This window comes from Streptomyces callyspongiae (genome assembly GCF_047200695.1).
Lineage (GTDB): Bacteria > Actinomycetota > Actinomycetes > Streptomycetales > Streptomycetaceae > Streptomyces.
Window position 1 is genome coordinate 1 of record NZ_JBJZOM010000023.1, and the last position, 56,839, is coordinate 56,839.

46 protein-coding genes and 1 pseudogene (1 of these 47 cut by a window edge) are annotated in these 56,839 nt (G+C 73.1%); 31 read left to right on the plus strand and 16 right to left on the minus strand.

The window, feature by feature from the left end:
* Nucleotides 1-126: 126 nt before the first annotated feature.
* Nucleotides 127-993: a MurR/RpiR family transcriptional regulator gene (locus ACL06G_RS19510; protein ID WP_412785472.1), complete on the plus strand. Its 867-nt coding sequence runs from the start codon at nt 127-129 to the stop codon at nt 991-993.
* A 32-nt stretch (nt 994-1,025) separates the two neighbouring features.
* On the opposite strand, the gene ACL06G_RS19515 is transcribed toward ACL06G_RS19510, so the two are convergent.
* Nucleotides 1,026-2,387 (minus strand): type III PLP-dependent enzyme domain-containing protein, encoded by a 1,362-nt coding sequence (locus ACL06G_RS19515; protein ID WP_412836420.1) that lies wholly within the window; start codon nt 2,385-2,387, stop codon nt 1,026-1,028.
* A gap of 130 nt (nt 2,388-2,517) precedes the next feature.
* Here ACL06G_RS19515 and hutU point away from each other — a divergent pair, with 130 nt between their 5' ends.
* The 4 genes from hutU to hutI are packed head-to-tail and all read left to right on the plus strand — an operon-like array spanning nt 2,518 to nt 7,986.
* Nucleotides 2,518-4,182: a urocanate hydratase gene (gene hutU / locus ACL06G_RS19520; protein ID WP_412836421.1), complete on the plus strand. Its 1,665-nt coding sequence runs from the start codon at nt 2,518-2,520 to the stop codon at nt 4,180-4,182.
* A 38-nt stretch (nt 4,183-4,220) separates the two neighbouring features.
* Complete coding sequence (locus tag ACL06G_RS19525) at nt 4,221-5,420, plus strand: allantoate amidohydrolase (RefSeq protein WP_412785471.1); 1,200 nt, start codon at nt 4,221-4,223, stop codon at nt 5,418-5,420.
* Complete coding sequence (locus tag ACL06G_RS19530; protein ID WP_412836422.1) at nt 5,399-6,754, plus strand: formimidoylglutamate deiminase; 1,356 nt, start codon at nt 5,399-5,401, stop codon at nt 6,752-6,754. The genes ACL06G_RS19525 and ACL06G_RS19530 overlap by 22 nt, the downstream gene beginning before the upstream one ends.
* 59 nt (nt 6,755-6,813) lie before the next feature.
* Nucleotides 6,814-7,986 (plus strand): imidazolonepropionase, encoded by a 1,173-nt coding sequence (hutI, locus tag ACL06G_RS19535; protein ID WP_412836423.1) that lies wholly within the window; start codon nt 6,814-6,816, stop codon nt 7,984-7,986.
* Between the two features lie 79 nt (nt 7,987-8,065).
* On the opposite strand, the gene ACL06G_RS19540 is transcribed toward hutI, so the two are convergent.
* Complete coding sequence (locus tag ACL06G_RS19540; RefSeq protein ID WP_412785327.1) at nt 8,066-9,019, minus strand: RNA polymerase sigma factor SigF; 954 nt, start codon at nt 9,017-9,019, stop codon at nt 8,066-8,068.
* A 262-nt stretch (nt 9,020-9,281) separates the two neighbouring features.
* On the opposite strand from ACL06G_RS19540, the gene ACL06G_RS19545 reads away from it, so the two are divergent.
* Nucleotides 9,282-9,662 (plus strand): STAS domain-containing protein, encoded by a 381-nt coding sequence (locus tag ACL06G_RS19545; RefSeq protein WP_412785326.1) that lies wholly within the window; start codon nt 9,282-9,284, stop codon nt 9,660-9,662.
* 169 nt (nt 9,663-9,831) lie between these two features.
* Nucleotides 9,832-10,338 (plus strand): ATP-binding protein, encoded by a 507-nt coding sequence (locus ACL06G_RS19550; RefSeq protein ID WP_412785325.1) that lies wholly within the window; start codon nt 9,832-9,834, stop codon nt 10,336-10,338.
* A gap of 170 nt (nt 10,339-10,508) precedes the next feature.
* Here the strand turns inward: ACL06G_RS19550 and ACL06G_RS19555 are convergent, their stop codons facing one another.
* Nucleotides 10,509-12,005 (minus strand): peptide MFS transporter, encoded by a 1,497-nt coding sequence (locus ACL06G_RS19555; RefSeq protein WP_412785324.1) that lies wholly within the window; start codon nt 12,003-12,005, stop codon nt 10,509-10,511.
* Between the two features lie 390 nt (nt 12,006-12,395).
* Between ACL06G_RS19555 and ACL06G_RS19560 the strand changes: the two genes are divergently transcribed.
* On the plus strand, nt 12,396-13,076 hold the full coding sequence (locus tag ACL06G_RS19560) for a response regulator transcription factor (RefSeq protein ID WP_412785323.1): 681 nt from the start codon (nt 12,396-12,398) through the stop codon (nt 13,074-13,076).
* Nucleotides 13,077-13,089: 13 nt separating this feature from the next.
* Nucleotides 13,090-14,352 carry a sensor histidine kinase gene (locus ACL06G_RS19565; protein ID WP_412836424.1) on the plus strand — a complete coding sequence of 421 codons (1,263 nt, stop codon included), beginning with the start codon at nt 13,090-13,092 and terminating at the stop codon, nt 14,350-14,352.
* A 138-nt stretch (nt 14,353-14,490) separates the two neighbouring features.
* Here the strand turns inward: ACL06G_RS19565 and ACL06G_RS19570 are convergent.
* Nucleotides 14,491-14,853: pseudogene (locus ACL06G_RS19570) on the minus strand (GtrA family protein); the annotation flags it as partial.
* A 159-nt stretch (nt 14,854-15,012) separates the two neighbouring features.
* Here ACL06G_RS19570 and ACL06G_RS19575 point away from each other — a divergent pair.
* From ACL06G_RS19575 to ACL06G_RS19585, 3 genes are read left to right on the plus strand one after another with little or no spacing between them, the layout of a single operon-like run.
* Nucleotides 15,013-16,152 carry a 5-(carboxyamino)imidazole ribonucleotide synthase gene (locus ACL06G_RS19575; RefSeq protein ID WP_412785321.1) on the plus strand — a complete coding sequence of 380 codons (1,140 nt, stop codon included), beginning with the start codon at nt 15,013-15,015 and terminating at the stop codon, nt 16,150-16,152.
* Nucleotides 16,149-16,718, plus strand: coding sequence for a 5-(carboxyamino)imidazole ribonucleotide mutase (gene purE, locus ACL06G_RS19580; RefSeq protein ID WP_412785320.1), 570 nt, complete (start codon nt 16,149-16,151; stop codon nt 16,716-16,718). Before ACL06G_RS19575 ends, purE begins: the two co-directional genes overlap by 4 nt.
* Complete coding sequence (locus ACL06G_RS19585; protein ID WP_412785319.1) at nt 16,715-17,911, plus strand: dipeptidase; 1,197 nt, start codon at nt 16,715-16,717, stop codon at nt 17,909-17,911. Before purE ends, ACL06G_RS19585 begins: the two co-directional genes overlap by 4 nt.
* Nucleotides 17,912-17,973: 62 nt before the next feature.
* Here ACL06G_RS19585 and ACL06G_RS19590 read toward each other — a convergent pair whose 3' ends face one another.
* Nucleotides 17,974-18,447: an anthrone oxygenase family protein gene (locus ACL06G_RS19590; protein ID WP_412785470.1), complete on the minus strand. Its 474-nt coding sequence runs from the start codon at nt 18,445-18,447 to the stop codon at nt 17,974-17,976.
* Between the two features lie 213 nt (nt 18,448-18,660).
* Complete coding sequence (locus tag ACL06G_RS19595; RefSeq protein ID WP_412836425.1) at nt 18,661-19,836, minus strand: acyl-CoA dehydrogenase family protein; 1,176 nt, start codon at nt 19,834-19,836, stop codon at nt 18,661-18,663.
* A gap of 148 nt (nt 19,837-19,984) precedes the next feature.
* Between ACL06G_RS19595 and ACL06G_RS19600 the strand changes: the two genes are divergently transcribed.
* Nucleotides 19,985-21,340: a UDP-glucose dehydrogenase family protein gene (locus ACL06G_RS19600; RefSeq protein ID WP_412836426.1), complete on the plus strand. Its 1,356-nt coding sequence runs from the start codon at nt 19,985-19,987 to the stop codon at nt 21,338-21,340.
* Nucleotides 21,341-21,382: 42 nt separating this feature from the next.
* Here the strand turns inward: ACL06G_RS19600 and ACL06G_RS19605 are convergent, their stop codons facing one another.
* Complete coding sequence (locus ACL06G_RS19605; protein WP_412785315.1) at nt 21,383-21,949, minus strand: CGNR zinc finger domain-containing protein; 567 nt, start codon at nt 21,947-21,949, stop codon at nt 21,383-21,385.
* A gap of 91 nt (nt 21,950-22,040) precedes the next feature.
* Here ACL06G_RS19605 and ACL06G_RS19610 point away from each other — a divergent pair, with 91 nt between their 5' ends.
* The gene (locus tag ACL06G_RS19610; protein WP_412785314.1) at nt 22,041-22,409 is read left to right on the plus strand and encodes a VOC family protein; all 369 of its coding nucleotides are present in this window, start codon (nt 22,041-22,043) and stop codon (nt 22,407-22,409) included.
* 108 nt (nt 22,410-22,517) lie between these two features.
* On the opposite strand, the gene ACL06G_RS19615 is transcribed toward ACL06G_RS19610, so the two are convergent.
* A complete protein-coding gene (locus tag ACL06G_RS19615) occupies nt 22,518-23,789 on the minus strand; it encodes an LCP family protein (protein WP_412785313.1) in 1,272 nt (423 codons plus the stop codon).
* 129 nt (nt 23,790-23,918) lie between these two features.
* Between ACL06G_RS19615 and ACL06G_RS19620 the strand changes: the two genes are divergently transcribed.
* A complete protein-coding gene (locus ACL06G_RS19620) occupies nt 23,919-24,470 on the plus strand; it encodes an acyl-CoA thioesterase (protein ID WP_412785312.1) in 552 nt (183 codons plus the stop codon).
* Nucleotides 24,471-24,571: 101 nt separating this feature from the next.
* Here the strand turns inward: ACL06G_RS19620 and ACL06G_RS19625 are convergent, their stop codons facing one another.
* Nucleotides 24,572-25,567: a mechanosensitive ion channel family protein gene (locus ACL06G_RS19625; protein ID WP_412785311.1), complete on the minus strand. Its 996-nt coding sequence runs from the start codon at nt 25,565-25,567 to the stop codon at nt 24,572-24,574.
* Nucleotides 25,568-25,800: 233 nt separating this feature from the next.
* Between ACL06G_RS19625 and ACL06G_RS19630 the strand changes: the two genes are divergently transcribed.
* Complete coding sequence (locus ACL06G_RS19630; RefSeq protein WP_412836427.1) at nt 25,801-28,467, plus strand: SCO7613 C-terminal domain-containing membrane protein; 2,667 nt, start codon at nt 25,801-25,803, stop codon at nt 28,465-28,467.
* A gap of 164 nt (nt 28,468-28,631) precedes the next feature.
* Nucleotides 28,632-28,916, plus strand: a complete 285-nt coding sequence (locus tag ACL06G_RS19635; protein WP_412785309.1) for an Rv0250c family protein — start codon at nt 28,632-28,634, stop codon at nt 28,914-28,916.
* Between the two features lie 25 nt (nt 28,917-28,941).
* On the opposite strand, the gene ACL06G_RS19640 is transcribed toward ACL06G_RS19635, so the two are convergent.
* On the minus strand, nt 28,942-30,441 hold the full coding sequence (locus ACL06G_RS19640; protein ID WP_412785308.1) for an LCP family protein: 1,500 nt from the start codon (nt 30,439-30,441) through the stop codon (nt 28,942-28,944).
* A gap of 173 nt (nt 30,442-30,614) precedes the next feature.
* Between ACL06G_RS19640 and ACL06G_RS19645 the strand changes: the two genes are divergently transcribed.
* Entirely contained in the window at nt 30,615-31,637 is a 1,023-nt protein-coding gene (locus ACL06G_RS19645; protein WP_412785307.1) for a glycosyltransferase family 2 protein, read from the plus strand.
* Nucleotides 31,638-31,685: 48 nt separating this feature from the next.
* On the opposite strand, the gene ACL06G_RS19650 is transcribed toward ACL06G_RS19645, so the two are convergent.
* The 3 genes from ACL06G_RS19650 to ACL06G_RS19660 form a co-directional block, all read right to left on the minus strand.
* Nucleotides 31,686-33,425, minus strand: a complete 1,740-nt coding sequence (locus tag ACL06G_RS19650) for an LCP family protein (protein WP_412785306.1) — start codon at nt 33,423-33,425, stop codon at nt 31,686-31,688.
* Between the two features lie 64 nt (nt 33,426-33,489).
* A complete protein-coding gene (locus ACL06G_RS19655; protein ID WP_412785305.1) occupies nt 33,490-35,250 on the minus strand; it encodes an LCP family protein in 1,761 nt (586 codons plus the stop codon).
* A gap of 512 nt (nt 35,251-35,762) precedes the next feature.
* A complete protein-coding gene (locus ACL06G_RS19660; protein ID WP_412836428.1) occupies nt 35,763-36,518 on the minus strand; it encodes a TIGR03089 family protein in 756 nt (251 codons plus the stop codon).
* A gap of 128 nt (nt 36,519-36,646) precedes the next feature.
* On the opposite strand from ACL06G_RS19660, the gene ACL06G_RS19665 reads away from it, so the two are divergent.
* The 3 genes from ACL06G_RS19665 (at nt 36,647) to ACL06G_RS19675 (ending at nt 40,394) form a co-directional block, all read left to right on the plus strand.
* Nucleotides 36,647-38,056 carry a peptidoglycan recognition protein family protein gene (locus ACL06G_RS19665; protein WP_412785303.1) on the plus strand — a complete coding sequence of 470 codons (1,410 nt, stop codon included), beginning with the start codon at nt 36,647-36,649 and terminating at the stop codon, nt 38,054-38,056.
* Between the two features lie 237 nt (nt 38,057-38,293).
* Nucleotides 38,294-39,376, plus strand: a complete 1,083-nt coding sequence (manB, locus tag ACL06G_RS19670; RefSeq protein WP_412785302.1) for a mannose-1-phosphate guanylyltransferase — start codon at nt 38,294-38,296, stop codon at nt 39,374-39,376.
* Between the two features lie 13 nt (nt 39,377-39,389).
* Entirely contained in the window at nt 39,390-40,394 is a 1,005-nt protein-coding gene (locus tag ACL06G_RS19675; protein ID WP_412785301.1) for a DNA-3-methyladenine glycosylase family protein, read from the plus strand.
* Between the two features lie 25 nt (nt 40,395-40,419).
* Here ACL06G_RS19675 and ACL06G_RS19680 read toward each other — a convergent pair whose 3' ends face one another.
* Both ACL06G_RS19680 and cofD read right to left on the minus strand, forming a co-directional pair.
* On the minus strand, nt 40,420-41,754 hold the full coding sequence (locus ACL06G_RS19680; protein WP_412785300.1) for a coenzyme F420-0:L-glutamate ligase: 1,335 nt from the start codon (nt 41,752-41,754) through the stop codon (nt 40,420-40,422).
* A complete protein-coding gene (cofD, locus tag ACL06G_RS19685) occupies nt 41,751-42,710 on the minus strand; it encodes a 2-phospho-L-lactate transferase (protein ID WP_412785299.1) in 960 nt (319 codons plus the stop codon). Before cofD ends, ACL06G_RS19680 begins: the two co-directional genes overlap by 4 nt.
* A gap of 555 nt (nt 42,711-43,265) precedes the next feature.
* Between cofD and ACL06G_RS19690 the strand changes: the two genes are divergently transcribed.
* The 3 genes from ACL06G_RS19690 to ACL06G_RS19700 all read left to right on the plus strand — a co-directional run bounded on the left by ACL06G_RS19690 (nt 43,266) and on the right by ACL06G_RS19700 (nt 48,878).
* On the plus strand, nt 43,266-43,529 hold the full coding sequence (locus tag ACL06G_RS19690; RefSeq protein WP_412785298.1) for a WhiB family transcriptional regulator: 264 nt from the start codon (nt 43,266-43,268) through the stop codon (nt 43,527-43,529).
* A gap of 145 nt (nt 43,530-43,674) precedes the next feature.
* On the plus strand, nt 43,675-47,370 hold the full coding sequence (locus ACL06G_RS19695; RefSeq protein ID WP_412836429.1) for a glycosyltransferase family 2 protein: 3,696 nt from the start codon (nt 43,675-43,677) through the stop codon (nt 47,368-47,370).
* The gene (locus tag ACL06G_RS19700; protein ID WP_412785296.1) at nt 47,367-48,878 is read left to right on the plus strand and encodes a DUF5719 family protein; all 1,512 of its coding nucleotides are present in this window, start codon (nt 47,367-47,369) and stop codon (nt 48,876-48,878) included. The genes ACL06G_RS19695 and ACL06G_RS19700 overlap by 4 nt, the downstream gene beginning before the upstream one ends.
* A gap of 91 nt (nt 48,879-48,969) precedes the next feature.
* Here the strand turns inward: ACL06G_RS19700 and ACL06G_RS19705 are convergent, their stop codons facing one another.
* A complete protein-coding gene (locus ACL06G_RS19705) occupies nt 48,970-49,410 on the minus strand; it encodes a metallopeptidase family protein (RefSeq protein WP_412785295.1) in 441 nt (146 codons plus the stop codon).
* Nucleotides 49,411-49,649: 239 nt separating this feature from the next.
* On the opposite strand from ACL06G_RS19705, the gene ACL06G_RS19710 reads away from it, so the two are divergent.
* From ACL06G_RS19710 to ahcY, 7 genes are all read left to right on the plus strand, one after another.
* Nucleotides 49,650-50,147, plus strand: a complete 498-nt coding sequence (locus ACL06G_RS19710; protein ID WP_412785294.1) for a DUF3499 domain-containing protein — start codon at nt 49,650-49,652, stop codon at nt 50,145-50,147.
* A gap of 66 nt (nt 50,148-50,213) precedes the next feature.
* Entirely contained in the window at nt 50,214-51,572 is a 1,359-nt protein-coding gene (locus tag ACL06G_RS19715; RefSeq protein WP_412785293.1) for a phosphomannomutase/phosphoglucomutase, read from the plus strand.
* A gap of 144 nt (nt 51,573-51,716) precedes the next feature.
* The gene (locus ACL06G_RS19720) at nt 51,717-51,917 is read left to right on the plus strand and encodes a Trm112 family protein (RefSeq protein WP_412785292.1); all 201 of its coding nucleotides are present in this window, start codon (nt 51,717-51,719) and stop codon (nt 51,915-51,917) included.
* A 50-nt stretch (nt 51,918-51,967) separates the two neighbouring features.
* Nucleotides 51,968-53,101: an SIS domain-containing protein gene (locus ACL06G_RS19725; protein ID WP_412836430.1), complete on the plus strand. Its 1,134-nt coding sequence runs from the start codon at nt 51,968-51,970 to the stop codon at nt 53,099-53,101.
* Nucleotides 53,102-53,181: 80 nt separating this feature from the next.
* Nucleotides 53,182-54,390, plus strand: a complete 1,209-nt coding sequence (gene manA, locus ACL06G_RS19730; protein WP_412836431.1) for a mannose-6-phosphate isomerase, class I — start codon at nt 53,182-53,184, stop codon at nt 54,388-54,390.
* 41 nt (nt 54,391-54,431) lie between these two features.
* The gene (locus ACL06G_RS19735; protein WP_412785289.1) at nt 54,432-55,418 is read left to right on the plus strand and encodes a cation diffusion facilitator family transporter; all 987 of its coding nucleotides are present in this window, start codon (nt 54,432-54,434) and stop codon (nt 55,416-55,418) included.
* A 313-nt stretch (nt 55,419-55,731) separates the two neighbouring features.
* A protein-coding gene (gene ahcY / locus ACL06G_RS19740) for an adenosylhomocysteinase (protein WP_412785288.1) crosses the window boundary here: on the plus strand, nt 55,732-56,839 show its 5' portion. Its footprint extends 356 nt past the window's final position; only the first 1,108 of its 1,464 coding nucleotides appear in the window; it begins with the start codon at nt 55,732-55,734; the stop codon falls past the right edge of the window.

Below are 56,839 nucleotides of genomic sequence, written 5' to 3' on the forward strand. Positions count from 1 at the left end.
GCCCCGCCCCCCGCCGCTCCGCCGGCCGGCCCGCCGAGGGCGGGCCGGCCGGCGGTCGCGGTTCGGGCGACGCCCCGCCCGTCGCGCTTGCCCGCTCTGCATAGGCTCATGCAGAGTCGCTGAGTGATGAATGGAGACCAGGGGGCGCCACGGCGCGGCAGTCCGAGCGCCCGACTGCAGCAGCTCTTCGAGGGGAGGCGGCTGACGCCCACCCAGCGGCGCATCGCGCACTGCATGGTGCGCCGGGCCGCGGACGCCCCGTTCCTGTCGAGCGTCGAACTGGCGGAGCTCGCCGGAGTCAGCCAGCCCTCCGTCACCCGGTTCGCCGTGGCTCTCGGATTCGACGGCTACCCGGCGCTGCGCCGCCACCTGCGTGACATCCCGGCCGCCGCGGAGGCGGAAGGAGAGCCGTCGCCGCCGCCGAACGCCTACCAGCAGGCCGTCGAGGCCGAGATCGACAACCTGCGCCGGCTCGTTGCCCTGCTGGCCGACCCCGCGCCCGTGGAGCAGGCGGGGCGGCTGCTGGCCGCCTCCCGCACCCTGCCGGTGCTCGGGCTGCGGGCCGCCTCGGCGCAGGCGCGCGGCTTCGCGTACTTCGCGGCCAAGGTCCACCCGGACGTGCGGCTGCTGGACGAGAGCGGATCGATGCTCGCCGACCGCATCGACGCCGCGGTGCGGGCCGGTGCGGACGTCCTGCTCTGCTTCGCGCTGCCCCGCTACCCGCGGGAACTCTCCGAGGCGCTGGAGCAGGCGCGGGAAGCCGGGCTCCGGATCGTCACCGTGGCCGACAGCGCGTTCGCGCCGGTCGCCGATCCGCGGGACCTGCTGCTGCCCGCCGCGGTCGGGACCGGCCTGGCGTTCGACACCGCGTGCGCGCCGATGCTGCTGGGCCGCGTGCTGCTGGAAGCGATGTGCGACGGGCTGCCCGACGCCCAGGCCCGGCTGGAGGAGTTCGACGCCCGCGCCGCGGCCCGCCGGCTCTTCGTCGAGTGACGGCCCGGCGGGGCGGCGTGCCGACGGGGCGCCTACTGCGTCAGCGCGTCGCGGTGGGGTCCGCCGGACTCCGCCACCAGGTCGGCCTGCGTCTGGGGCGCACGGACGGTCATGAACCGCACCGGGGCGTCGCCGGCCGACGCGTCGTAGCCGTGGACGCCCGGGCGGGGCAGTGAGTTGTAGCCGAACGGCGTGGAGAAGTAGTAGGCGCCGGTGTCGAGCAGCGCGGCGTGGTCGCCCGCGGCCATCAGGGGCACGGCTCGCTCGCGCGCGACCAGGTCGCCCGCGAAGCAGCACGGCCCCGCGACGTCCTGGGCGACGGCCGGGCCGTCCTTGGGGAGGCCCTTGGCGTCGTACGCGGCCACCCGGAGCGGCCACGCGTCCGGGGCGAACACCGTGCGGACGGCGACCTGGGCGCCCGCGTGCGTCACCGCGATGGGCCGGCCGCCCGACGACTTGGCGTACTCGACGCGGGCCACGATCGTTCCGGCCTTGGCGAGCAGCGACCGTCCGAATTCGGTGACGAGTCCGTACCGGCCGTCGAAGAGCCCGGGAACCCGGGAGGCGAGCAGGCGCGCGTAGTCCGCGAAGGCCGGAGCGGTCTCGTCGGAGTCGAAGTTGACCGGGAGGCCGCCTCCGATGTCGAGCACGGTGACCTGCCGGCACCCGACCGCGGTGTTGATCTCCTCCGCCAGCTCCCAGGTCGCGCGGACACCCTCCGCCATGACGGACAGCGCCATGCCCTGCGAACCGACGTGGCAGTGCAGCCGGGTCAGCCAGGGCCGGGCCCGGTAGGCCTCGACCACCCACCGCCGCGCGCCCTCGTCCCGCAGGGCGACGCCGAACTTGGAGGTGGCCGTCGCGGTGCTCATGGCGTCGATGTCGCCGCCGCCGATCTGCGGATTGACGCGCAGCCCCACCGGCGCGGACGACGTGCCGCCCGCGGCGTGGACCAGGGCGTCCAGCCGCTCCAGCTCCTGCGGGTTGTCGACGTTGAGGGCGATGCCCAGCCCGAGCGCCTCGCGCAGTTCGGCCGTCGTCTTGGCCGGGCTGTCCAGCACGGTGCGCGCCGCGGGCACGCCCGCGGCGCGGGCCAGCGCCAGCTCCCCGGGACTGGCCACCTCCGCGCCGACCCCGCAGTCGTCCAGCAGCCGCAGCACCGGGACCAGCGAGCCCGCCTTGACCGCGAAGGCGTGCAGCACTTCCTGTCCGGGGGCGGTCACCTCCGCGAACGCGGCGTGCAGCGACGCCGCGGCTTCACGCACGGCGGTGACGTCGAGCAGTGCGGCGACCGGATGGTGCTCCTCGTCCACCAGCCCGTGCTCGACGGCGGCTCGTACGGCCCGGTCGCGGCGGCCGGCGAGACGGGCGGCTGCGGGGTCTGCGTGGTTCATGCCGTCCAGCGTGTCACCCGGCAGGTGAGGAATCCGACGGTGGTTGTTGACTGAAACTATTCAGTACGTAGGCTGTATGAATAGATGGATGCTCGGCCGTTCGGCAGATCCACACCAGGGAGGCAGCGCCATGGCAGGACCGCGACCCGTGCGGGCACCCCGCGGAACCACACCCACCGCGCGGGGGTGGCCCCAGGAGGCCGCCCTGCGGATGCTCCAGAACAACCTCGACCCCGAGGTCGCCGAACACCCCGACAAACTCGTCGTCTACGGCGGCACCGGCAAGGCCGCGCGCGACTGGCGCTCCTTCGACGCCATGGTCCGCACCCTGGAGACGCTGCGCGACGACGAGACGATGCTGGTGCAGTCCGGCCGCCCCGTCGGCGTCATGCAGACCCACGAATGGGCGCCGCGCGTGCTCCTCGCCAATTCCAACCTGGTCGGCGACTGGGCCCACTGGGAGGAGTTCCGCCGCCTGGAGGCGCTCGGCCTCACCATGTACGGCCAGATGACCGCCGGCTCCTGGATCTACATCGGCACCCAGGGCATCCTCCAGGGCACCTACGAGACCTTCGCCGCCGTCGCCCGCAAACGCTTCGACGGCACCCTCGCCGGCACGATCACCCTCACCGCCGGGCTCGGCGGGATGGGCGGCGCCCAGCCGCTCGCCGTCACCATGAACGGCGGCGTGGCGATCTGCGTCGAGTGCGACCCGTCCCGCATCGAGCGGCGCATCGAACACGGCTACCTGGACGTGCGCGCCGACTCCGTGGACCACGCCCTCCGCCTCGCCACGGAGGCGCGGGACGCCCGCCGCCCGCTCTCCGTCGGACTGCTCGGCAACGCCGCGGAAATCCTTCCCCGGCTGCTGGCGATGAGCGCGCCCGTCGACATCGTCACCGACCAGACCTCCGCCCACGACCCGCTCTCCTACCTCCCCGCCGGCATCCCGTTCGAGGAGATGGCCGCCCACGCCGCGGAGAAGCCCGCCGACTTCACCCGCCGCGCACAGGAGTCCATGGCCCGCCACGTCGAGGCCATGGTCGGCTTCCAGGACGCCGGGGCCGAGGTCTTCGACTACGGCAACTCCCTCCGCGGCGAGGCCCGGACGGCCGGGTACGCGCGGGCCTTCGACTACCCCGGCTTCGTGCCCGCCTACATCCGGCCGCTGTTCTGCGAGGGGAAGGGCCCCTTCCGCTGGGCGGCGCTCTCCGGCGACCCCAAGGACATCGCCGCGACCGACCGGGCCCTCCTCGACCTCTTCCCCGAGAACGAGTCCCTCGCGCGCTGGATCCGGCTCGCGGGCGAACGCGTGCGCTTCCAGGGCCTGCCGGCGCGGATCTGCTGGCTCGGCCTGGGCGAGCGCGACAAGGCCGGCGAACGCTTCAACGACATGGTCGCGAGCGGCGAGATCTCGGCTCCGCTCGCACTCGGACGCGACCACCTCGACTGCGGCTCCGTCGCCTCGCCGTACCGCGAGACCGAGTCCATGCTCGACGGCTCCGACGCGATCGCCGACTGGCCGCTCCTCAACGCCATGGTCAACATCTCCTCCGGCGCCTCGTGGGTCTCCCTCCACCACGGTGGCGGCGTGGGCATGGGCCGCTCGATCCACGCCGGCCAGGTGACCGTCGCCGACGGCACGCCGCTCGCGGGGCAGAAGCTGCACCGGGTGCTCACCAACGACCCCGCCATGGGTGTCGTCCGCCACGTCGACGCCGGATACGACCGGGCCGACGCGATCGCGGCCGAGCGCGACGTGCGCATCCCCATGCGCGAGGGGGAGGACGCGTGACCGGCGGCGCGGTGGCGGACCCGCCGTCCTTCCACGAGATGTGGCGCGACCTCGCGCCGGTCGGGCGGGACGGCGGCAGCGGCGGCTACCGCCGCTACGCCTGGACCGGCGCCGACACCGACTGCCGCGCCTGGTTCCACGACCAGGCGCGCGCACGGGGGCTCACGTACGAGCTGGACCGCAACGGCAACCAGTGGGCCTGGCTGGGCGACCCGCAGGAGGGCGACGCCGTCGTCACCGGCTCCCACCTCGACTCCGTCCCCGACGGCGGAGCCTTCGACGGCCCGCTCGGCGTCGTGTCCTCCTTCGCCGCCCTCGACACCCTGCGCGCCCGCGGCGCCGCCCTCGGACGCCCGCTCGGCATCGTCAACTTCGCCGACGAGGAGGGCGCCCGCTTCGGACTGGCCTGCGTCGGCTCCCGCCTCACCGCCGGGCAGCTCACCGTGGAGAAGGCCCGCGCACTGCGCGACGCCGACGGCGTGTCCCTCCCGCAGGCCATGGAGCGGGCCGGACACGACCCCGAGACCCTCGGTGCCGACCCGGAGCGCCTCTCCCGCATCGGTGCGTTCGTCGAACTCCACGTCGAGCAGGGCCGGGCCCTCGCGGACACTCCGCACCCGGTGGGCGTGGCGTCCGCGATCTGGCCGCACGGGCGCTGGCGCTTCGACTTCACCGGCGAGGCCAACCACGCGGGCACCACCCGCCTGGAGGACCGCCGCGACCCGATGCTCACCTACGCCACCACCGTGCTGGCCGCCCGCAAGAAGGCGCGGCTCGCCGGAGCACTCGCCACCTTCGGCAAGGTCGCCGTCGAACCGAACGGCGTCAACGCCGTCCCCTCCCTGGTGCGCGGCTGGCTCGACTCGCGGGCCGCCGACGAGGAGACCCTGGAGGCGGTCGTCACGGCGATCGAACAGGCGGCGACCGAGCGCGGCACCCGCGACGGCGTCGGCGTGTCGGTCGTCCGCGAGTCGTTCACGCCGGTCGTGGAGTTCGCCGACGCCCTCCGCGACAGGATCGGTGCCCGCCTCGGCGGGGTACCCGTCCTGCCGACCGGTGCCGGACACGACGCGGGAATCCTCTCCGCGCACGTCCCCACCGCCATGCTGTACGTGCGGAACCCCACCGGCGTCTCGCACTCGCCGGCCGAGTTCGCCGAGGAGGACGACTGCGTGGCAGGGGTGTCCGCACTCGCCGACGTACTGGAGGACCTCGCATGCCGGCCGACCACGCCGTGACGACCTACTGGGCCGAGTACGCCTGGCTCAACGGCACCGTCGAACCCGCCGTCGCCCTCGACGTCGCCGACGGCCGCATCACGGCCGTCGGCACCGGCGTCGCCGCCCCGCCGCCCGGCGCGGAACCGCTGCGGGGCCTCACGATCCCGGGCCTCGCGAACACGCACAGCCACGCCTTCCACCGGGCCCTGCGCAGCACCGTGCAGGTCGGCTCCGGCACGTTCTGGACGTGGCGCGACACGATGTACCAGATCGCCTCGCGCCTCACCCCCGACACGTACTTCGCCCTCGCCCGCGCCGTGTACGCGGAGATGGCGCTCGCCGGCATCACGTGCGTGGGGGAGTTCCACTACCTGCACCACGACCGCGACGGGCGCCGGTACGACGACCTCAACGCGATGGGCGGCGCGCTCATCGCCGCCGCAGCCGAAGCCGGGATCAGGCTCACCCTCCTGGACGCCTGCTACCTGTCCTCCGGCTTCGGCCGGGAGCCCACCCCCGCCCAGCGCCGCTTCTCCGACGGCACCGCCGAAGCCTGGGCGGAGCGTGCCGGGCGGCTTCGCGCCGACATCGACGGCACCGTCCGGATCGGCGCCGCCGTGCACTCGGTCCGGGCGGTCCCGGCGCAGGAGCTGGGCACCGTCGCCGCCTGGGCCGAGGAGCGCGACGCCCCGCTGCACGTCCACCTCTCGGAGCAGCCCGCAGAGAACGAGGCCTGCCGCGAGGCGCACGGCTGCACCCCGACCGAACTGCTCGCCGACCACGGCGTCACCGGCCCGCGCACCACCGCCGTCCACGCCACGCACCTGACCGACAGCGACATCGCGCTGCTCGGCGGCTCCGCGACCGGGGTGTGCATGTGCCCCACGACGGAACGCGACCTGGCCGACGGTGTCGGTCCGGCGGCCGCGCTGCAGCGCGCGGGGAGCACGCTGTCGCTCGGCAGCGACAGCCACGCCGTGATCGACCTGCTGGAGGAGGCCCGGGCCATGGAGCTCGACGAGCGCCTCCGCACCCGCGCCCGCGGGCACTGGACGGCGGCGCAGCTGCTGCGCGCCGCCACCGAGGACGGGCACGCCGCGCTGGGCTGGCCGGCCGCGGGCCGGCTGGAGACCGGGATGCTGGCCGACTTCACCACGATCGCCCTGGACAGTGTGCGCACGGTCGGTCCGGCGTCCCGCATGGCGACGGAGGCGGTGGTCTTCGCCGGGACGGCCGCGGACGTGCGGCACACCGTCGTCGGCGGCCGGCACGTCGTCCGGGACGGCGTGCACACCACCGTGCCCGACGTACCCGGGGTCCTCGCCGAGGCCGTCGCCGCGGTCACCCCCTGAGCACCGGGCCGCCGACCCGGCCCCGCACGCGCCCACACCGCCACCAGGAGAGCCACCCCATGAGCGACACGACCCTCATCCACGACATCGGCACCCTCGTCACCAACGACCCCGCCCTGGGAGAGGGGCCGCTCGGCGTGATCGAGAACGCCGCGCTCGTGACGGAGGGCGCCCGCGTGGCCTGGGCCGGCCCGTCGGCCGCCGCTCCCGCGGCCGACCACGCCCACGACGCGGCGGGCCGCGCCGTCCTCCCCGGGTTCGTGGACTCCCACTCCCACCTGGTGTTCGCCGGCGACCGCACCCGGGAGTTCGCCGCCCGCATGTCCGGAAAGCCCTACACGGCCGGGGGCATCCGCAGCACGGTGGCGGCGACCCGCGCCGCCACCGACGCCGAACTGGCCGCCAACCTCGCGCGCTACCTGCGCGAGGCGCTGCGCCAGGGCACCACCACGCAGGAGACCAAGTCCGGCTACGGCCTCACCCCCGGCCAGGAGGCACGGGCGCTGCGGATCGCCGCCGAGCAGACCGAGGAGGTGACCTACCTCGGCGCCCACATCGTCGCTCCGGAATTCACCGACGATCCGAACGGCTACGTCGAGCAGGTCACGGGAGAGATGCTCGACGCCTGCGCGCCGCACGCCCGCTGGGTGGACGCGTTCTGCGAGAAGGGCGCCTTCGACGGGGACCAGGCCCGCGCCATCCTCACCGCCGGGAAGGAACGCGGGCTCGTGCCGCGCATCCACGCCAACCAGCTCTCGCACGGCCCCGGCGTGCAGCTCGGCGTCGAACTCGGCGCCGCCTCCGCCGACCACTGCACACACCTCACGGACGCCGACGTGGACGCCCTCGCCCAGGGCTCCACCGTCGCCACGCTGCTGCCCGGCTGCGAGTTCTCCACCCGCGCCGTCTACCCGGACGCGCGGCGCCTGCTGGACGCGGGCGTCACAGTGGCGCTGTCCACGGACTGCAACCCGGGCTCGTCCTTCACCTCGTCCATGCCGTTCTGCCTCGCCATCGCGGTGCGCGAGATGGGCATGACGCCGGACGAGGCGGTGTGGTCGGCGACGGCCGGAGGGGCCCGCGCGCTGCTGCGCGACGACGTCGGGCGGCTGTCACCCGGCGCGTACGCCGACCTGACCCTGCTGGACGCCCCGTCGCACGTGCACCTCGTCTACCGGCCGGGCGTCCCGCTCGTCGACGCCGTGTGGCGGCGCGGCGTCCGCGAGGTCTGAGCACCCCGCACGGACGGCTGGAGGTCCCCGCACCCGGTGCGGGGACCTCCAGCCGTCCGTGGGGGCGGGTGGTGCCGCCTCACTCCTCGATCATCAGGCCCTTGCGGAGCCTGCCCAGGGTGCGCGCGAGCAGCCGGGAGACGTGCATCTGCGAGATGCCCAGCTCCTCGCCGATCTCCGACTGGGTCATGTTGGCCACGAACCGCAGCGAGAGGATCCGGCGGTCCCGCGGCGGCAGCTCGGCGATGAGCGGCTTGAGCGACTCGACGTACTCGATGCCCTCGAGGCCGTGGTCCTCGTAGCCGATGCGGTCGGCCAGCGCGCCCTCGGAATCGTCCTCCTCGGGCTGCGCGTCCAGCGAACTGGCCGTGTACGCGTTGGAGGCCGCCATGCCCTCGACGACCTCGTCGCGGGAGAGGCCGAGGCGCTCCGCCAGCTCGTCGACGGTGGGTGCGCGGTCCAGGCGCTGGGCGAGCTCGTCGCCCGCCTTCGCCAGGTCCAGCCGCAGTTCCTGGAGCCGGCGCGGCACGCGCACCGACCAGGAGGTGTCGCGGAAGAAGCGCTTGATCTCACCCACGATCGTCGGCATCGCGAAGGTCGGGAACTCCACGCCCCGGTCGAGTTCGAAGCGGTCGATGGCCTTGATCAGGCCGATGGTGCCGACCTGGACGATGTCCTCCATCGGCTCGCTGCGGGAGCGGAAACGGGAGGCCGCGAACTTCACCAGGGCGAGGTTGAGCTCGATCAGGGTGTTCCGGACGTAGGAGTACTCGTGGGTGCCCTCCTCGAGACCGGTCAGTCGTTCGAAGAGGGTCTTGGACAGTGCTCGCGCGTCGACGGGCCCCACGTCCTCGAAGAGGGGGAGCTCCGCCACATGCAGCTGATCGAGGATCTCCTCGACGACAGCCTCCGGGGCGTGTGCGTCTGCCTCGGGTGCGTGAGCGACGGCGTCCGGGCTCGTGTCCTGGCCGAGCTGGGCCGGGATGGCCGGGCCGGCGATGTCCGCTATCCCGTTGTCGAGCCGGGGTGACATGGTGTCCTCCGTGATTCTCGGCGTATGGCTGCCGAAGCCGTGACGTGCACTGCGGTGTGCGGCGCCTCCGAGCCGACGTGGTTTCGAATGTCCCTATAGGTACTACCGGGACATGCACGTGCATGGCAAGTCTGCGATGGTCGCTTTGTCCGGATGTGAGCCCTCTCCGGCTACCGTCGGCGACGGTGAGGGCGTAGGGTTCGAGTGGCGCGCCACCGGGTAGCGGGGGTGGGCTCATGTCACGCGAACGGAAGGGCTGTTCATGGACCGCGGGATGCCCGGCAGTACGAGCGGGCGTCGGCTGACGGTCGACGTGCGGACGATGGGCGCGAGCGCCGTGCTGTCCCCCAGGGGTGAGCTTGATCACCACACCGCGGATGTGCTGCGTGAGCCGCTGGACCAGTGCCTGGAGGGTGGAAGCAGTCACCTGGTGGTGGATTGCACCGCCCTGGATTTCTGCGACTCCACCGGGCTGAACGTCCTCCTCGGTGCCCGCCTGAAGGCCGAGGAGGCAGGCGGGGGCGTTCACCTCGCCGGCATGCGCCCGGCCGTCGCCCGGGTCTTCGAGATCACCGGTGCCGACGCCGTCTTCACCGTGCACCCCGACCTCGATGCGGCGCTGTCGAGCGTGGCCGGAGCGTAGTCGCCACCGCAACAGAGGTGTTATCCGTTCGTCATGCGCCGCTCACGGGCTCGTCGCCGTCGTGAGTTGCGCGCATCACACCAACCCGTCCGAATCCGTGGGTGTTCTCACCGTCCGGCAGGGCAGGAGACTGAAGAATCTTTCAGGTAACCGGTGAGGTGAACCACTGATGAGCACCATCCGGCCGTTTCCGGCGGATCGCGGCAAGGAGCCCGAAGGCGCCGCGCTGTCCGCTGCGATGCCGGAGGCCGAGCGGGAGCGGCCGCTGAGCCAGGTGCGCAGACTGCGTCTCGTCGGTGCCGGCGGCAGTGTGTCGCGCGCCCGGGACTTCACCCGTAAGGCGTTGCAGGACTGGGGCTGGCTGCCGGCGGCGACCGCGGACCAGCGCGCGGCGGCCGAGGACGTCCTGCTGGTGGTCTCCGAACTCGTCACCAACGCCTGTCTGCACGCCGGGGGCCCCGAGGAGCTGCGCATCGGCAGCGGAGCCAAGCTGGTGCGGCTGGAGGTCGTGGACGCCGGGGCCGGCGACCCCGCGGCACGTACGCCGCACCGTGCGGGACGGCCCGGCGGGCACGGCATGTTCATCGTCCAGCGGCTCTGCCTGGACTGGGGCGTGGTGCGCGGCGGCGACGGCCACGGCAAGACCGTGTGGGCGGAGCTCGCCGCCCCGGTCTGAGGTCCGCGCCGTCGCGCCGCACCGGTCCGGCCCGTTTCGCGCGCCCGGCTCTCCCCGGGAGTCCCTGCCGGCTCCTGACCGCCTTCCGAAGCGCCTTCCGCGGCGCAACGCACGGTGTCCCGGCCGGGAGGATCCCCGGCCGGGACACCGTGTGCGTCCGTGGGGCCGCGTCAGTGGACGTCGCCCATCAGCCGGATGACCTTCTTGCGGTTCAGCAGGAAGGCGACACCGGCGACGACGGCCAGGGCGCCGATCGCGCCGAAGTAGGCCGACGATCCGGTGGCCTCGCCGAACACCAGCGCCGAGATCGAGGCCAGGCAGTTGCCGGCCGTGACGGCCAGGAACCACAGGCCCATGACCTGGCTGGAGTACTTCTCCGGGGCCAGCTTCGTGGACACCGACAGGCCGACCGGCGAGAGGCACAGCTCCGACACGGTCATGATCAGGTAGACCGTGGCGAGCCACAGCGGCGAGGCCTTCTCGTCGCTCGCGGCGACGACGCCCATGGCGAGCATCATCAGACCGAACGACAGGCCGATGCCGGTCAGGCCCATACCGAACTTCGTGGTGGTCGTCGGGTTGCGGCGGCCCAGCTTCACCCAGAGGGCGGCGAGGACCGGCGCCAGCGCCATCACGAACAGCGGATTCAGGGACTGGAACCAGCTCTCCGGGAACGCCAGGCCGAACAGCGTGGAGGAGGTGCTCTCCTTCGCGAAGACGGTCAGCGTCGAGCCGGACTGGTCGAAGATCAGCCAGAACAGCGCCGCGGCGATGAAGAACCAGATGAACCCGGTCATCTTCTTCTTCTCGTCCGCGGTGACGTCCTTGTCGCGGCGGATCCGCGCGAAGTAGAGCGCGGGCAGCGCGATACCGGCGATGGAGATGGGCCACAGCACCCAGTCGATGCTGAAGATGCCGGCGACGGTCAGCGTGCCGTAGAACACCGTGGCGATCGCGACGCCGATACCGGTCTTCTTCAGTGCCTCCCTGCGCTCCTCCGCGGACAGCGGCGAGGGAACCATGCTGCTGCGCTCGGCGAGGCTGCGGGTGCCGACCAGGAACTGGATGAGGCCCAGGCCCATGCCCACGCCGGCCATGGCGAAGCCGAGATGCCAGTTGACCTCCTGGCCGACGGTGCCGATGACGAGCGGCGCGAGGAAGGCACCGATGTTGATGCCCATGTAGAAGATGGTGAAGCCGCCGTCACGGCGCGGGTCGTTCGGCCCGTCGTAGAGGTGGCCGACCATCGTGGAGATGTTGGACTTCAGCAGTCCGGAACCGGCCGCGATGAAGACCAGACCCACGAAGAACGATGCCTCGAAGGGCACGGCCAGCAGGAAGTGGCCGGTCATGATGATGCAGCCGGCGACCGCCGTCGTCCGGCGCGGTCCCCAGACCCGGTCGCCGAACCAGCCGCCCGGGACCGCCAGCAGGTAGACGGTGGCGTTGTAGACGGCGTACAGCGCGGTCGCGGTGGAGGCCTTCATGGCCAGACCGCCGTCCGCCACCTGAGCCGTCAGGTAGAGGACCAGCAGGGCCCGCATGCCGTAGAAGCTGAAGCGCTCCCACATCTCGGTCATGAAAAGGGTGGCCAGACCGCGGGGGTGGCCGAAGAAGGTCCGTTCGCCGGTGGTGCCGGCTCCGGCCTTCGTCAGGCTGGACGCCATGGTGGTGGCTCCTTGCTCGCTCGGGACGCGCGGCGAGAAGGGCCGTGTGCGCGCCCGGTGGGGGGATCGCGGGTCCGGGCACAGCCGGTCCCGCACGCCGAGCGGCCCCGGCCGCACCAGGGCAGGGGGCATCGGCGTCGACTTGCAGAATCGAGCACACCTTACGGCAGGGACCTGCCTGTTGTGGAAGTGAATGCGATGCAGATCACAGGTGAAACCGGAAACCTTCCGTGCAACCGAAGGTAAAGAAGAGGTTACGTCGGTGATTCCCAGCACCTCTCCGACTATCGGGCGTCCCCGTCCGTCGCCCGCCCGGGGCCGTCCGACGGGGAGCACGGTCCCGGACCCGGGGACGCACACCGCCTGTGGTGCGAGGACTACCATCGGCCCATGACCCGTGTACTGCTCGCCGAGGATGACGCGTCGATCTCGGAACCCCTGGCCAGGGCGCTGCGCCGGGAGGGATACGAGGTCGAGGTCCGTGAGGACGGCCCGGGCGCCCTGGAGGCGGGGCTGCGGGACGCCATCGACCTGCTCGTGCTGGACCTGGGCCTGCCCGGCATGGACGGCCTGGAGGTCTGCCGGCGGCTCCGCAACGAGGGCCACGGCTTCCCCGTCCTCGTACTGACCGCCCGCGCGGACGAGGTCGACACCGTCGTCGGGCTCGACGCGGGCGCCGACGACTACGTGACCAAACCCTTCCGCCTCGCCGAACTCCTCGCACGGGTACGGGCACTGCTGCGCCGCGGCGCGGTCAGCGAGGCGGCCGCACCGCCCGCCACCCACGGAGTCCGCATCGATGCCGAGTCCCACCGGGCCTGGATGGGCGACGAGGAACTCCACCTCACCGCCAAGGAGTTCGACCTCCTCCGCGTCCTCGTGCGCGACGCCGGCCGCGTCGTCACCCGCGACCAGCTGATGCGCGAGGTCTGGGACACCACCTGGTGGTCGTCCACCAAGACCCTCGACATGCACATCTCCTGGCTCCGGAAGAAGCTCGGGGACGACGCCGCGAACCCGCGCTACATCGCCACCGTGCGGGGCGTCGGCTTCCGCTTCGAGAAGAGCTGAGACCCACCGTTCCATGCGCCGCCGCCTGATCCAGTCCACGCTCGCCGTGGTCCTCGTGGTCCTCGCCGTCTTCGGGGCCTCCCTCATGCTGGTCGAGTCCCGCACCATCGAGGAAAGCGCCCGGGAGAGCGTCCGGTCCGAGGCCGTGCGGGTGGCGTCCGTCGTGGAGAGCCGGCTGGTCGCGGACGAGGCGGTGTCCGCCAGGACGCTGCGCACCACCGTCGAGGGCAACCGGTACGTCCGCATCGACGTGCCGGGACGCGCACCGATCGTCTTCGGCGACCGCCCCGGCGGCGACGTGATCGAGGCCCGGCAGACCGGTGCCCACGGCGAGCAGGTCCTCGTCCAGCAGTCCGACGAGACGGTGCGGGACGAGGTGGGCCGCATGCTGCTGATCATCCTGGCCGTGGCGGTGCTCGCGATCATCGCCGCCGCCATCCTCGCCGTGCGGCAGGCCCACAGGGTGGTCTCCCCTCTCACCGACCTGGCCGAGACGGCCGAACGGCTCGGCTCCGGCGACCCGCGCCCGCGCCACCGCCGGTACGGCGTCCCCGAACTCGACCGCGTCGCCGACGTGCTGGACGCCAGCGCGGAACGCATCGGCCGCATGATCACCGCCGAGCGCCGACTCGCCGCCGACGCCTCCCACCAGCTGCGCACCCCGCTCACGGCGCTGTCGATGCGGCTGGAGGAGATCATCGCCACCGCCGACGCCGAGGCCCCGGAGGACCGCGCCCTGGTCACCGAGGAGGCCACCATCGCGCTCGCCCAGGTCGAGCGGCTCACCGACGTCGTGCAGCGGCTGCTCACCAACTCCCGCGACCCCAAGTCCGGCTCGGCGGTCGCCTTCGACCTCGACGACGTGGTCAAACAGCAGACGGAGGAGTGGAAGCCCGCCTACCGCGTCGAGGGCCGGGCGATCGTCCGCTCCGGCAGGACCGGCATGCGGGCGATCGGGACCCCGGGGGCCGTGGCGCAGGTGCTGGCCACCTGCATCGAGAACGCCCTGATGCACGGCGGCGGCACCGTCGCCCTGCGCACCCGCGCGACCGGCAACCAGGTCGTGGTGGAGATCAGCGACGAGGGCCCGGGCGTCGACTCCTCACTCGGCTCCCGCGTCTTCGAACGCACCGTCAGCGGGCACAACTCAACGGGCCTCGGCCTCGCCGTGGCCCGCGACCTCGCCGAGGCGGACGGCGGCCGGCTGGAACTGCTGCAGCTGCGCCCGCCCGTCTTCGCCCTCTTCCTGAGCCGCGACACCGACCAGGCCACCTGACGCATCCGGCCGACCCTGCACCGGGACGCCGAACCGGGCCCCGCCCGACCCGGCGGCACCCGCGGGCGCCTCGTCGGCGAACACCCAGGTGCGGTAGGACCAGAAACGGAAAGCCGTCCCGAGGCCGAGGCCGACGACGTTCTTGGCGAGGTTGTCCGCCATCGCCGAGGTCAGGTCCAGGCCGTAGCGGGACAGCGCCAGCATGCCGTTCTCGATCACCATGCCGACGCCGCTGAAGAAGAGGAAAAGCGACAGCTCGCGCCGCACCCGACGCTTGTCCGCGTGCCGGTACGTCCAGTACCGGTTGCCCACGTAGTTCGTGCCGATCGCCACGCTCGTCGCGAGGACACCCGACAGCAGGGGCGCCAGGCCCAGCCCTCCCCGGCACAGGTTGAACACCGCGACGTTCACCAGCACACCGCAGGCGCCGACCGTCCCGAACTTCGCGACCTCGCGGATCAGCTGTCGCAGGCGAGCCGGAACGCCACGCCCTTCACCCATAGTGATCGCTCGGTCCCCGTTCCTGGTCGGCGTCCTCCGGCGGAGGCGGTCCGCGCCTCATGCTAACCAGCGGCGCTTCCCGCCGCAGGATCACGGCGAACCCGGGGCGGCGGATGCCCGTGACACGGGCCGTGCGGCGGGCCGGATAGTCTGGACGGCGTGACGTTCCCGGTAGTCGGCATGGTCGGCGGCGGACAGCTCGCTCGTATGACACACGAGGCGGGCATCCCCCTCGGCATCAGGTTCAAGCTCCTCTCCACCACCCCCCAGGAGTCCGCCGCGCAGGTCGTCGGCGACGTGGTCCTCGGCGACCACCGCGACCTGGGCACACTGCGTGAGTTCGCCCGCGGGTGCGACGTGGTCACCTTCGACCACGAGCACGTGCCCACCGAGCACCTCCGCGCCCTCGAGGCGGACGGTGTCCCGGTGCGCCCCGGCCCGGACGCGCTGCTCCACGCCCAGGACAAGGGCGTGATGCGGGCGCGCCTGGACGCGATCGGGGTGCCCTGCCCGCGCCATCGCCTCGTCGCCGACCCCGCGGACGTGGCGGTCTTCGCCGCGGAGGGCGACGGTTTCCCCGTCGTGCTCAAGACCGTGCGCGGCGGCTACGACGGCAAGGGCGTGTGGGTGGTCGGCAGCGCCGAGGAGGCGTCGGAACCGTTCCTCGCCGGTGTCCCGGTGCTCGCCGAGGAGAAGGTCGAGTTCGCCCGCGAGCTGGCCGCGAACGTCGTGCGCTCCCCGCACGGGCAGGCCGTCGCCTACCCGGTTGTGGAGTCGATCCAGGTGAACGGCGTGTGCGACACCGTGATCGCGCCCGCACCCGAGCTCGACGCCGATCTCGCCGCGGCCGCGCAGGAACTCGCGCTGACCGTCGCCGAGGAACTCGACGTCGTCGGGCACCTGGCGGTGGAACTCTTCGAGACCCGCGATGGGCGCGTCCTCGTCAACGAACTCGCGATGCGTCCGCACAACTCCGGCCACTGGACGCAGGACGGTGCCGTGACCTCCCAGTTCGCCAACCACGTCCGCGCCGTCCTCGACCTGCCGCTCGGCGACCCGCGCCCCCGCGCCCGGTGGACCGTGATGGCCAACGTCCTCGGCGGCGACTACCCCGACATGTATCCGGCGTACCTGCACTGCATGGCGCGCGATCCCCAGCTGAAGATCCACATGTACGGCAAGGGCGTGAAACCGGGCCGGAAGGTCGGCCACGTCAACACCTACGGCGACGACCTGGCCGACGTGCGCGAGCGCGCCGCCCACGCCGCCGGCTACCTGAGAGGGACGATCACGGAGTGACCGCAGCAGCCGCACAGCCCGATCAGTCCTCCGTCGCGCCGCGGGTCGGCGTCGTCATGGGCTCGGACTCCGACTGGCCCGTCATGGAGGCCGCCGCGAAGGCACTCGACGAGTTCGAGGTGCCGTACGAGGTGGACGTGGTCTCCGCCCACCGCATGCCGCGCGAGATGCTCGCCTACGGGGAGGAGGCCGCAGGGCGCGGACTCCGTGCCGTCATCGCCGGAGCGGGCGGTGCCGCCCACCTGCCCGGCATGCTGGCCTCCGTCACCCCGCTGCCGGTCATCGGCGTGCCCGTGCCGCTGAAGCACCTCGACGGTGTCGACTCGCTCTACTCCATCGTGCAGATGCCCGCCGGCGTCCCCGTGGCCACCGTCTCCGTCGGCGGCGCACGGAACGCCGGACTGCTGGCCGTGCGGATGCTCGCCGCGCACGACCCCGACCTGCAGGAACAGATGACCTCCTTCCTCACCGACCTGAACGAGAAGGCGACCGAGAAGGGCCGCAGGCTGCGCGCCAAGGTCGCCGCCGCGGACGCCGGCTTCGGCTTCGGAGGGGGTGCCCGATGACCGACGCCGCCTCGCACCTGGACCGGGCACGCGCCCTGCTCGCCGAACACCCCGTCGTCGACGGGCACAACGACCTCCCCTGGGCGCTGCGCGAACAGGTCGCCTACGACATCGACCGCCGCGACGTGGCCACGGACCAGTCCGCCCACCTCCACACCGACATCCCGCGGCTGCGGGCCGGCGGCGTCGGGGCGCAGTTCTGGTCCGTCTACGTGCGCACCGACCTCTCCGGCGACGCGGCCGTCAGCGCCACGCTGGAGCAGATCGACGTCGTGCGGCAGCTGCTCGACCGCTACCCGGGCGACCTGCGCTTCGCCGGCACGGCCGACGACATGGAGACGGCGCGCGCCGAGGGCCGCATCGCCTCGCTCATGGGCGCCGAGGGCGGACACTCCATCAACAACTCCCTCGGCACCCTCCGCGCCTTCCACGACCTGGGCGTCCGCTACATGACGCTCACCCACAACGACACCATCGACTGGGCGGACTCGGCGACCGACGAGCCCCGGCACGGCGGCCTGAGCCGCTTCGGCGAAGAAGTCGTCCGCGAGATGAACCGCTGCGGCATGCTCGTCGACCTCTCGCACGTCGCCGCCACCACGATGCGGGACGCGCTGCGGGTCTCCGAGGCCCCGGTGGTCTTCTCCCACTCCTCCTCCCGCGCGGTCTGCGACCACCCGCGGAACATCCCCGACGACGTGCTGGCGAGCCTCCCGGCCAACGGCGGCGTGGCGATGGTGACGTTCGTGCCGAAGTTCGTGCTGCCCGAGGTCGGCGCCTGGGTCCTGGCAGCCGACGAGAACATGCGGGCCCACGGCCTGCACCCGCTGGACGGCACCGCGGAGGGACGCAAGGTCCAGCAGGCGTACGAGGAGGCCCACCCGCTTCCCGTCGCCACTGCCGCCACCGTCGCGGACCACCTCGACCACATGCGCGAGGTCGCCGGCATCGACCACATCGGCATCGGAGGCGACTACGACGGTACGCCGCTCACCCCCTCCGGCCTCGACGACGTCGCGGGCTACCCCAACCTGGTCGCCGAACTGCTCCACCGCGGCTGGTCGGACGCCGACCTCGCGAAACTGACCTGGCACAACGCCGTCCGCGTGCTGCGCGACGCGGAGTCCGTCGCCGCCGACCTGCGGCAGCGCCGCCGCCCCTCCGTCGCGACGATCGGCACCCTCGACGGCTGACCGCAGGCCCGCCCCGCCCCGCCGCCACCCCCGCGGCGCGGCGGGCGCGCCGCACGCCGGGTTCAGCCGTGACCGTGCAGCACCAGCGCCCACGCCAGGCAGCCCAGAGCCGCCGTGCTCAGCACCGTGCGCACGTGGTTCCACCGCACCCACCGCGACTGGAACCGCGCCCGCGCCTCACCGGGCTCCACCTCGTCCGAGTCGAGATGGTCGTTCAGCGGCACGTTCACACGGAAGGTGATGCCCAGCGTCAGGGCGTACAGCAGGAAGGCGGCCAGCGTCCAGAACACGAGCCGGGTGTCGTCGCCGTCCAGGTGCAGCGCACCGGCCACCAGGATGAGCAGCGGCGCCCCCGCGAACGCGAGGCCGAACCAGGCGTTGAGGATCTTGTCGTTGACCGACCGCATCGCCTCGACGTACGTGCGGTCCTCGCACGCCGCGAGTCCCGGCATCACCGCGATGGAGAAGGCGAAGTACAGCCCCGCCATCACCCCGGTGAGCAGCGTTGCTCCCACCAGGGCGATCCCCTGCCACATCTCCAGCACTGCACTCCTCCTCGAAGCGGCGGCGTGAAACGGCCCTTCCCCCGTCGAGTCAATCCGAACGAGCCGCCGGGTGCCACCACAACGCCGCTGTCTTCTCGACACATCCACCTCGGAGGCGGTTCCGCGCGGTACCGCACACACGCGCACGGCGAGCGGCCCCGGCACGTGCCGGGGCCGCTCGCCGTGCGCGGTGAGGTTGGGTCGTCAGGGCAGGTTGCGGGCCATGACGATGCGCTGGACCTGGTTGGTGCCCTCGTAGATCTGGCAGATCTTCGCGTCGCGCATCATGCGCTCCAGCGGGTAGTCGCGGGTGTAGCCGTACCCGCCGAGGAGCTGGACCGCGTCGGTGGTGATCTCCATGGCGGCGTCGGAGGCGTAGCACTTGGCGGCCGCACCGAAGAAGGTGAGGTCCTCCTTGTTGCCGCCGAGCGCGACGCGCTCGGACTTGGCAGCGGCCGTGTACGTCAGCTGGCGGGCGGCCTCCAGCTTCATCGCCATGTCGGCGAGCATGAACTGCACGCCCTGGAAGTCGCCGATCGGCTTGCCGAACTGCTGGCGCTCCCGGACGTAGCCCTTGGCGTAGTCGAGGGCGCCCTGGGCGATGCCGAGGGCCTGGGCCGCGATGGTGATGCGGGTGTGGTCCAGGGTCTTCATGGCCGTGGCGAAGCCGGTGCCCTCTCCGCCGATCATGCGATCGGCGGGGATGTGGACGTTGTCGAGGTAGACCTCACGGGTGGGGGAGCCCTTGATGCCGAGCTTCTTCTCCGGCGCGCCGAAGGAGACGCCCTCGTCGCCCTTCTCCACGACGAACGCCGATATGCCGCCGCGGGTCTTCTTGTCCGCGTCGGTGACGGCCATGACCGTGTAGTACTCGGAGACCCCGGCGTTGGTGATCCAGCGCTTCACACCGTTGAGGACGTAGGAGTCGCCGTCGCGGACGGCGCGGGTCTTCATGCCTCCCGCGTCGGAGCCGGCGTCCGGCTCGCTGAGGCAGTAGGAGAACATCGCGTCGCCCTTGGCCAACGGCGCCATGTACTTCTTCTTCAGCTCCTCGGAGCCGGAGAGGATCACGGGCAGCGACCCGAGCTTGTTGACCGCCGGGATCAGCGACGAGGACGCGCAGACCCGGGCGACCTCCTCGATGACGACGACCGTCGCGAGCGCGTCGGCGCCCGCGCCGCCGAACGCCTCCGGGACGTGGACGGCGTGCAGGTCGTTCGCGACCAGTGCGTCCAGGGCCTCCTGCGGGAAGCGCCCCTCCTCGTCCACCTCCGCGGCGAACGGGGCGATCTTCGCTTCGGCGAGCGCGCGCACCGAGTCGCGGAGCATGTCGTGCTCCTCGGACGGCCGGTAGAGGTCGAAGTCGGCAGTTCCTGCCACGGTGTCTCACTCCCGGGATGCTAATGACCGTTAAGTAACTCCCATGGTAGGGCCGGAAGCCGTGCCCGGCCTACGTGAGCTACATCTCCGGACTGCCCCCGATATGCTGCGGGCACGCGCTCGGTCCCGCATCGTTTTGGAGTAGTCCATGGCCCCTCCGGCATCGCCCAGGATCACTGTGATCGGCACCGGGTACCTCGGTGCCACACATGCGGCCGCGATGGCCGACCTCGGGTTCGAGGTGCTGGGTGTGGACGTGCTGCCGGAGAAGGCCGAGATGCTCGCGCGCGGTGAAGTGCCGATGTACGAGCCGGGGCTGGAGGAGCTGCTGCGCAGGCACGTCGCCGGCTTCGAGGGAGCCAGCGGCCGCCTGCGGTTCACCACCTCCTACGAGGAGGCCGCGGAGTTCGGCGACGTCCACTTCGTCTGTGTGAACACCCCCCAGCGGCACGGCGAGTACGCCGCCGACATGAGCTACGTGGAGGCCGCGGTCGAGTCCCTCGCGCCGCTGCTGCGCCGCCCCGCTCTGGTGGTCGGAAAGTCCACCGTCCCCGTGGGCAGCGCGGAGCGGCTGGCGGCCCGGCTCGCCGAGCTGTCCCCGGCGGCCGAGGGCGAGGTGGAGCTGGCCTGGAACCCGGAGTTCCTGCGCGAGGGCTTCGCCGTGAAGGACACGCTGCACCCCGACCGCATCGTGGTGGGCGTGCGCAGCGAGCGGGCCGAAGCCCTGCTGCGCGTGGTGTACGCGCAGCCGATCGCCGAGGGCTCGCCGTTCGTGGTGACGGACTTTCCGACCGCCGAGTTGGTCAAGGTCGCGGCGAACTCCTTCCTCGCCACCAAGATCTCCTTCATCAACGCGATGGCGGAGGTCTGCGAGGCGGCAGGCGGCGACGTGGCGAAGCTCGCGGAGGCGATCGGTCACGACGACCGGATCGGGCGGAAGTTCCTGCGCGCCGGGATCGGCTTCGGCGGCGGCTGCCTCCCCAAGGACCTGCGGGCCTTCATGGCGCGCGCCGGTGAGCTGGGCGCGGACCAGGCTCTGACGTTCCTGCGGGAGATCGACTCGATCAACATGCGCCGCCGCAGCCACATGGTCGAGCTGACGCGGGAGGCCGTGGGCGGGGCGCTGCTGGGCAAGCGGGTGGCGGTCCTCGGCGCCACCTTCAAGCCCGACTCGGACGACGTGCGGGACTCGCCGGCGCTCAACGTGGCGGGCCAGCTCCACCTGCAGGGCGCCCAGGTCACCGTCTACGACCCCAAGGGCATGGAGAACGCCCGCCGCATCTTCCCGACCCTGGGCTACGGGAACAGTGCACTGGAGGCCGTGCGGAGCGCGGATGTGGTGCTGCACCTCACCGAGTGGCGCGAGTTCCGCGAACTGGACCCGGCCGTACTGGGGGACGCGGTGGCCGTGCGCCGCATTCTGGACGGCCGGAACACGCTCGACGCGGAGCTGTGGCGCAAGGCCGGCTGGGCCTTCCGCGCGCTGGGGCGGCCCACGGCCTGAGCCGGAACTCCCCCTCCGGGGCGCGTGCGACGGGACCGCCCGTCAGAGCGTCGTCCCGTGGCCGGTCGTGCGCCGCCGGTCCCGGTAGGCGCGCATCTTCGCCCGGCTGCCGCACACCTGCATCGAGCACCAGCGGCTCCGCCCCGCGGGGCTGCGGTCGTAGAAGACCCACCGGCAGTCCTCCGCCTCGCAGGCCTTGAGTCGCTGCCAGGTGCCCTCGGCCGCCGCTGCCGCGATGTCGGCCGCGATCCGGGAGGTCAGCCGGCCGGCCCCGGCCGTCCCGGGGGCGGGCACCAGCCGGGCGCGGCCGTCGGGCGCGGTCCGCACGACCAGCGGCGCGTCCGCCAGGAGCCGGTTCAGCCGCTGCACGGCGGTGGGGTCCGGGTCGTGTCCGGCGTGCGCGAGGCAGGCTCCGCGCAGCGCCTCGCGCAGTTCCCGTACGGCGGGCAGGTCCGCGGTGGCCGGGCCCGGTTCACCGAGCCCGTGCGCGGTGAGGAACGCGGTCAGGGAGGGTCCGTCGACGAGCGTTTCCCGCTCGTCCTCGACGTCGTAGGTGTTCACCAGGTCCTGCACCAGAGCGAGCGGCTGCGGCGCCCTGCGGTTCGGCATGCCGTCAACGTTACCCATGTATGGGGTGATGCGGTAACGTCGTTACCGCATCACCCCATGAAGCAGTAACGCACAGCGAAAGGAACGCGTCATGGCTCTCGCGACGCTCGGCGCCACCGTCCTCGACTGTCCCGACCCCCGCGCACTCGCCGAGTTCTACGCCCGCGTGCTCGACCGGACGGTCGAGGGCGGCGACGACTGGTACGAAGCGGTCGGCCCGGACGGCCGGCGGCTCGCGTTCCAGCAGGTCGAGGGATACGTGCCGCCGCAGTGGCCGGGAACCGGGGGATCCCAGCAGTTCCACCTGGACCTGGACGTGCCGAAGGAGCGCATGGCCGAGGCGGAGGAGGAGGTCCTGGCGCTGGGGGCACGCCTGGTCCAGGGCGACGACGGAGGGAAGCGCGGCTTCCGCGTGTACCTGGACCCCGTGGGCCACCCCTTCTGCCTGTGCGCCTGCTGAGGGGCTCCCTCTCCTCCGGTCGGGACCGGGGGAGGAGGGGCGGGCGCACGGCGAGGGGCCGCGGAGACCTCACGTCTCCGCGGCCCCTCGGCCCGTGCCCGGGTGCGGTCAGGGGCGCCCGCCGGGGACGGTCACCTTCTCGCCCGCCTGGATCTGGCCCACCAGCTGCTCGACCCGCGCCATGTCCCACTGGAGGGAGCCGCCCGGGGCCGGTGTGTTGGTCAGCGGCATGTTCATCGACCGGCCGCCGCTCTCGCCGCCCGAGATGCCCTTCATCGCCCAGAACATCTCCATCAGGTCGAACAGGCTCATGTCCTTGTCGACCTTCAGCGTCTCCAGGCCCGCACCCATCGTCGGGTACAGCTTGAACGGGTTGAGGAGCGTGGAGGGCGTGGCGGTCTGGTCCGCCAGCGCGGACAGGAACTTCTGCTGGTTCTTCGTGCGCTCCAGGTCGCTGCCCGCCTCGTAGCGGTTGCGGACGAAGGCCAGGGCCTGCTTGCCGTCCAGCGTCTGCTTGCCCTTGCGGAAGTCGGAGCCGGAGTTCTTGTCCTTGATGTCGCGCGGGATGTCCATCTCCACTCCGCCGACGGCGTCCACGATCTTCGCGAAGCCTCCGAAGCCGATCTCCGCGTAGTGGTCGATCTTCAGCCCCGTGTTGTACTCCACGGTGCGGACCAGCAGCGTCGGCCCGTCGTAGGCGTAGGAGGCGTTCAGCTTGCTGCCGCCGCGAGCGGGGTACTCCTTGCCGCTCTCGGAACCGGTGAAGGAGGGGATCGTGACCCACGAGTCGCGCGGCAGCGACACCAGAGTGTCGCCCTCCGGGCCGACGTGCAGGATCATCATGGTGTCCGTGCGGCCGCCGTCGCTCGGGCCGCCGGTGTGGAGGTCCTTCATCTCCGCGTCGCTCATGCCGTCGCGGCTGTCCGAGCCGACGATCAGGTACGTGGTGCCCTCCGCGCTCTCCGGGCGTTCCTGCACGATGCCGAGGTCGACCTCGCGCCGGAGCTCGGAGTCCGCCCAGAAGTAGGTGCCCGTCACCCAGACCAGGGCCACCACCAGCACGGTCACGCATATGCGCTTGAACCGGCGCCCCGCGGACGGCCGGGGGCGCCCCGGGGCGGCACCGTAGGGGTCGTATCCGCCCGGGCCGCCGTGGCCGCCACCCCGGCCGCCGTAGACCTGGCCCTCGTTCCAGCCCGAGTCGTAGCCGGAGTCCGGATGCCCGGCGTAGGCGTCGGCGTAGCCGCCTCTGTCCTGCGGGGGGACGGAGGGACGCTGCCGCACGTGCGGCATGGCACGCGCACCCTCCGGGGTGGGCGCGGCGCTGCCGCGGCCGTACCGGTCGCTTCCTCGGTCGTACGAGTCGGGCCACTGGTTCATGCACGGAAGTGTGCACGCCCCGGGTACCGGACACACCCCCGGGGTCGGACTCGCAGCAAGGCTGTAGCAGAGCTGTCGCAAAAGCGCCTGGTCGAGGCGGCCGGAATGTCCGGGCTTAGGCTTGCGGGCATGACCGATCAGGCCCCTCCCGCCGCGGACGGTGCGATTCCGGGCAAGCCGACGGCTGCCGCACGCACCACTCTCAGCCACATCATGACCGCCAACGACACCAACCTCCTCGGCACCGTCCACGGTGGGGTGATCATGAAACTCGTCGACGACTCGGCTGGAGCTGTCGCGGGCCGGCACTCCGGCGGTCCCGCCGTCACCGCCTCGATGGACGAGATGGTCTTCCTCAATCCCGTGCACGTCGGAGACCTGGTGCATGTGAAGGCCCAGGTGAACTGGACCGGCAAGTCCTCCATGGAGGTCGGTGTCCGGGTGCTCGCCGAACGCTGGAACGAATCGACCCCCGCCGTCCAGGTCGGCAGCGCCTACCTGGTGTTCGCCGCCGTCGACGAGAACGGCCGGCCCCGTCCGGTGCCGCCCGTGATCCCCGAGACCGAGCAGGACAAGCGCCGCTACCAGGAGGCGCAGATCCGGCGCACCCACCGGCTGGCGCGCCGCCGTGCCATCAAGGAGCTGCGCGAGAAGCGTGCCGCGGAGGGCCTCGACGACTGAGACCCTGCCGTCCGAGAACGCCGGGCAAACGACGACGGCCCCGGCATCCCGCTCGCGGCGGGGTGCCGGGGCCGACTCGTCGGCCCAGCGGGACGCGGCGCTCAGAGCGCCGCGGCGTCCCTGCCCTTGGGGACCGAGGCACGGCTCTCCTCGCGCCCGCCGTCGTCGTGGCGCATCCAGACGGTGCGCTGCTGGAACGGGATCTCCACGCCCGCCTCGTCCAGGTTCAGCTTCACCCGGCGGCGCAGCTCGCGGGTGACGCCCCACTGCTGGAGCGGCTGCGTCTTCACCGCCATCCGCACCACGACGGCGTCGGCGTCCAGCGACTGCACGCCCCAGACCGACGGCTCCTCGAGCAGCAGCGCGCCCTGCTCCGCGTCCTCGTGCAGCTCGCGGCCGGTGCGCTCCAGCACCTCGTAGACCGTGTCCAGATTGGACTCGTAGGCCACGCCGACGTCCAGCACGGCGCGCGCCCAGTCCTGGCTGTGGTTGTTGACCCGGCGGATCTCGCCGTTGCGGATGTGCCACAGCCCGCCGTTCAGGTCGCGGACCTGGGTGAGCCGCAGCCCGATCTGCTCGACCTCGCCGACGGCCTCGCCCAGGTCGACGATGTCACCGACGCCGTACTGGTCCTCGACCATGATCAGCAGGCCGGACAGGTAGTCGGCGACCAGGCTCTGGGCACCGAAGCCGATGGCCAGCCCCACGACACCGGCGCTCGCCAGCAGCGGCCCCAGCGCGATGCCGACCTCACCGAGAATCATGGCCAGGGCCATGATCGCGATGACGACCGACGCGATGCTGCTCAGGACCGCACCGATGGTCTTGGCGCGCTGCTCGCGCCGCTCCTGAGCACGGCCGCTGTCGCGCGCGAGGACGGCCGGGCCCAGCCCGTTCCGCCGCTCCCCGCCCTCGCCGTCGGACGGCTGGAGAATGCGGTTCACCAGTCGGGTGATGGCCCGCTTGGCCAGTGCGCGGACGACGAGCGCCCCCACGAGGATGAACAGGATGCTCAGGGCCCCGGCGGCGATGTCGCCGGCGTGGTCCCGGAGCCAGCCCGGCACCTCCAGCGCCATGCTGGTCGGGTCCGCAAGCACGTGTGAGGCGTGCGCTTCCACTGGGATCTCTCCACTCCATCGACGGAAAACCGCTCGGTCGGAGCCTCCGAACGTACTCGGGGCCCATTTGCACGGTCAAAGCCCGGCGTCAACCCGACGCCTGCGCCCGACCGCGCCCGGCAGGCCGTTCCCGCCGAGGAGACGGGTACTCACGCCGATCTGAGTACCCGGACGGGTACCGCGACGGCGGCCGGTGCGCCACGCTCCGTCCCATGACGCACCGCACCCCGTCCGGCTGGTGCCCCGCCTGCGGCCGGCCGCTGCCCGACACCCACCCACCCGTCGCGCACTGCCCCCGGTGCGGCCTGCCCGTGACGGGGCCCGTCGCGGACCGGCTCCGCCACGTCGAGGCGGAACTGCACCGGCTCGACGCGCGACGCGGTGCGCTCGCCGCGCAGCGGGGCTCACTCCTCACCCAGCTGCGGGCGGCGGCTGCGGCGCCGGCGGGCTCCGCACACCCACCGGGCGCGCCGCCCCTCCCGCCGCCGTGGCCGCCCACCGCGCCCCCGCGTCCCCGCGAGGCATCGCCGCACACCGCGCGCAACGTCCTCCTGACGCTCGGCGGCGTCCTGCTGACCGTCGCGGCGCTCGCCTTCACCCTGCTGAGCTGGGGAAGCATGGGCATCGGCGGCCGGGCGGCCGTGCTGGGCACCGTGACCCTGCTGGCCGTCGCTCCGCCCGCCCTCCTGCTGCGGCGGACCCTGCACGCCACCGCGGAGGCCGTGGCCTCGGTGGGACTCGTCCTGCTGCTCCTCGACGCGTACGCCCTGCGGCAGGTGAGCCTCCGGGACACCGACCTCCTGGGGTACACGGCCGCCGCCCTCGCGGTGATCGCCGCCCTGTGGGCCGCGTACGGGCTGCTGCTCCCCCGGCCGCGGGCCGAACTGGGCGAACGGGGCCCGGGCCTGCGCCTCCCGCTGCCCGCGGCGGTCGTGCTGGCGCAGCTTCCGGTGCCGCTCCTGGCGGCCGCGGAGGGGGCCGGTGCGACGGGCCTGGCCTGGGCCCTCACGGCGACCGCCGGGGCCGACGCGCTGCTCGCTGTGGCGCTCGGCGGGCGGCGCCCGCTGCGTGCCGTACGGATCACCGCCGCCGTCGCGGGCCTGGTCGCGGCCGTGCCGGCACTGGCACTCACCGGCTGGTTGTCTGCGACGGCCCCCCACTTCCCGGCGGCGCTCCGGACCGGCGCGCTGTTCCTGACCGGCGCCGCCGTACTGCTGCTCGCCGCCCGGCGGGAACGCCGCCTCGCCGCGCCGCTGGGCAGCGGCGCCGGCCTGCTGCTCATCGCGGCCTCCGGCGGCCTGCTGCGGACGCTGGTGCCGGAGGCCACCTGGGTGATGCCCGGGTACCTGCTGTCCGCCGCGGCGCTGGCCGGTGCCCTGGCCGCCAGGACACCCGCCGTCCGCCGCCTCCGCCGGCGGTCCACCACGACGGGCCTGCTGCTGGCCGCGGCCGCGGTCCACGTCCTGGCCCTCGTGACCGCGGTGCCTGCGCTGGGGCAGGCCCTGCTCCAGCCGATGGCCCGGGTGGCGACGCCCTGGCAGGGCGCGCCGGCGGGAGCGGCCGGCGCGACCCTGCTGCCCGGATGGCCCTGGGCGGGGGATGCCGGAACCCCCGTGCTCCTCGCGGTTCCCGCCCTCGTTCTGCTGGCGGCCGCGCGTCTCCTCGCACCCGGAGCACCGCGGCGCACCGCGACCGCGGGCGCGGTGGCGCTCGCCGGCGCCACCGCGGTCGTGGCGCCACTGGCACTGGGGCTGTCCGCTTCCGCCGTGACGGTCTGGCTCGCCGCCCTGGTGGCGGTGCTGGTGGCGTTGCCGATCGTCGTGCCGGGCGAGGGCGTGGCGTTGACGGCGACGGTCGCGGCGGTCGTGGTCGGCGGCTCCGTCACCGGCTGGGCGCTGGCGGACCGCACCGCCACCGTGGTGGTGCTCGCCGTCCTGACGTGCGTCTTCGCCACCGCTGCCGGACTGCGGACCCGGCCGGCGGCCCGCACCGGGAAGGGTGCGACCCCGGCCCGGCCGGCCGGAGCCGTCGGCGCGGTGTGCGCCGCGACCGCCGTCCTCGCCGCGGCGGGCCTGGCGCGGGCGCTGCCCGCCGCGGCGGGAGCACCGGCACCGCACGCCGCGTTCGCGGTGCTGGGTGTCGCGGCACTCACGGTGCCGCTCGCGGCGCGGCTGCGCACCGTGCAGGCCCGCGACGGCGCAGCCCGCACGGGCGGAGACCACGCCGTCGACGCGCTCGCCGTGGAGTGCACCGGCTACGTCGCGGCGGGCTGGGCGGTCGTGCTGACGCTCGGCCGGCCGCCGCTGCTCGCGCTCGCCCTCGCCCTGTGCGGCGTCCTCGCCGGTGCCGTGGCGCTGCGCGCGGACCGCCGCCCGGCGGGCTACGCCGCAACCGTGCTGTTCCTGCTGGCCACATGGGTGCGGCTGTACGCGTCCCAGGTGAGTCTGCCGGAGGCCTACACGCTTCCGCCGGCAGCGGTCGCGCTCGGCGTCGGTGTGCTGCGGGCCCGCGCCGTGCCCGGGCTGTCCTCGTGGACGGCATACGGCCCTGCTCTGTCCTGCGCCCTGCTGCCGAGCCTGGTCGCCGTCTGGGGTGACCCCCACTGGCTGCGCCCGCTGCTCCTGGGCGCAGGCGCGCTGGGCGTGACGCTGCTGGGGGCGCGCCTGCGGCTGCGGGCGCCGCTGCTGGCCGGCGCTCTCGTGCTCGCCCTCGTCGCCGGGCACGAGCTCGCCCCGTACGTGACGCAGGTGATCGGTGCCCTGCCGCGGTGGCTGCCGCCCGCCCTGGCGGGAACCCTGCTGCTGGGCGTCGGCGCCACCTACGAGCAGCGGATGAGCGATGTCCGCAGGGTTCGTTCGGCCTGGCGCCGACTCGGCTGACCCCGGGTGCCACCGGGTGCCACCGGGTGCCCGGCCCTCCCCCCGGGGTGCGCGGGGGGAGGGACACGCCGCCGCCCGACCGCCCCGGCGTGCGCGCTGCAGGGCTTCCGTGGAAGCTGACGGGGACGGGCGTGACGACGACGGGGGTGCGAGGAGCGTGGGAGATGGCGAGCACGCCGGAGACGAGCGCCGCGGAACGGGCCGTGGTGGAACTGCGCAGGTGTGTCGCGGCGTTGCGTGACCGCTACGGGGACGTGCGTGCCGTGCAGCGCCTGACGGACGACGTGGAACGGATCGGTCTGGACCTGGCCGACGTGGTCGAGCTCGCACCGCGCACGGACGAGGGTCCGGCCGCGCGGCAGGACATCGTCGAGGTGCCCAGCGCCGCCTACGACGAGCGGATGTGGCGCGGTGGGGACGACGAGGGGGTCGGAGGCCCGCACGGCTGACGCCGGCCGGAACGCGCTTCCGGCCTCAGTCGCAGGTCACCTCGTCGCCGGTGACGGCTTCGAAGTCCTTGCCGTCGCCGTCGCTCGCCGCGGCCTGGAACGGGTCCGCGGCGCGCACCGGGTGGACCGCGGAGAACCGCTTGCCGAGCGTGACCTCCATCAGCGGTCCGCGACCGGCGTCCTTCACCAGGCGCGCTCCGGGGAAGGCGGCCGCGACGGTGCGCACCGAGCGGTTCCAGCGCGGGTCGTAGCTGATGACGGTTCGCCGCACGTCCTGCCGCTCCGCGTTCCGCGGCACGCCCGTGGTGCGGAACCCGGTGCCTCGCAGCGCCCGGTCGGTGCGGCCGGCGAGACCGGTGCGCGTGGTGCCGTTGAGCACCTGGACGTCGACCTGTGCGGGCGGGACGTCCACGGGGGTGGCGGAGCGCTTCCCGGTTGTGGCGCCGCCGCCTCCCGGGCCCGTGCCGTCCTTCGTCCCGGAGCCATCGGTGAGCGGCCGGTCGCGGCGCAGCGCTTCGAAGAGGTGCGACGCCCGTTTGCGGTCCCACCGCACCGTGGACCCGACGCCGTCCACCCGGTGGTCCGCGTCGGCGACCGGCACCGAGACGAACTCCGACGACGACGGGGAGACGCCGCGCATGGCCTGCGCGAGGGCCATCATCTCGTCGCTGCCGAAACCCGCGTCGGCGCGCACCGAGCCGAGGAGGGTGGAGGTCACCCTGCTCAGCTTCACCGGGTTGGTCAGCACGCCGGTGGCGGTGGCCTTCCCGATGAGGGCGGCCAGGAAGCGCTGCTGCCGGTGCATGCGGCCGAAGTCCGAGCCGCCGTCGACGTGCCGGGCGCGGACGTAGGACAGCGCCTGCCCGCCGTCGAGCCGGGAGGTGCCGGCGGGGAGGTCGAGGCCGGAGTAGTCGTCCTGGAGCGGACGGACGGTGCACACCTCGATGCCGCCCAGCACGTCGACGGTCTTCATGAAGCTGGCGAAGTCGACCTCGAGGTAGTGGTCGACGTGGACTCCGGTCGCCTTCTCCACCGTGCTGACGGTGAGATGGGGGCCGCCGTGCGCGTACGCCGAGTTGATCTTCGCGGGCAGTGCGCGGTGGCGTTCGCGGGTACGGCCGTCGGTGTGAGGGGGGAGCTTCACGTACGAGTCGCGCGGGATGCTCACCACGCTCAACCGCTTCCGGTCCTCGGAGACATGGACCAGCATCAGGGTGTCCGTGCAGTCGCACGAGGTGCCGCCCAGCCGGTTGTCCCGGCGCTGCCGGTCGGTCAGCCCGGTGCGGTCGTCGATGCCGACCACGAGGAAGTTGAGGCCGTGCCCGGTGGCCTTCGGCCGGTCCGTGAGTCCCAGGAAGGGGTCGATGCGCCGCAGGTCCCCGGCGAGTCCGGTCACCAGGGCGTGTCCCACTCCGCTGGTCGCCAGGACCAGGACGGCCAGTCCGACCGCCAGGCGGAGGCCCCAGTTGGGCCGGCCTCTGCGCCGCCGTCCGCCGGAAGCGTGCTCGGACACGGCTGACCGCATGCGGGAGCGGGGCGGCAGGGGCAAACGGCACCTCCACGACGGCGGACAGGATGTCCGGATGATGACAGTAAGCACATACGATCAGCGGGCGGGTGGTCACACGCCGCAGCACGCGTTCGGACGCACCCGGTCGGAGTGCGGGACGGTCCCTCGTACGCGGTAACGTGACCGCTGTGACTCCCTCCGTTCTCCCCGCAGTGTCCGTGATCATGCCGGTTCTCGATGAAGAGCGGCATTTGCGTAACTCCGTCCGGCACATCCTGGAACAGGAGTACGAGGGGGAGCTGGAGGTCGTCATCGCCCTGGGGCCGTCCACGGACCGCACGGACGAGATCGCCGCCGAACTCGTCGCGGAGGACTCCCGGGTGCACACCGTCCCCAACCCCACCGGCCGGACGCCTGCCGGCCTCAACGCGGCCATCGGGGCGTCCCGGCACCCCGTCGTCGTCCGCGTCGACGGCCACGGCATGCTCTCCCGGGACTACATCGCCACCGCCGTCCGGCTGCTGGAGGAGACGGGGGCGGCCAACGTCGGCGGCATCATGCACGCCGAGGGGGAGAACGACTGGGAGCACGCCGTCGCCGCGGCGATGACGGCGCGGATCGGCGTGGGCAACGCCGCCTTCCACACCGGTGGCCGCGCGGGGCCCGCCGACACCGTCTACCTCGGCGTCTTCCGCCGCGAGGTGCTGGAGCAGCAGGAGGGGTACAACGAGGAGTTCCTCCGCGCCCAGGACTGGGAGCTGAACTTCCGCATCCGCGAGGCCGGCGGTCTCGTCTGGTTCTCGCCCGACCTCCGCGTCTCCTACCGCCCCCGCCCCGACGTCCGTGCGCTGGCCCTGCAGTACCGCAACTACGGCCGCTGGCGGCGCGTCGTCGCCCGCTACCACGCGGGCTCGATCAACCTGCGCTACCTCGCGCCGCCCGCGGCGGTCTGCGGCATAGCCGCCGGGCTGCTGGCCGGCGCGACCCTCACTCCCTGGGCGTTCGCCGTCCCGGCCGGATACCTGGCGGCCATCACCGCCGGGTCACTGCCCGCCGGCAAGGGACTTCCCCTCGGGGCGCGCGTCCGGATACCGCTGGCGCTGGCGACCATGCACATGTCCTGGGGCTGGGGCTTCCTCACCAGCCCCCGTGCACTCGCCCGCAGGGTCATCGCCTCGCGCCGCCCCGCGAAGTCCTCCGCCGCGGGCTGAGAAGCACGGCGGCCGAGGCCGTCCGGCCCCGGCCGACTCCGGTGGAGGTCACCACCGGTAGGGCTCGTAGACCTCCATGCAGGCGCCCCGGTCGGAGCCGTTGAGGGAGTCGGCGCTGTCCGGGATCGAGCCGGCCTCGGGGGCCGAGTAGTACTCGCCGGAAGGCCAGTCGGCGCCGACGACCAGGGTCACCGACTGCACTCCGGCCGAGGCCTCCACCGATGCCTTCGGGAAGCCCAGGGCCTCCGCGACCGCCTGCGCCTCGCTCCGTGCCTGCTCCCCGCCTGCCTCAGGGTAGGAGAGGGTCGTCTCCTCCTGCGGCTGCTGTGCGGCCAGGGCCACGGCCCGGGCGAACCCCGCGCCCTGCAGGTGTGCGGTGACCTCGGAAGCACGGCCGTCGACGGCCTGCCCGCCGCCCCCGGCGGTGCCGTTGAGGACGCTCACCGGAACGGCGCCCGCGGTGCGGGCCCCGTCCGCGGGCGACGCCGACGCGGAAGGTGAAGCGGAGGCCTCGTTCGCCGGACCGGGATCGGTGCTCGACGTCCCGTCGGACCCTCCGTCGCCGTCCTTCCCGTTGGAGTCCAGCGGCACGTCCTCCTGCAGCATCGACCAGATGCGCGACGCGCCGGGCCCGGGGAGGAGGTGGTTGGCGTTCGCGGGATCCTGCACCGTCGGCATGGTGGCGCTGGTGACGCGGTCGGTCGGCACCGTCCTGAACTGCCGGCCGAGGTCGTACAGGGCGTCGACGCTGCCGATCTCCTGCGAGACGGTCAGGGACTTCGTGGCCGCCTCCGCCAGGTCCAGCAGACGCCCGGTGTCGGTGAACACGCTCTGGGACTTCAGCTTGCGCAGCATCGAGTTGAGGTACATGTGCTGCGCCTTGGCGCGCCCGAGATCGCTGTAGAAGGCGTGCCGGGTCCGCAGCCACTGCAGGGCGGTCCGCCCCTTCACCGAGTGCGTACCGGCCGTCAGTTTGAGGCCGGAGCCGCCGGGCACGCCGGGCAGCGCCCGGTCCCAGACGTTCTGCTTCACGCAGACGTCCACCCCGCCGACGGCGTCGGCCATGGCGACCACGCCCGCGAAGTCCACGGTCACCCAGTGGTCGATGTAGACGCCGGTCAGTTTCTCCCAGGTCGCCAATGTGCAGCCCGGACCGCCACGTCCGAGGGTGCTGTTGATGAGGCCGTTGACGGCCGGGTAGCTCTGCCCCGTCGCGGCGTCCGTGCACTCCGGGATGTCCACACGGGTGTCCCGGGGGATGCTGACGAGCGAGGCGTTGCTCCGGTCGGCGGAGAGGTGCAGCAGCATCTGGACGTCGGCCAGGGGCTTCTGCCCGACGCTGTCCCGGCTGCCGCCGAGGTCCAGGTTCTTCTCGGAGTTGCGGCTGTCCGAGCCGATCACGAGGACGTTGAGCGGCGTGTTGCCCAGGGCGTCGGGTTCCGGGGCCTCCAGTCCTCCTTCCACGGCGCTGCGTTCGCCGGTCTCCAGGTTCCCGTTGAGGTGCCGGAACCAGAGGTAGCCGCCACCGGCGGCCGCGAGGAGAAGCAGCGCCAGGACCACGGATATCCAGCGGAATATGCGGCGACGGGGCCGTCTTCCCTGCGCCGGCGGCGCAGTGTTCCCGGGGTCCGGGCTGCCGGGGGCGTCGGACGTCGCGGTGTCATGGGCCCCGCTCCGCGGTTCCGGGGGTCGGGTCCGTTCGGCGAGAGCGCCGTTCGGCCCCGCTCCGCCGGCCGAGGGCGCACCGGTGCGTCCCTTGCCGCCCCGGATGTCGTCCTGTTGCCGCACGGGGCCTCTCCATCCTGATGTCTGCGCCGTCCCGGCCGCGGAGTGCGGCCGGGACGGCGGCGGGTTAGTCGGCGCAGAGGCTCTTGTCGTCGGCTTCGACCTTCTTGACGTTGTCGGGCAGCTTCTCCGGTGCCTCCAACTTCTGCCCGGGTTCGACGAAGTCGTTGCCGAGGGTGAGTGTCATGGCCTCCTGCGGACCCGCGTCCTGGGAACTCCGTTCGAGTGCCGAGGCCGGCAGGCCCATCAGCTCGGCCAGGGTGGCCGCCTGCGAGGCCTGGTCGGGCGCGTACTCCAGCCGTGTCTTCGCGATCTCCTGCGGGGCGTTCCCGGCGTTGGTCGACAGCGGCATGCCCTGCTCGGTCTGCATCCAGGTCACCGTCGTCTGCGCGGATCCCGTCGGCGCACCACCGTTGAGGATGTCGACCCGGACCTCGGAAGCGGGGGCCTGCTCGACCTTGTCCAGGTCGGACTTCTTCGCCTTCCCGCCGCCCTTCTTGCCCGTCTTCGTCAGGGACTTGTCCTGCTGGAGCATCTGGAAGATGGGCCGGGCCTTGGCCTCGTCCTGTATCACCGTCGCCGGATCGTCCGGATTGTCCAGCACGGGCACGGTGAGGAACGAGATGTTCTTGGTGTCGATGCGCCGGAGGTCCTTGGCGAGATCGGTGAGGTCCGAGACGCTGGCGATCTTGTCGTCCACGGTGAGCGACTTGGTGGCCACCTGTGCCAGGTCCAGCAGCTTGCCCGGGTCGGTGAGCGTGTCGCTGGACTTCATCTTCCGGATCATCGAGGAGAGGAACTGCTGCTGCAGTTCGATGCGGCTCAGGTCGCTCCCGAAGCCGACGGAGTGGCGGGTGCGGACGAAGGCGAGCGCGTCCTCTCCCTGGATCGTGTGGCGCCCCGCGCTGAGTTGCAGGTGCGACTTCGGGTCGTCTATGTCGTGGGCCAGGCAGACCTCGACGCCGCCCACCGCGGTCGAGAGGTTCTTGACGGCGTTGAAGTCCGCCATCATGAAGTGGTTGATCTCCACGCCGGTCAGTTCCTGGACCGTGCGCCAGGTGCACGTCGGGTCCCTGCCGTTCTGGCCGAGGCTGACGTTGAAGCGCTGGTTCTCGGTGCCCGGGACGACCTCCTTGGAGCCGTCGTCCTGGTAGACCGGGCAGTCCGGGATGTCGACGATCATGTCGCGGGGGATCGACAGGACGGTGGCGTTGGACCGGTCCTTGGAGACGTGCAGCAGCAGCGAGGTGTCCGCGTGCCCCACGCTGCCGGTGTCGCCGTAGCCGGTGTTGCCCTCGCCCGTCCGCGCGTCGGTGCCGAGCAGCAGGATGTTGAGCGGCCCGTCCGACGTCGCGGGGTTCGTCAGGTCCCCGGCGTTGACCTTGTTGATGTTGCCGTTGAGCTCGTGCAGGAGCCAGGCGCCGCCGACGCCGGCGACGAGCACCAGCAGGCCGAGTATGCCGCCGCTCCACTGCAGGGCACGCTTCTTGCCGCTGGCCTTCGGGCGCGACTTGCGGCGGCCGTTGCCGCCGCGCGGGCTGCCGGGGTCCTGTGGGCCGCCCTGGCGCCGGCGCCCCGTCTCGGTGGCGCGACGGCCGCGCTGCGGCGGCACGTAGCCGTCGGTCTCCGCGCGTTGACCGTGTGTGCGGCCCTGGGAGGCTGCTGCTCTCTGCCGCGGCGCCGCCCTGCGGTCGGCGGTGGCGTGCGTGTTGCGGTGGTTGTCGGCGGCAGGCTGCGACCGGAATTCGTAGGTGCCGGTGGTCGGGTCGAACACCCACTGATCGGCCGGGTCGATGTCGCCTGCGTGTCGCCGGCCTTGCGCGTCCACGGTGCGAGAGTCCTCCATTGTGCGCCTGGCGCCCCCGCAGGGGCGGACCGGATCGCTCACACTATCCGGCGGTTCCCCGAATCGGCGATGACGGTGGCCGAGGCCACTGCGTGCATATCGGGGCATTTCCTCCGAGTTGCTCCCTTGTCGGGAACGCGGAGCCGTCAGCGTGAGTGGGCTCACGGTATGCGGAACCGTCCTGTCGGGACGAGACGGTTGTCGTGCACGGTGCTGTGCTGTGCATCACCCTTACGAGGAGTTGATCGTACACGTCTGCCAACGGCGCCTCTGGGCGGTCTTGCAGGGATCGAGAAGGATGTGAAGTCCGTGCGGTGGCGTGTTCCCGCACGGATCCCGTTGTCCTCCACGAGCCCTTCGTGCCGCGCGGCGGGAGCCGACTCTCCGGTGCGGTGCGGGCCCGCCGCGGAGGCGTACGGACACCGCACACCCGGTCGGACGAACGAGGGGCGGAGAAGGTTGCAGGTGGCATCGGACCGGGTCGCTCGCCGGCGTCACTCCGCGAGGTGCGTCACGCGTTCGCTCTCGCGCCGCTTCTCCAGTGCCGCCTCCTCGAGGTCCTCCGCGTTCCGGCAGAGGACGACCGACCCTCCCGCGGTCAGCGGGGCGAAGAGTCCGGCGGACACTCCCGCCCAGTCGGCGAACGGGCGCCGGGTCAGCAACCGCGAACCCTTCTCCAGGCCGCGCCGGGCGGCGTCCTCGGTGGCCCGGGCCACCACCTGTGCCCCGCTCAGTTCCTCGCCGCCGGGCAGGCCGAGGGCCGGCGCCTGAGGGTCCACCGGCGCGAAGGGGGAGAAGCGGTCCCCCTGCCCGGGGACTTCGACGGCATAGTCGAGGAAGCCCTCCGGTGGTTGAGGGAAGCGCACTCCCATGGGGCGCAGGCCGAGTGCGACCCGCTCGCCCCGGCAGGCCCGCGCCGCCTCCAGCGACTCCGGGCCGGAGACCACCAGGTCCGCCCGGGCCGGATCCCCGTGCAGGTCGGCCGTCACCCCTGTGGCGGAGCAGGCCAGTAGCCACACGGTCGTCTGCCAGTGCGCCGGCAGCAGGAGCGCCAGCCGGTCGCCCGGCTCGGCGGAGAGGTCGCCCTGCAGCAGGTTGGCGGTCTTCGCCACCCAATTGGCCAGGGTGGCGACGGACAGTTCGACACGTTCACCGGTGGCGTCGTCGTAGAAGGTGACCAGCGGGCGGGCGGGGTCCTCGGCGAGCGCGGAAGACAGCAGGTCGGCGGGGGTGCGGTCGGCGGTGTTCATCCGCGCCAGGGTACGCCCCGGACGGTGCGTCACCGGGGCGGCCGCACGGGCGGCGGCCCCGCGGCAGGGCGACAGGGCGTCAGTTCCCGAATGGACAGAAACCACCAAAGCTGCACATTGTCATATGTATGCGTGCACTTCTTGTCACTTCGCTCGGTGTGCTCTCCACCGCGACTCTGATGCTCTCGCCCGTCGCCGCGGCCGCCCCCTCCGGCGCCCCCGGCACTGCCGAGAAATCCGGCTCCGCGCACCCGAACCTCCCGCACGGTGCCGCAGCACGGGAACTTCCCGGACGCACCCAGTCCCTCCCGCTCGCCCCGGCAACGGCCCAGGAGACGGCACCGGCGACCGGAACGCGGGCCGGGACGGACGCGGCCGGAACCGGAGACGCGAGCACCACCCCGTCAGCATCCCCGGGGTGGGCGCCGGCGCTGTCCCGGCACAGCGTCCACCCCTTCTCCCTGGTCGGCATGGTCTGGGACGACGCGTCCGAGCAGCTCGACACCGAGGTGCAGTTCCGCACCCGGCGCGCCGCCGACGGCACCTGGTCGCGCTGGCGCACCCTGGAGAGCGACCCCGACCACGCCCCCGCCTCGACGGCGCACGTCGACGGCGAGCAGGTGCAGCGCGGATCCAGCGCCCCGCTGTGGGTCGGACGCTCGGACGCCGTCCAGGTGCGCGTCCCCTCCGCCGGCTCCCTCCCGCGCGGCCTGCGCCTGGAGTTGGTCGACCCCGGCCGCTCCCCTGCGGACACCGCCGTCTCCCGGACGCCCGCGGGCGGACCGCGCGAGGCGGGCTCCGGGACGTCCGGCGACACGTCCGCCGCTGCGCCCCGCGCCGCACTGCCCGAACTGACCAAGGAGGAGACGACCGAACTCGCCCGGCAGGAGGGGTTCGCCCCGCTCGAGGCCGACACCCGAGCGGACGGCGGGCCGTACGTGGGTCCCCGCCCGGGCATCGTCATCCGCCGGGGCTGGGGCGCCGACGAGAGCATGCGCGAAGGCGGCTACGCCTACGGCAGCGACGTCAGGATGGCCTTCGTGCACCACACGGCGGGCAGCAACAGCTACTCCTGCAAACGGGCCCCGCGCATCATCCGCAGCATCTACCGCTACCACGTCAAGAGCCTCGGATGGCGGGACATCGGCTACAACTTCCTGATCGACAAGTGCGGAACCATCTACGAGGGCCGGGCCGGCGGGGTGACCGAGACCGTGCGCGGTGCCCACACCCTGGGTTTCAACAGCAGCAGCATGGGAGTGGCCGTCCTCGGGGACTTCGGCAGCAGGGAACCGTCGAAGAAGGCCACCGACGCGATCGCCAAACTCACCGCCTGGAAGCTCGGGCTCTACGGCGTCAACCCCCGGGGCCGCACCCGGGTGACCTCCGAAGGCGGCAAGTGGCACAAGGGCGCGCGGGTACGGATGCGCACCGTCTCCGGGCACCGGGACGGCTTCGCCACCGAGTGCCCCGGCGAGCAGCTCTACCAGGAGCTGCCCTCGATCCGTGCGCTCGCCGCCGACCTCCAGGGCCGCTGACCTGCCCGTCCTGCCTCCGGTCGGTGTGCCGGTCGCCCCACCGTCGGCACGGCCCCTCGGCTTAGACTGGCCGCCGACCACCCGGAGGGGGCCAGGGCGCGTCCGGAGCAGGGGGCACCGCGCCCGCACGCCTCTCCCGTTGCGAGCGGACGGCACCGCACGTGTCCCGTGCCGGCGACGCGGACGGAGCCGGCGTGGCGACACGATCCGGTCCCGGCAGGAAGCAGAGACGACAAGGTGACAGAGGCGATCCTCCTGGTCGGAGGCAAGGGCACCAGACTGCGGCCCCTGACCGTGAACACGCCGAAGCCGATGGTCCCGGCCGCGGGGGTGCCGTTTCTCACCCACCAACTGGCCCGCGCACGGGCCGCAGGCGTCGACCACGTCGTCATGGCCACCTCCTACCTCGCGGAGGTCTTCGAGCCCCATTTCGGGGACGGCACGGACCTCGGCCTGCATCTGGAGTACGTCACCGAGGAGGAACCCCTCGGCACCGGAGGCGCCATCCGCAACGTCGCCCCGCGCCTCTCGGCCGGCCCCGACGAGCCGGTGCTGATCTTCAACGGCGACATCCTCACCGGCCTCGACATCGGGGAGCTGGTGCGCAGGCACGGCGACACCGGGGCGGACGTCTCCCTGCACCTGACCCGCGTGGCGGATCCCCGGGCCTTCGGTCTCGTCCCGACCGACGCCGACGGACGGGTCACGGCCTTCCTGGAGAAGCCGCAGACGCCGGAGGAGATCGTCACCGACCAGATCAACGCCGGTGCGTACGTCTTCAACCGCTCCGTGATCGACACCATCCCCGACGACCGTCCGGTCTCCGTCGAACGCGAGACCTTCCCCGCCCTGCTCGCCCGCGGCGCACACCTCCAGGGCATGGTCGACTCCACCTACTGGCTCGACCTCGGCACCCCGCAGGCCTTCGTCCGCGGCTCCGCCGACCTCGTGCTGGGCCACGCCCCGTCCCCCGCCGTCCCCGGCCGCCGCGGCGAGAGCCTGGTCCTGGAGGGGGCGACGGTGGCCGAGGACGCGAAGCTGACCGGCGGCACCTCCGTCGGCCCGGGGGCGGTGGTCCGCTGCGGCGCATGCGTCGAAGGCAGCACCCTGCTGGAGGGTGCGGTCGTCGAGCCCGGCGCCCTGGTGCGGGACTCCCTGGTCGGCGCCGGCGCACGCGTCGGCGCCCGCACGATCCTGGACGGCGCCGTCATCGGCGACGGCGCCGAGGTCGGACCGGACAACGAGCTCCGGGACGGCCTCCGCGTATGGTGCGGAGCGCGCATCGGGGCCGGCACGATCCGGTTCTCCTCCGACATGTGAGGTGGTGCTCCGCATGAGCCGACGAGGCACCCGCCCGTCCCCGGCCGACGGGACGCCGCTGCCGCGGCCGCGGCCCGGGAGTTCCCCGGCCGGCCGGGAGGTCGGAGACGGCACGTGCCGGACCTGGGACCCGGGCGGACCCTACGCTCTCGCCGGCAACCTGCGCGTGCTGCGTCGCGGCCCGTACGACCCGACCTGCCGCACCGCGGCCGACGGCTCGGTGTGGCGCACCATGCGCTCGCCCGCCGGGGCCGTCACCCTGCGGATCGCCCACCCCGGACCCGTCGTCGAGGCGCGGGCCTGGGGGCCGGGCGCCCCTTGGGCCCTGGACCGGCTGCCCTCACTGCTGGGGGCCGACGACGACCCCGGCGCCTTCGTCGCGCACCACCGGCTGCTGCGGGAGGCGCACCGCCGCAACCCCGGTCTGCGGCTGGTCCGCACCGGACTGGTCATGGAAGCCCTGATCCCCGCGGTGCTGGAGCAGAAGGTGACCGCCGAGGAGGCGCACCGCTCCTGGCGCCGCCTGGTCCGCCGGTTCGGCGAGCCCGCCCCCGGTCCCCACCAGGACCTGTACGTGATGCCCGGCCCGCGCACCTGGGCGCTGGTGCCGTCCTGGGAATGGCACCGGGCGGGCGTCGACGGCAAACGCTCCGCCACCGTCCTGCGCGCGGTGCGCCGCTGGTCCCGGATGGAGGAGGCCGCGCGGATGGCGCCCGACGCCGCCCTCGCACGGCTGTGCGCCGTCCCCGGCATCGGGCCGTGGACCGCGGCGGAAACCGTGCAGCGCAGCAACGGGGACCCGGACGCCGTGACCGTCGGCGACCTGCACCTGCCCGGGATCGTCGGCCACGCGCTGGCGGGGCGACGGGACGCCGACGACGAGGAGATGCTGCGCCTGCTCGCCCCGTACGCGGAACAGCGGCAGCGGCACCGGGCGACCCGCCTCCTCCTGACCACCGGCCGGGTCCCGCCGCGCCGCGCGCCGAGGATGCCGCGGGTGGACATCGCCCGGTGGTGACGGCGCCCCGCCGGGGCGGCCGCCGTCAGCGCACCGCGACGAACTCCGCCACGGGCCGTGGTGCCCGCTCCCGCGGCGGCGACGCCGCCTGCCCGATCGCGACGGCACCCATCGGGTCCCAGTGCTCCGGCAGCTCCAGCACCTCCCGGACCACGTCGCGGCAGAACATGGTCGAGGAGATCCACGCCGAGCCCAACTGCTCGCCGGCCAGGGCCACGAGGAAGTTCTGGATGCCGGCGCCGTTCGCCACCACGAACATCTCGCGCTCCGCGGCGGCCCGCCGCGCGTCCGGGTAGCGGTGCGCGCCGTCCGCGACCAGGCACGGCACGGCCAGGTAGGGCGCGTTGCGCAGCACGTCGCCGCGCCGTATCCGCCGCGCGATGCTCTCCTCGCTCCTGCCGTCCGCCCGGAGGTCCGCGATCCAGGCGTCCCGCATGGCGTCCAGCAGCCGCACTCGCGCCCGAGGTGTCTCCAGAAGCACGAACCGCCAGGGTGTCGTGTGGTGGGGCGCGGGGGCGGTCAGCGCGGCGGCGACGGCACGCCGGACGGCGGCACCGTCCACCGGGTCGTCGGTGAATTCCCGGACCGTGCGGCGCAGTGTCACTGCCTCGCGCACGGCCTCCGAGGTGCCCAGGCGGAACATGTCGAGCCCGGCGTCGCGGACCAGGGCGCGGGCCGACGTCGCCGTGCCGCCGCCTTGCGCGGCGCCGTCCGGGGACACGTGCCGGTCGAGGCCCCGCACCACGGCGACCGGAAGTCCGTCGGCCTTGCCCTTCACCAGTTCGCCGGCCGCGGCCAGTTCGTCGCCGACCGCCGTCACCGTCACGCCGAGGGGGTTGCCGTGCGCGTCGGTGCCGCCCCGCAGGTCCTCCAGTACCCGGACCCCCGCGGCGCCGATCGCGACGTCGGTCTGGCCCTCGCGCCACGGGCGGCCGAAGGTGTCCGTGACGACCACGCCGACCTCGACTCCCAGCACGTCCCGCAGGCCGTCGCGGATGCGCTCCGCGGAGGCGTCCGGGTCCTCGGGGAGCAACAGCACCGTTCCGGCCGGGGTGTTGGAGGCGTCGACACCGGCCGCGGCCATCACGAAGCCGTGGCGGCTCTCGACGATGCGCGCCGGGCCGCGCCGCGCGACCACCCGTACGGTCTCGGCGTCGACGGAGGCCTCACGATCGTCGGCGGCGACGCAGCGTCCCTCCGCCTTGCTGACGATCTTGGAGGTGACGACCAGGACGTCCCCGTCCACCAGCCCGGGCCCCGCGGCGTCCGAGGCGGCGTCGGCGATGAGCCCGGCGAGGTCGTCGCCCTTGCGCACCTCGGGGATGCCGGGCAGGGCCCAGACCCGGTATCCGGGGCTCACGCGCGGACCTCCTCGGCCAGGGCGAGGGCTTCCCGCGCCATCGCTGCCGTCGCCTCGATGCCGGTCATCATCAGCGGCACGGCGCGGCAGCGGATGCCCGCCTGCTCCACGGCGGGAGCCGACGCCTCGTCGGCGGTGTCCACCAGCCAGCCGTCCAGCAGCCCGGACCCGTAGTGGGTCGCGACCGCCTCGGCCGTGGACTCGACGCCGATCGCTGCCAGCACCTTGTCGGCCATGCCGCGCACGGGGGCGCCGCCCACGATGGGGGAGAGGCCGACCACCGGCACGTCCGCCTCGGCGATGGCCTCCCGGATGCCCGGGACGGCCAGGATCGTGCCGATGCTGACCACGGGGTTCGACGGCGGGAAGAGGACGACGTCCGCTTCGGCCAGGGCTTCGAGAACGCCGGGGCCCGGCTTCGCGTGTTCGGCCCCCACCGGGACGATCGCCTGCGCGTCGAGCGAGGCGCGGAGCCGGATCCAGTACTCCTGGAAGTGGATCGCCCGGCGTTCCCCGTCCTCCTCGACGGCCACGTGGGTCTCCACCCGGTCGTCGGTCATCGGCAGCAGTCGTACGCCCGGCTGCCAGCGGGCGCAGAGCGCCTCGGTGACCTCGCTCAGCGGATAGCCGGCGGCGAGCATCTGCGTGCGGACGATGTGGGTGGCCACGTCCCTGTCGCCGAGGCCGAACCACTGCGGCTCGACGCCGTACTCCGCAAGCTCCTGCTTCACGGCGAAGGTCTCGCCGGCCCGGCCCCAGCCCTGCTCCTCGTGGATGCCGCCGCCCAGCGTGTACATCACGGTGTCGAGGTCGGGGCAGACCTTCAACCCGAAGAGATGGATGTCGTCGCCGGTGTTCCCGATGACGGTGATGTCCGCGTCGGGTGCGGCGGACCTCAGGCCGCGGAGGAAGCGGGCACCGCCGATGCCCCCGGCCAGAACCACAATGCGCTGCATGGGGCCAGTCTGGCAGTCGGAGGAGGGCAGGGGGAGCCGGGCCTCGGCGGGTGGGTGCCACGACGGCCGGGGAAGCGTGCCGTCCGCTGCGGGGACTCGGGGCGGGAGGAAAGGAGAGGGCGACGTCGGTGTCAACCGGGAGTGGCGTTCGGCGGGTCATGTCTCATCAGGACGAGTGGAGCTTCTCGCGGTGAGGTTTGTGCGTTCGGAAAGGGGGACACATGGCGCAGCGTCCGGGTGCGGGCGGCGTTGCGGATCCGTGATGCGAATGTGATCCATCGCGCTCCGCCCCGACCCCGGGAACATGATCGGCCGGCGACTCGTCACTCCGTGCGGAAGGGCCCACCGGGGTCCCTCCGGTGCACCTGTCATGTTTTGTGGAGATTTGAACACTTTCCGTAGGGGTGTGGTTCCGCAGGGTGAATATCGGGCTCAATGGCAGATCTCAGCTTGACCCTCCCGGATCGGCACACTTGTAATTTCACACGTGTCGATCGGGTGTGAAGGGTCACGACGGCATCACGGGGAAGCAAAGACGTCACGAGGGGCGCGTACATGACCGAGCTGGTGGAGCAACTGCTGGTCGAAGAATCGGACGAGGAACTCGGCTGGCAGGAGCGTGCGCTCTGCGCCCAGACCGATCCCGAGTCGTTCTTCCCCGAGAAGGGCGGTTCCACGCGAGAGGCGAAGAAGGTCTGCCTCGCCTGTGAAGTCCGTTCTGAATGCCTCGAATACGCACTCGCCAACGACGAGCGCTTCGGGATCTGGGGCGGGCTCTCCGAGCGCGAGCGCCGGCGCCTGAAGAAGGCCGCCGTCTGAGCGGGTCGGTGCACGAAGCCGCCCGAGTGGTACGGAGCCGTCAGGCCCTCCGCGACGAAGCATTAGTGTGGGCCCGTCCGCGACGCCGCCCCCGCACGAGCGGGGGCACGTCCACGCCGTCCACCCACACAGGGCTTGTACCTCGATGTCCGTGCACAGCCACTCGGCGGCCCCACACCAGGCAGCCACACCCGACTTCCCCCGGCACGTCGTCACCGCCGTGCTCGTCTCCCACGACGGCGCGCGCTGGCTGCCCGAAGCCCTGTCGGGGCTCGTCGGGCAGGAACGGCCGGTCCAGAACGTCGTCGCCGCCGACACCGGCAGTGCCGACGAGTCGGCCCGCCTCCTGGCCGAGACCCTCGGACCGGACCGGGTGCTCCACCTGGCACGGCGCACCGGTTTCGGCGCCGCCGTCGACGAAGCCGCCCGCACCGCCGGGACCCCCACCCCGGACGACCTGCCGTACCTCAAACGCCCCAGCGGCTGGGACCCGGTCACCCGTACCTGGCACGACGAGGCGTACGACATGCCCGAACTGCCGCACGGCGAGCCCGTGCAGTGGCTCTGGCTGCTCCACGACGACTGCGCCCCCGCACCCGACGCCCTCCACCACCTCCTGCGCGTCGTCGACGCCGACCCCTCCGTGGCGGTCGTCGGCCCGAAGCTCCGCAGCTGGTACGACCGCAGGCAGCTCCTCGAAGCGGGCGTCAGCATCGCCAACAGCGGCCGCCGTTGGACCGGTGTGGAACGCCGGGAACAGGACCAGGGGCAGCACGACCAGGTGCGAGCGGTCCTGTCCGTCTCCAGCGCGGGCATGTTGATCCGGCGCGACGTCTACGAGGCGCTCGGCGGCTTCGACCCCCATCTCCCTCTCATGCGCGACGACGTGGACCTCTGCTGGCGCGTCCACGCCGCCGGCCACCGGGTCCTGGTCGCACCCGACGCCCACATGCGGCACGCCGAGGCGGCCTCCCGCGAGCGGCGCCCGGTGGACTGCGTCGGCCGCGGCGGCGGAACCAGCCCCCACCGCGTGGACAAGGCCGGCGCCGTCTACACCCTCCTTGCGAACGCCCCCGGAGCGACACTGCCGTGGGTGCTGCTGCGGCTCGTCCTCGGTACGCTGCTGCGCACCCTGGCCTACCTGGTCGGCAAGGTGCCCGGCCAGGCACTCGACGAGGTCTCCGGTCTCGCCGGCACCCTGCTGCGCCCGCTCCGCCTGCTCTCGGCCCGCAGGCGGCGGGGCAAACCCGTCGTGGAGCGCCGTGCGTTGCGGTCACTGTTCCCGCCTCCCGGCGCCACCGTCCGCGCCACCCTCGAACAGGTCGCCAGCAACTTCGTCGGCCGCGCCGAACCCGACCGCTCCTCCGGCGGCCGCCACGGCGCCGTCGAATCCGGGCCGGGCGACGACGACGCCGATTTCTTCGAGGTCGAGCAGTTCGCCCGGCTCAAGCGCATCGCGCAGAAACCCGGCCCCGTCCTGTTCACCGTGCTCCTTCTCGTCTCGCTGATCGCCTGCCGCTCGCTGCTCGCCGGCGGGGCACTGGCCGGCGGCGCCCTGCTGCCCGCTCCGGCCGACATCGGTGACCTCTGGGCGCGCTACACCGACGCCTGGCACCCCGTCGGGATCGGAGGAACCCCGACCGCGCCTCCGTACCTCGCGGCCCTCGCCCTCGTGTCCACGGTCCTGTTCGGCAGCACCGGCCTCACCGTCACCCTGCTGCTGGTCTGCTCGGTCCCGTTGGCCTGCGTCACGGCCTACTTCGCTTCCCGGCCGCTCGTCGCCTCCCGACTGGTACGCGCCTGGGCGGCCGTCGCCTACGCCTTCCTGCCCGCCGCCACCGGCGCCCTCGCCGGCGGCCGCATCGGCACCGCCGTGCTGGCGATCGTCCTCCCGCTGCTGGCCCGCACCGCCGTCGCGGCGAGCGGACTGCGCGGTCGGGCCTCGTGGCGCGCGGTCTGGACCCACGCCCTGCTGCTCACCTTCGTCATGGCCTTCACCCCCGTGGTGTGGCCCGTCGCGCTGGTCCTCACCCTTGCCGCCGCGGTCTTCGTGCAGCGGCGCGGTGAGGGGACGGTTGGCACCGCGATGCGTGCCGCCGTGGTCGTCGGCACTCCCGTGCTGCTGCTGGCGCCCTGGTCCCTCTCGCTCCTCCTGGAACCGGCCCGCCTCCTCGAGGAAGCGGGCCTGCCCTACGGCGCCGGCTCCGCCGACGCGGTGGACCTGCTCACCCTGTCCCCCGGCGGCCCCGGCGCGGCAGGCGGGCTGCTGATGGCGGGTCTGGTCCTGGTGGCTCTCGCCGCGCTGCTGCGCGCGGACCGCACGACCCCGGTGCGCGTGGCCTGGGTGGCCGCCCTCGTGGCCCTGTCCTTCGCCGCACTGGCCAACACCCGGGCGTGGGCCGGGCCGGCAACCCTCGTCTACGGGGTCGCCCTGCTCAGCGCCGCTGCCGTCGGGGCGGAGGGCGCCCGCGACAGGGTGGCCTCGCAGAACTTCGGGTGGAAACAGCCCGTGGCCGTGCTGGTCGCCGCCGCGGCGGTCGCGGCTCCGCTGGTGGCCGCGGTGGGCTGGATGATCGGCGGGGCCGACGGCCCCCTCACCCGCCGCAGCCCCGTGCAGGTCCCCGCCTTCGTCGCGGAGGAGAGCTCGACCGCGGACCAGGCCCGCACACTGGTGCTCTCCGGCGAGGCCGCCGACTCCGTGAGCGCGACCCGCAGCGTCTCCTACGCCCTGGTCCGCGGCTCCGGCGCACGCCTCGGCGACGCCGACCTGGCGGCCGGGACGGACGGCGGCAGCCGCCTCGACGACGTCGTCGCCCACCTGATCGCCGGTTCCGGCGCCGACCAGACCGCCCGGCTCGCCGACTACGCCGTCGCCTACGTCCTGGTCCGCGACGACGCGCCGCGCCGCATGAGCCGCACCCTCGACGCCACCCCGGGACTGACCCGGCTCAGCCAGGAGGACGGCAGCGCCCTGTGGCAGGTGGACGCCGAGGTCGCACGCGTCACCGTCGTCCCCGAGGAGGGCGGCAGGGCCGGGAACGGCGCCTCGCAGCCGGTGCGTGTCGCGTCGGGCCCCGTCGAGGCGCACACCGACATCCCCGACGGCCCGGCGGGCCGTGTGCTGCGCGTCGCCGACCGCGCCGACGACGGCTGGCGCGCCACCCTCGACGGCCGCCCGCTGAAGCCGACCACCCTCGACGGCTGGGCACAGGGCTTCGCCCTCCCGGCCCAGGGCGGCCGACTGGACCTGACCTACGAGAGCCCCCTGCCGCACACCCTCTGGTTGTGGGCGCAGGCGCTGCTCACGCTCGTGGCCCTGGTACTCGCCCTTCCCGGCAGGCGCCGGGAGGTCGACGACGACCTGCCGCAGGCGGCAGGCGTCCCGGCGCAGCCGGTGCCGGGGGAGGGGCGCCGCGCCCGCCGTCTCCGGGCCCAGGCGGAGGCCGCCGGCACCCCGATGGCGGAACCGGCGCCTCCGCAGGACGACGTCGGCCCGGTACCGTCCGAGCACACCGGCGGGGCGACGGACCACGGCGCCTTCCCCGAGGCGCCCCCCGGGGCGCCGGGCCCGCCGCCCGCACCGCCCATGCCCGAGCAGGTGCCGTACGGCCAGTACGCCGGCTTCCACGGCGGGACCGAGGAGCCCTTCGACCCCGGTGAGGACGTCTTCGCCGAAGCCCCTCGCAGCACTCCCGGGCCCGACGGGTACGGCGCGCAGCCGTACCTCCCCGGGCAGCAGCCCCACGCCGGCGACCAGGACCCGTACGCACCCGGTCCGTACGGCTACGACCCCGCCGCCCACGACGTCCCCAGGTACGGCGACAGGAGCAGCGAGCAGTGAACCGCACCACCCTCTCCCTGATCGGCGCGTCCACCGTGCTGGCCGCGGTCACCGGCCTCACGGCGCTCACCGCACCGGACCCGCATGCCGGCACCGGCGCGCCGTCGGCGGCGCGGCTGCCGGTGCAGCGCTCCACCCTGCTCTGCCCCCAGCCGTCCGCCTCCGACCTCGCCGAGACCCGGTACACCGCGCACACCCCGCCGGACGACGTCACGGGGGAGGGGGAGGCGGCGCTGCTGCCGCTGGCAGAGAAGGACGACGGCCTCGGCGGGGACGAAAGCGGCCCGCAGGCCGGGGGCGGCAAGGAGGCCGAGCCCTTCCTGCCGCTGAAGAAGCCCGGCACACCCGTCACCGACACCGTCGGCACGGCGGACGCACCCGCACTCGCCGGATCCGCCGAAGGCCCCCTCGCCCCCGGCTGGACCGTGCAGCAGACCACAGTGGTCTCGGCGGGCAGCGGGCGCGGCATGTACGGCACCGGCTGTCAGGCACCCGACACCGACTTCTGGTTCCCGGGGGCCAGCACCGCCGAAGGGCGTCAGGACTTCGTCCACCTCACCAACCCGGACGACAGTGCCGCCGTCGTCGACCTGGGGCTCCACGGAGAGGACGGGGCGATCGAGTCGGACGCCGGTGAAGCCCTCACGGTCCCGCCCCGGTCCACGCTGCGGGTGCTGCTGTCGACCCTGACCGACGAGCCTGTCGCCGACCTCACGGTGCACGGCGTCGTCCGTACCGGCCGGGTCTCCGCCCAGGTGCAGGCAGCCGACGAGAAGACGGGCGGCGACTGGCTGCCGACCGCCGGCGTTCCCCGGCCCACCGCCGTCATCCCGGGCATCCCCGCCGACGCGACGTCCGTCCGGCTCGTGGTGCACGCGCCCGGGGCGAGCGACGCCGACCTCGCGGTGCGCCTGGCGACCCCCAGCGGCACCATCACCCCGGCCGGTGCGGAGACACTCCACGTCAAGTCCGGCACGACCAGCGCCGTCGACCTCGACTCTCTCACCCAGGGAGCGGCCGCCTCGCTCAGCCTCGCGCCCACGGACGACGGCGACACCGCACCCGTCGTGGCGGCCGTCCGCGTGACCCGGGGCAAGGGGGACGCGCAGGAGACCGCATTCATCCCCGCCACCACCCCGGTCGAGAAACGGGCGACCGCAGCGGGGAACCGCACGAAGGACAGCACGCTCTCGCTGCTCGCCCTCGGCCGCGGCGCCGAGGTCCGGGTGACGGCCTCCGCCGGAACCGACGGCGGGAGCCCGCAGAGCCGGACGTACACCCTGAAGCAGGGGACCACCACCGACGTCGAGGCGCCGCGGCCCGAGGACGGCAAGGGGCCCTACGCCCTCACCGTGGAGCGGGTGTCGGGCGGCGAGGTGTACGCCGCGCGTACGCTCGCCCGCAAGCAGAACGGTGTCCCGATGTTCACCGTGCAGGCCCTGCCCGACGACCGCGGCCGTGTCGCGGTGCCGCGGGCGTCCCAGGATCTGACGGTGCTGAACCAATGACCAATGATCGGTGACCGGTGACCGGCGAGCCCGTGAACCCGTGAAGTGCCGATTCCCGGGCCGCCGGAGTCCCGGCCGCCCGGGGGCGGCCTCAGTCCTCGCCGTACCGCGGGTCCACGGACTCCGGTGCCAGCCCGAGCAGTTCGGCGACCTGCTCCACCACCACCTCGTGCACCAGCAGTGCCCGCTCGTCGCGGTTCTTGCTGCGCAGTTCCACGGGGCGCCGGTAGACCACGACGCAGTCCGGGCGCCTGCCGTGCGCGGGGATCAGCCGCCCCAGCGGCACGACCCCGTCCGAGGCGTCCGCGTCGCCGCGCGGGACCTCCTGCACGGCGAAGTCCACGCCGGTCAGTTGCGGCCAGTGCCGTTCCAGCCGTTGCGCCGCGTCGCGCACCAGGTCGTCGAACGCCTCGGACCGGGTCACTGCGAGCGGCACCTGCGGCGGCGCCAGGGGACCGCGCATACCGCGGCCGTGCCGGTCCCGGTGGTGCGGCCGCCGGCCGGACACCCGGGGCGGTGGGGCATCGCTCATCACCCGAAAGCGTAGCCTTCCCGCTCCGCACCGCACTCCCGAGCCGCTCCGATGCCACCCGGGTGTCGCAATCGGACCGTTCCGGTGCCGAACGGCGACAGTCGAGTTGCGTTCCGTGATCGGCGATTCCGCACGGAACGACCGGTTCCCCGTGTCTTCGTGACCGCGTCCCCGACAGGCCTCCGACGGCGCAACCGGCCCCCGGCGCACCCCTTCCGCTCCGCCCCAGGTGGGCGCGAGTGCGCAGGAACAACGCGTCTCGGACGAACGGGACGACACGGCGGGGTGACTGTCCAGAGAGTCGTCGCAGCCCGCTCACAAGTGCGGTACCGTCCAACGTCGTGAGTCCTGTACGTCGCTGTTCGCGCACCGCGTGCGGCCGCCCCGCCGTGGCCACGCTGACGTACGTCTACGCGGACTCCACGGCCGTCCTCGGCCCGCTCGCGACCTACGCCGAACCGCACTGCTACGACCTGTGCGCCGAGCACTCGGAGCGGCTGACCGCCCCGCGCGGCTGGGAGGTGGTCCGGCTCGCCCCCGATCCGGACCGTACCGGCCCGAGCAGCGACGACCTGGAGGCGCTGGCCGACGCCGTGCGCGAGGCCGCACGCACCCGCGGCCGCCCGGACCGCGAGCTGCCGCCCGGGGAGGGCGCAGGACCCCGCGGCCCCTCCGGCGACCCGATGGAGGTCGCCCGCCGCGGACACCTGCGGGTACTGCGCTCCCCCGAGTCCTGAGTCCGGCTCCTCCCCGGCGCCGGGTAGATTGGCGTCCGACCGTCGACATGGGAGTAGAGGGTGGCAGTGACTGATCTGTCCCGGATCGTGAAGGCGTACGACGTGCGGGGCGTCGTGCCCGACGAGTGGGACGAGCACCTGGCGGAACTGTTCGGAGCGGCATTCGTCCAGGTCACCGAGGCGCAGGCGATCGTCGTCGGGCACGACATGCGTCCGTCCTCGCCCGGACTCGCCGCCGCCTTCGGGCGCGGGGCGGCGAGTCGCGGCGCCGACGTCACCGAGATCGGGCTCTGCTCCACCGACCAGCTGTACTTCGCCAGCGGCCGCCTCGACCTGCCCGGTGCGATGTTCACGGCCTCGCACAACCCCGCGCAGTACAACGGCATCAAGATGTGCCGGGCCGGAGCCGCGCCGGTCGGCCAGGACACCGGCCTGTCCGAAATCCGCGACCTCGTCGCCTCCTGGGCCGCCTCGGGCCCTCCCGCGACGGGAGCGACACCCGGAACCGTCACCCGTCGGGACATGCTCGCGGACTACGCGGAGCACCTGCGTTCCCTGGTCGACCTCTCGGACATCCGCCCGCTGAAGGTCGTGGTCGACGCCGGCAACGGCATGGGCGGCCACACGGTTCCCTCCGTGTTCGCCGGTCTGCCGATCGAGGTGGACGCCCTCTACTTCGAGCTGGACGGCACCTTCCCCCACCACGAGGCCAACCCGCTCGACCCGAAGAACATCGTCGACCTGCAGGCACGGGTCCGCGAGACCGGGGCCGACATCGGCCTCGCGTTCGACGGCGACGCGGACCGCTGCTTCGTCGTCGACGGCAGCGGCGACCCGGTGTCGCCCTCCGCCGTCACCGCACTGGTCGCCGAGCGGGAGCTGGCCAAGGAGCCCGGTTCGACCGTCATCCACAACTGCATCACCTCCTGGTCGGTGCCCGAGGTCGTCCGCGAGGCCGGCGGCGTGCCGGTGCGCACCCGCGTCGGGCACTCGTTCATCAAGGAGGAGATGGCCCGCACCGGAGCGATCTTCGGCGGCGAGCACTCCGCGCACTACTACTTCCGCGACTTCTGGAACGCCGACACCGGCATGCTCGCCGCGATGCACGTGCTGGCCGCGCTCGGCGGCCAGCCCGGTCCGCTGGCCGACCTGGTCTCCCGCTACGACCGGTACGCGGCTTCCGGCGAGATCAACAGCACCGTCGACGACCAGGCCGTCAGCCTCGCCGCCGTACGGAAGGCCTTCACCGGCCGCGACGGCGTCACGCTCGACGAACTCGACGGCCTCACCGTCACCGGCGAGGACTGGTGGTTCAACCTCCGCGCCTCCAACACCGAACCGCTGCTGCGGCTCAACGTCGAGGCGCGTGACGCGGACACCACGGCCCGCGTGCGGGACGACGTCCTCGCCCTCGTCCGGGGCTGACCCGCGCCCGCACCGCCGTACCCCGGGCCCCGCATCCGCCGGGGTACGGCGGGAGTACGGTGCCCGGTCCGCCCGACCGCCGCCGGACCCCGCCCGGCGGTACCCTGGCTCCACAGCCGCCCCCGCCCCGCGAAGGAACCGTCCATGCCGCTCGAAGCCGGTCTTCTCCAGATCCTCGCCTGCCCGGCGTGCCACGCCCCGCTCCGTGAGCAGGAGACCGGGAACACCGACGGGACGGCCCCCGCAACCGAACTGGTCTGCACCGGCGACCTGTGCGGTCTCGCCTACCCGGTGCGCGACGGTATCCCCGTCCTCCTCGTCGACGAGGCGCGCCGCCCCGCCTGACGGACGCCCGACCCGCGCCGCACCACGCGTTCGAACGGAGGCTCCGCCCGATGCTCGACGAGTCCCTGCTGGACGCTCCCGACGTCCTGACACGTGCCGATTCCGGCGGCCTGCTCCGCGGTGCCGCCGAATCCGGCGCGCGGGTGCGCAACGCCGTACGCCGGGCCCGCGAAGCGGGCCTTGCGGACCTCCGCCCCGAGGGCAGGCCCCGCGCCGTCCTCGTCGCGGGCCACGGCCCGGCGGCCGCCTGCGTCGCCGACACCCTCAACGCCCTCGGCGACGGCGGATCGGCGGTCACCCTGGTACGCCCCACCGGGGCGAATCCGACCCCCGAGGCCCTGCGGTGGTCCCTGCCCGGCTGGGCGGGCACCATGGATCTCCTGCTCCTGCTGAGCACTTCCGGGGAGGAGACCGGACTCGGGGCGCTCGCGGACCAGGCCTACCGGAGAGGCTGCACGGTCGTCACCGTCGCGCCCTCCGGCAGCGCACTCGCCGGCGCCGTCACCGACACGCACGGCCTGGCGCTGCCGCTCGCCCCCGGCCGCCCTGGCGAGACCCCCGACACCGGGCCGGGCACGTTCTGGGCGCTGCTGACACCGCTGCTCGCCCTCACCGACAGCTTCGGCCTCCTCACCGCCTCGTGGTCCGCACTCGACGGGCTGGCCGACCGCCTCGACGCCGTCGCGGAGCGCTGCGGACCGGCCGTGGAGACCTTCAGCAACCCGGCGAAGAGCCTCGCCGCCGAACTCTCCGGCACCCTCCCCCTGCTCTGGAGCGAAGGCCGCCTCGCCGGGGCGGCCGCCCGGCACGGCGCGACCGTCCTCGCCGCACAGGCGGGGCGCCCCGCCCTCGCGGCCGGGCTCCCCGAGGCGCTCACCGCCCACCAGGCGCTGCTGACCGGCCCCTTCGCGGCGGGCGGCGAGGACGCGGAGGACGACTTCTTCCGCGACCGCGTCGAGGAGCCCGAACCGTTCCACACCCGGATCCTGCTGCTCCGCGAGAGCCCCCCCGGCCCCGGATCCGCCGCGATCGCCGCACGCGAAGCCGCCTACGCGCGGGAGACGCCGTTCAGCGAGATCGAACCGGCGCAGGGCAGCGGCCCGCTGGAAGCCGTTGCGGAACTGATCGCCACACTGGATTTCGCCTCCGTTTACCTCACGCTCTCCCGCGGCGACGCATCCTGACACCTGCCGCAGCGCCGCCGTGCCCGCACGGCGGCCGGCGAGCCGTACCGCACCGCACCGAGCCCGAGGACCCGTCGCTGATGGACCGTCTGCAGAACACCGTGCGCCCCTACGCCTGGGGCTCCACCACCGCCCTGCCCGAGCTCCTCCGGGAGCGCCCCACGGGCGAGCCGCAGGCGGAACTGTGGATGGGCGCGCACCCCGGCGCCCCCTCGCACATCGACCGCGGCGACGGGCCGACGGCGCTCTCCGAGGTGATCGCCGCGGACCCGCACCGCGAACTGGGCCCCGCCACCGTCGACGCGTTCGGCCCGCAGCTGCCCTTCCTGCTGAAGCTCCTCGCCGCCGCGCAGCCCCTCTCTCTGCAGGTGCATCCCGACCCGGAGCAGGCCGCCGCGGGCTTCGCGGACGAGGAGGCGCGCGGCGTGCCCCGCGACGCACCGCACCGCAACTACAAGGACGACCGTCACAAGCCCGAACTCCTCGCCGCCCTCACGCCGTTCGAGGGCCTCTGCGGCTTCCGGCCCGCTGCCGGGTCCGCCGCGCTCCTCGCGGCGCTCGACGTGGGCGGCCTCGAGCCGTACGTCGACATCCTGCACGCCCGTCCCGAGTCCGCCGCGCTGCGCGAGGTCCTGACCGCCTTCCTGTCGGCGGACCGCTCCGAGATCGCCGGCACCGTCCGGCAGGCGGCGGACGCGGTCCGCCGCCTCGCCTCCGCGCCCGAGCCCGGCCGCTGGGCCGCGGACTGCGCGGCCTACGCCGACATCGCACGGCACCACCCCGACGACCCCGGGCTGCTGGCGGCGATGCTTCTGAACCACGTACGTCTGGAACCCGGCGAGGCGCTCCACCTCGACGCGGGCGTCCCGCACGCCTACCTGACGGGCCTGGGCGTGGAGATCATGGCCAACTCCGACAACGTTCTGCGCTGCGGCCTCACGCCGAAGCACGTGGACGTGCCCGAACTGCTGCGCGTCGTACGTTTCGAGGCGAGCGACCCGGCCGTGCTGACTCCCGAGGCCGACCCCGACGGAGCGGAGCCCTACACCACGCCCGTCAGCGAGTTCGCACTCTCGCGCCACGTCCTCGCCCCGGGCGGCGCGCCGCGCACACTGCGGGGCGACGCGGCACAGATCGTGCTCTGCACCGCCGGTCGCGCGACCCTCACCGACGAGGTGACAGGCACCGAAATCGTCCTGGAACAAGGGCAGTCGGTCTTTGTTCCTGCGGGCGAGCGACCGCGCGCGGTGGGCGACGGTACGATCTTCCGCGCCACGGTGGCCGTCTGACGCGGAGCGGCCCGGCCCCGACGAGAAGAGGAACCTGTCCCATGAGTGCATCAGGCGGAACGAAGGCGATCGTCGCCGCGCTGGGCGCCAACGTCTCCATCGCCGCAGCCAAGTTCGTCGCATGGGCGTTCAGCGGCTCGTCCTCGATGCTCGCCGAGGGAGTCCACTCGCTCGCCGACTCCGGCAACCAGGCGCTGCTGCTGCTCGGCGGCAAGCAGGCGAAGAAGGCCGAGAGCGAGGAGCACCCCTTCGGCTACGGCCGCGAGCGCTACATCTACAGCTTCCTGGTGTCCATCGTGCTCTTCGCCGTGGGCGGCGTCTTCGCCCTCTACGAGGGGTACGAGAAGATCGTGCACCCGCACGAACTCAGCCACTGGTACTGGCCGGTCGGCGTGCTCGTGTTCGCGATCATCGCCGAGGCCTTCTCCTTCCGCACCGCCATCAAGGAGGCGAACGCCCTCCGCGGCTCGCTGACCTGGACGCAGTTCGTCCGCCGCGCCAAGGCTCCCGAACTCCCGGTGGTCCTGCTGGAGGACCTGGGCGCCCTCGTCGGCCTCGTCCTCGCGCTCGTCGGAGTCGGGCTCGCCGTCGTCACCGGCAACGCCCTGTACGACGGCATCGGCACCCTGTGCATCGGCACCCTGCTGATCCTCATCGCCGCGGTGCTCGCCGCCGAGACGAAGTCGCTGCTGCTGGGCGAGGCCGCCGACGCCACCCAGATCCGGCGCATCCGCGAGGTGCTCGTCGACGGGGAGACCGTCACGGGCATCATCCACATGCGCACCCTGCACCTCGGACCGGAGGAACTGCTCGTCGCGGCGAAGATCGCCGTCCGCCACGACGACACCGCCGGCGAGGTGGCACGGGCCATCGACGAGGCCGAGGCCCGCATCCGCGGAGCCGTGCCCATCGCCCGCGTGATCTACCTCGAACCGGACGTGGAGCAGGCCGGCGCCGACCCGTCCGCGCCGAACACCGGCACCGCCACCATGGCGACCGGCTCGACGGACCCCGGCAACGGCGCCTGACCTGCCTCGACGCCCCGCAGGACGGCTGGGCCGGCAGCCGGGCCGTCCTGTTGTCGTCTTGCGTGCACCCCGCTTCATCCGTTCGACTGGTCCGGCGGTGTAGATTCGTAGTGCACAGACGTCGCTGCTGATGGCGGTCGGGCGACCCGGACGACGGGTCACCGAGGGAGAGAGGGCCTCCGACGGACTGGGCTGCGAAACAGGGGACAGCGTCCCGACGGGCCACCACGGCCTGGCGGGCACGTCGTCGTCCCCCCGCACCGCAGCACGGACCTGTCACCACACCTCGACATCCCGAGGAGATGCAGCTCGCATGACGACGACCGCCACGACGTCGACCCACGACTTCAAGGTCGCTGACCTCTCTCTGGCCGCCTTCGGCCGCAAGGAGATCGCCCTCGCCGAGCACGAGATGCCCGGCCTCATGGCGATCCGCAAGGAGTACGCCGCGGACAAGCCGCTGGCCGGCGCCCGCATCACCGGCTCCCTGCACATGACCGTGCAGACCGCCGTGCTCATCGAGACCCTCACGGCGCTCGGTGCGGAGGTCCGCTGGGCCTCCTGCAACATCTTCTCCACCCAGGACCACGCCGCCGCGGCCGTCGCCGTCGGCCCCGAGGGCACCCCCGAGAACCCCCAGGGCGTGCCGGTCTTCGCCTGGAAGGGCGAGACCCTGGAGGAGTACTGGTGGTGCACCGAGCAGGCTCTGACCTGGCCGGGCGCCGAGTCCGGTGGCCCCAACATGATCCTCGACGACGGCGGGGACGCCACCCTGCTCGTCCACAAGGGCGTCGAGTACGAGAAGGCGGGCAAGGCCCCGTCCGTCGAGGAGGCCGAGAACGACGAGCACCGCGTCGTCCTGGAGGTCCTGAACCGCACCCTGGCCGAGTCGCCGCAGAAGTGGACCCGGCTGGCCTCGGAGATCCGCGGTGTCACCGAGGAGACCACCACCGGTGTCCACCGGCTGTACGAGATGCAGCAGGCCGGCTCGCTGCTCTTCCCGGCGATCAACGTCAACGACTCGGTCACCAAGTCGAAGTTCGACAACAAGTACGGCTGCCGCCACTCCCTGGTCGACGGCATCAACCGCGCCACCGACGTCCTCGTCGGCGGCAAGGTTGCCGTGGTCTGCGGCTACGGCGACGTCGGCAAGGGCTGCGCGGACTCGCTGCGCGGGCAGGGTGCCCGCGTGATCATCACCGAGATCGACCCGATCTGCGCCCTGCAGGCCGCGATGGACGGCTACCAGGTCGCCCGTCTCGACGACGTCGTCGAGACCGCGGACATCTTCATCACCACGACCGGCAACAAGGACATCATCATGGCCGCCGACATGGCCCGGATGAAGCACCAGGCCATCGTGGGCAACATCGGCCACTTCGACAACGAGATCGACATGGCGGGACTCGCCGCCATCGACG

What these genes read in the sequence shown, in the direction of transcription:
- ACL06G_RS19510 (WP_412785472.1), top strand. Translation starts at nt 127, where the DNA reads ATGAATGGAGACCAGGGGGCGCCACGGCGCGGCAGTCCGAGCGCCCGA.
- ACL06G_RS19515 (WP_412836420.1), bottom strand. Translation starts at nt 2,387, where the DNA reads ATGAACCACGCAGACCCCGCAGCCGCCCGTCTCGCCGGCCGCCGCGAC.
- hutU (WP_412836421.1), top strand. Translation starts at nt 2,518, where the DNA reads ATGGCAGGACCGCGACCCGTGCGGGCACCCCGCGGAACCACACCCACC.
- ACL06G_RS19525 (WP_412785471.1), top strand. Translation starts at nt 4,221, where the DNA reads ATGTGGCGCGACCTCGCGCCGGTCGGGCGGGACGGCGGCAGCGGCGGC.
- ACL06G_RS19530 (WP_412836422.1), top strand. Translation starts at nt 5,399, where the DNA reads ATGCCGGCCGACCACGCCGTGACGACCTACTGGGCCGAGTACGCCTGG.
- hutI (WP_412836423.1), top strand. Translation starts at nt 6,814, where the DNA reads ATGAGCGACACGACCCTCATCCACGACATCGGCACCCTCGTCACCAAC.
- ACL06G_RS19540 (WP_412785327.1), bottom strand. Translation starts at nt 9,019, where the DNA reads ATGTCACCCCGGCTCGACAACGGGATAGCGGACATCGCCGGCCCGGCC.
- ACL06G_RS19545 (WP_412785326.1), top strand. Translation starts at nt 9,282, where the DNA reads ATGGACCGCGGGATGCCCGGCAGTACGAGCGGGCGTCGGCTGACGGTC.
- ACL06G_RS19550 (WP_412785325.1), top strand. Translation starts at nt 9,832, where the DNA reads ATGAGCACCATCCGGCCGTTTCCGGCGGATCGCGGCAAGGAGCCCGAA.
- ACL06G_RS19555 (WP_412785324.1), bottom strand. Translation starts at nt 12,005, where the DNA reads ATGGCGTCCAGCCTGACGAAGGCCGGAGCCGGCACCACCGGCGAACGG.
- ACL06G_RS19560 (WP_412785323.1), top strand. Translation starts at nt 12,396, where the DNA reads ATGACCCGTGTACTGCTCGCCGAGGATGACGCGTCGATCTCGGAACCC.
- ACL06G_RS19565 (WP_412836424.1), top strand. Translation starts at nt 13,090, where the DNA reads ATGCGCCGCCGCCTGATCCAGTCCACGCTCGCCGTGGTCCTCGTGGTC.
- ACL06G_RS19585 (WP_412785319.1), top strand. Translation starts at nt 16,715, where the DNA reads ATGACCGACGCCGCCTCGCACCTGGACCGGGCACGCGCCCTGCTCGCC.
- ACL06G_RS19590 (WP_412785470.1), bottom strand. Translation starts at nt 18,447, where the DNA reads ATGTGGCAGGGGATCGCCCTGGTGGGAGCAACGCTGCTCACCGGGGTG.
- ACL06G_RS19600 (WP_412836426.1), top strand. Translation starts at nt 19,985, where the DNA reads ATGGCCCCTCCGGCATCGCCCAGGATCACTGTGATCGGCACCGGGTAC.
- ACL06G_RS19605 (WP_412785315.1), bottom strand. Translation starts at nt 21,949, where the DNA reads ATGCCGAACCGCAGGGCGCCGCAGCCGCTCGCTCTGGTGCAGGACCTG.
- ACL06G_RS19610 (WP_412785314.1), top strand. Translation starts at nt 22,041, where the DNA reads ATGGCTCTCGCGACGCTCGGCGCCACCGTCCTCGACTGTCCCGACCCC.
- ACL06G_RS19615 (WP_412785313.1), bottom strand. Translation starts at nt 23,789, where the DNA reads ATGAACCAGTGGCCCGACTCGTACGACCGAGGAAGCGACCGGTACGGC.
- ACL06G_RS19620 (WP_412785312.1), top strand. Translation starts at nt 23,919, where the DNA reads ATGACCGATCAGGCCCCTCCCGCCGCGGACGGTGCGATTCCGGGCAAG.
- ACL06G_RS19630 (WP_412836427.1), top strand. Translation starts at nt 25,801, where the DNA reads ATGACGCACCGCACCCCGTCCGGCTGGTGCCCCGCCTGCGGCCGGCCG.
- ACL06G_RS19635 (WP_412785309.1), top strand. Translation starts at nt 28,632, where the DNA reads ATGGCGAGCACGCCGGAGACGAGCGCCGCGGAACGGGCCGTGGTGGAA.
- ACL06G_RS19640 (WP_412785308.1), bottom strand. Translation starts at nt 30,441, where the DNA reads ATGCGGTCAGCCGTGTCCGAGCACGCTTCCGGCGGACGGCGGCGCAGA.
- ACL06G_RS19660 (WP_412836428.1), bottom strand. Translation starts at nt 36,518, where the DNA reads ATGAACACCGCCGACCGCACCCCCGCCGACCTGCTGTCTTCCGCGCTC.
- ACL06G_RS19665 (WP_412785303.1), top strand. Translation starts at nt 36,647, where the DNA reads ATGCGTGCACTTCTTGTCACTTCGCTCGGTGTGCTCTCCACCGCGACT.
- ACL06G_RS19675 (WP_412785301.1), top strand. Translation starts at nt 39,390, where the DNA reads ATGAGCCGACGAGGCACCCGCCCGTCCCCGGCCGACGGGACGCCGCTG.
- cofD (WP_412785299.1), bottom strand. Translation starts at nt 42,710, where the DNA reads ATGCAGCGCATTGTGGTTCTGGCCGGGGGCATCGGCGGTGCCCGCTTC.
- ACL06G_RS19690 (WP_412785298.1), top strand. Translation starts at nt 43,266, where the DNA reads ATGACCGAGCTGGTGGAGCAACTGCTGGTCGAAGAATCGGACGAGGAA.
- ACL06G_RS19695 (WP_412836429.1), top strand. Translation starts at nt 43,675, where the DNA reads ATGTCCGTGCACAGCCACTCGGCGGCCCCACACCAGGCAGCCACACCC.
- ACL06G_RS19705 (WP_412785295.1), bottom strand. Translation starts at nt 49,410, where the DNA reads ATGAGCGATGCCCCACCGCCCCGGGTGTCCGGCCGGCGGCCGCACCAC.
- ACL06G_RS19720 (WP_412785292.1), top strand. Translation starts at nt 51,717, where the DNA reads ATGCCGCTCGAAGCCGGTCTTCTCCAGATCCTCGCCTGCCCGGCGTGC.
- ACL06G_RS19725 (WP_412836430.1), top strand. Translation starts at nt 51,968, where the DNA reads ATGCTCGACGAGTCCCTGCTGGACGCTCCCGACGTCCTGACACGTGCC.
- manA (WP_412836431.1), top strand. Translation starts at nt 53,182, where the DNA reads ATGGACCGTCTGCAGAACACCGTGCGCCCCTACGCCTGGGGCTCCACC.
- ACL06G_RS19735 (WP_412785289.1), top strand. Translation starts at nt 54,432, where the DNA reads ATGAGTGCATCAGGCGGAACGAAGGCGATCGTCGCCGCGCTGGGCGCC.